Here is a 46,137-nt window from a genome sequence, read left to right as displayed (position 1 = left end):
TTAACGGTATTAAACAATCAGGAGATCAAAAACAGGCAGCCGCTTAACTCTCTATACACCAGATTTGACTATAGCTCGTGGCCCTAACCTTGAAGGTGGACTCGCAACATTATGTACTTGTAAACACAGCATGCGACAAAATCGCACACCTAGTGAATGAAAAGGATTATGGATACTAGGATTGACTTCAAGGGCAAAGAAAAATGGTTTTACTGGTGAGCACTATCTTTTTATATGATGAAAGTTGATCAGGTATTTGAAACTCATAGAGATTTGTATCAATATCTAGGAAAATATAATAGACTAGTACTGAGAATTAAGAGTGCAGTAAAAAACCGCCTTGGAGATATCTTTGAACCTAAAATTGATTGCTCTGATGCGCTAAATCCAATGATGTATAAATTACCTCATAAAAATCATTCTCATAGAAATAATATAGAGGAAGATTGGGACGATCATTGGAATGATGATATCGTTTATAAAGGGAAACCCGCATCTTTGTTAGTAGGCGATATTAAAAATACTTTTGTGTGGCCACAGCCAAAAATCAAATTTAGGCGACCGCGCGGTGTTGGTAATTTAAAAATCTCTATCGGAGAAGATTTATTTAAATTTATAGAATCATACGAGTAACTTAATGCTCGTATCATCAATCATCAACTTTACAATAGCAACAGCAAATAATGATTTAGCTACAAAATCCATCGTTACAATAATATGGCAGATTATAAAAATTTCGACACGATGCTCTCAGTCAACGCGATGATGGTGAATTACATAATCATCACTCCCCCGAACGCTTGCCCAATTTGTCAGGCAAATTCCAGAGAAACCGCCCGGTACTGATCAATTGACGACGTAGCAAGACCCAGTCTTCTGTACGTTTTTTCGCATCCAGGCAACGCAATAGCCGCACTCGGAGCGCAGCATCCTGATGGTGCAGTATGGCTGCCCAGAGTGCATCATTTACGTTGTAAATCCTTCCTTCCTTGAGACATACTGGAATAACTTGCTCTATTGGTACCGCAAGATCATTCGCAACTGCCTGCACCGCTGCACGAATGCTGATAGCCTTGACGTCCTGCTGATTACTTAAGTCATAAGGTGGTTGCCATGCACTTGTCGGTCGCAACAGATCGATATGACTTACGACGACCAGCATGGGAGGTAAACGGCGATTCAATTGCGTACTCTGGAATACGCGTAAGGCATCCAGACAATGACGCTCAGTTTGCCGATCAGGGCGATTTGCCGGACTGACCCACAAAATCAGATCCGCGTCCAGCGCAGCGGCGTGTATTTGCCTCTCATTAAAGCGCGTGCTGTCACAGCCCGGGCTATCAAAGATCAATGCTTGGGTTAATCCTTCGCGTTGCAGCACAAAGGGGGTAATTGTCTGAGTCGTATCCGGTAATACATCGGCAGCAGTAGTGAGTTTTCCGAATAATGCATTGATCATGCTTGATTTGCCAGCGTTGGTCCGTCCCAGCACTAGGATGCGTAGTGGTTCTGCAGGTACGACTGCAGTTTGTTCGATTTTACTTAAATCGGCATGAGAAATGGGTGTCCTCTCCGCAACCTGTTTGGAGGCTTCCTCCAATGCCACTGGCTGGCGACCACTGTAGAGATCGATCGCATAATAACCAACCTTGCGTATATAAGCACGCAAGAACCAGCGATGCAGCTCGCTGCGAGCGAGACCAAAACTGCGCTCTTGGAGGTGCCGCCAGATCTCACTAAACAGAGCATTCACCGGGTTGATCAGCACCCTACCCGCCCGGTAAACATTGTATGCTTGCTCTGCTTTAGCTTTCCAGCGATGTAACCGAAGCAAATCACCAATTGTCAGACGATCACTAAACGGTATATTTTCAGTCACATCTTTGCGTAAATCACGGCTCGCCTGCTCGATGATCAACAGTGTATGCGGCACAGTGAGCTCTAGAAAAGGCTTCTCGGCTTGGGGATAATAACAGTGTGATACTGTATCCAGCGCGCGCCTGCCCAGTCCTAATATCCAGGATGAATCTTCGATCGGCCAGTCTTCAGGCTCACACGTATCTGCCAGCTTTTCGACCTGCTGCCAGACTGCTTCCGCCTTTGGTGGCCAATCTGGATTAGGTTCAGTAACAATTTCATCAAGCATTTGACGATCACGTTTCGCTTGCCAATATTGCAAGCCATAGCTCAGTGCGCTGAATACCGCCATGGCGATCACCCAGTAAAGCAGATTGCCTGTCTGCCACAACCATAGCATCCCCAATCCAAATACAGTGAGTGTTGGCAGTCCTAATAAAATCAGTGCGAATACTCGCAGTGGATCAGTTCTCTGCAATAATGTTTTCATTTACCACGTAATCGCTCCTTAAGCAAGGAAGCGCCACTTTCCAGCGCCTCCATATAGATTCGCCGCAGGGTCTCAGGATCGACATTGAGACCATTCTTACGCCGAGTAAAAAAATAAACTGCAGCCTTGCCTAATGCATAAGTCGTTGCACCGCTGGAGCTCGCGCCCCACACTGCTCCTGCTGTTTGCCCTAAAACAGGAATAACTTTAGTGACCACACGCCCCACCAGACGCGCCAGGTAGCTGGATGCTATACCCGCTCCCAGCAGCGTAAGAAACTCAGTGATGGTACGCTTATCCCAGCGTTGCCCGTAAAGGACCGCAAGGCCATGCAAGAGCTTTGCCTGAACGGTAGATACTGCCACCAAATCTACCACCGGCAGAGCACCTAACCCGGCCGCAGCCAGTGAATAACCGACGATATGCTGATGGGCAGTGCGTTCATAAAGATCACGCACTTCCTTTTCACTAGTCAACTGATGCTGCAGGCCGAACGGCAAGAGGGACTCAATTGCCTGCCACAATGCTTCCAGACCATAATCAGCTGGATCATAACCATCTTCAGGTAAAGTAAGATCCACAGCTATCCAGCGCACTGGAATGTAACCAGGCAATTTTTCTGCGGCAGTACGCTGGGCAAGTAAGGCACGCCGCAGCTCGAGTGGAATCGTATTCGGTAAAGGCTCCTCACCATAGGGCCAAGGGCAGATATGCCTGCCGTCTGCAGGATAGAGTTCATGCAGGCCAGTTTGTACAATCAACAAGGGCCACTCGGGATGACGCTGACGAACTGTCCGTAACACCTGGTAGACAGATTCCTGATGTACATCTGCCACCTTCATCACGGCAAGCAGCAGATGCGCCTGAGATTCGCAATAATGAATGTCATCTGTCGGATCATAGGCAACCTCCCCCAGACCGCGCGTATCAAGAAACCTGACTACCGGCATTTCACCAGGGCAATCATAAAAACGAGAATGACGTGTACATGGCTGAAACCCATTACCTATCTCCGCTGCTTCGTTACCAGTCAGTGCTCGGATGATGGAAGTTTTACCTGCCTGTGCTTTACCTATTAGCCATAATACCGGCAGCGGCAATCTTTTCCGTGCTTCACGCAAGGAAGACTCCAGCGCAGCTTCGTCTACTTTGGGTTCAAGTAGAACTGACTGAAGTTGTTTCCAATACTCTGGCCAGTTTCTGAGATTATCAAATTTCATCAATATGGATAAATCAGTTGATTATCAGATAGATGAGTACGGTAATACCTTTTTCAAGACTATTTTACGCGCTTTGCTGCTATTACACTCAGAAACAAAAAATATTATTTGGCAGTCACCTCATCTCTACCCAGCCGCACCTGTTCATAAACGCCATGGCAATACGATAGTCAATTAATAAATGGAAAAAATACTTTAACGATCCGGCTGTGTGACGTACGCTTGTCAATTCTTTTATTGTTAAATCAGAACTTGCAAGCTGAGTAAATTCATTGATGTTGATAACTCTATAGAGGAACTTTATATGTCTACTTTGAAATTTTACATCATAGCAGGCGTTTTCTTTCTTTGTTTGACAAAAGTGGGTCTGATTTTCGCTGATACATCTAAAGTTGGCACATGGACAACCGCTTCTCCCGCTCCCACTAAACGAACGGAAGTGGTTGCGGCTATGGTCAAAGGTAAGATATATGTGGTGGGTGGGTTTAGTGAGCCAAAGCTTCAGAATGTCCTGAAATTTGCCATTAGCAGCGATGTGGAAGTATATGACCCTGTTTCTGATTCCTGGTCTATTACCACTCCTCTACCAGAAGGGCGGCACCACGCTGGTATCGCCTCACATAATGGCATGTTATATATAATTGGTGGATTCACCAAATCCTTCTTGTCCATCTGGCATGCGGTTCCCACAGTCTATCAATACAATCCCTCAACGGCAAAATGGCGTGAATTAGCTCCTATGCCGACTGCCCGTGGTGCGCTAGGTGTCACCGTTTATCAGAATCGCATCTATGCCATTGGTGGATATGATGGAAAAGACAATTCTGCTGCGGTGGAAATTTTTGACCCAGAAACCAATACTTGGTCATCTGCTGCTTCGATGCCTACTTCCAGAGACCATTTGGCTGTTGCAACGGCTGGATCTCGAATCTATGCCATTGGTGGTCGGCCTGATCTGGACTATCATCACAATATGAGAACAGTCGAAGAATATGATCCACAAACCAATCAATGGCGAGCTCGTGCTAACCTGCCTACTGCCCGCAGTGGCATTACCGCTGGCGTAATTAATGGCTGGATTTACGTGGTCGGTGGCGAATCTGGAGAGGGCACTTTTGCCACCAATGAAGCATATGATCCAATTAAGGATCAGTGGCACACTATGGCTCCAATGCCAACTGCACGTCATGGTCTCGGCTCTGCTGTGGTCGATGGACGTCTATATGTGATTAGCGGTGGTCCAAAGCCTGGTGGTTCATTCAGTCAAGTGAACGAAGTCTTTACACCACCACCGACTAACACCACCTTAAACCAGTGATATTTCTCTGCTAACCACTAGGAGCTTTATATGACTTTGCATACTTTATAAGCCATATTGTATATCGAATTAAGTCATCTCATTTCAAAGAAAACCACAACGAATTTTACCCTACGAGATCTCGCTTTTGACGTAATATATTACCTCACACTTGGAAAGCTTATTTGTTAGATCTTGGAGATATGAATGGATATTATAAGCATGGTATTTAGCTTTTTAATCGGTACGGCTATAGGTTTTGTTATCGCGCATTCATGGAATACACACGTAGCTCAACAGGCGATCATAAAAATAAATAATCTATTTGATCGATTGTGGCATCAGCATACCAAACTTTTGCAAGAGATGAAGCAGGATATGGATAATCCCGATTACAAGTTCCAGAGAGAATTTTATATTCTCAAGAAAAATCAGCGTTTTAGTTTGAGCCTTGCAAAACCTTGTCTGGCATATTTCTTAGATGAACACGATGGCTTACAAGATCAATTAAAAACTTTGGAAGCTTATGGCTTCGTTAGTAACGTCACTGAATCAAGTAAAAATAATTTCGCCAAATATCAATTTAGCGAAAAATTCGTTGAATTGCTTCGTAATAAAGAAATTTAGTGTGTAAAAAGGTCATCGTCTAGAAGATGATGACCTTCTGCTATCCAGGATTTTATGACCAAGCTAAAATACTATTCCAATTTTTGACATGAACTTAGTTCTGATTCTAAAAAATAACAAGAATCAAATAATATTATTTTGCTAACTGCTTTTCTTTTATTTCTTCTAAGGTTTTACAATCAATACAAAGTGAGGCAGTAGGACGTGCTTCAAGTCGTTTCAATCCTATCTCAACACCACAGTTATCACAATAGCCGTACTCCCCTGCATCAATTTTTGCAAGCGTTTCAGCAATTTTTTTGATGAGTTTTCGTTCCCGGTCTCGATTGCGCAACTCAAGTGTCATATCTGATTCTTGGCTGGCTCTATCATTAGGATCAGCAAAAACTGTCGCTTCTTCCTGCATTACGTGAACAGCCCGATCTATTTCCTGCCCTAATCCAATCCTGAGATCCTCTAAAATCTTGCGAAAATATGCGAGCTGCTCATCACTCATATAAGGCTCGCCTTTTTTTGGTTTGTAAGAAACAACTGGTTTCTGTAGTTCATGTGGCTCATGTGGCATTCTGAATGCTCCTGTCTTTATTTCCCGTCTTTATTAATTACTAGCAATAATTAAACATACAGGAATAGCAGAAAAAGATATATATAGCAAGTCCGCCCTGCTAGATTACTAAAATCCTTGTCTCCTTATTAGGAGTATAATTTCAGCGGCGCATATTATACAGAAATAGTTTTTGTTTTATACTATATTTACGAATATATTTACGAATAGTAATTCAGATGTAAAAAAGCGGGGCAAAGCTGTAACCCCAGTAAACATTTCGCTCACCCACCGTAACAGCCTGATACTAAGTTGCGGATTACTGCCGACTTTACAGAAGCAATAAAGTGACTATGTGGAAGCAGCTTATGAATCACTTTATTCCAGTTTTCATAGCTCCAGCTTATCTCGAAAGCTTATGAATTGGTCAGGGTGAGCAAAATTTGTTACCACTAACAGGCCCAATCCAATCGACAGCGTTCTGGTCCACCACAGCTTCCAGCAAGCGACCTGCAACCAATGAAAAGAGATATTACAGCCAAAACCCCGACGTATTTATCATATATGGTAACGTTCGAGTCTTTAAGATGCTCGGATCCCTTGGCTAGGGACTCGCGTTTCATATATGTAACGTTCGAGCTGTTCGATGACAAATTGATGTTCTGAAATGGTGTCTTTCACCAAATCACCAATAGAGATTATCCCTATTACTTTACCTTCATCTATGACTGGTAAATGGCGTACTCGCATCTCGGTGATCAGTGACATGCAATCTTCATTCGTATTATCCAGACCAACATAGACTACTTGATGCGTCATGATTTCCTTAACCTGCATATCTTTTACAGGTTTATCTAACAGATAGGATTTACGTGAAAAATCTCTTTCTGTCAGGATTCCAGCCAGCTTATCGTCTCTCATAACCACTAGTGAGCCAATGTTATTAGCTGCCATCAACTGCATGGCATCGTAAACCGATGCTTCGTGGTCAATAGTAGTAACTTCATGTCCTTTCTTGTGGAGTAGTTGCTTTACAGTTTTCATGATAATGCTCCTTTATGAGTAAAAAACCGCCGGTTCATTATTCTCATCATATTATCTAATCTATAGTATCTAAACTACCACTACCAAGCGACTTATAAACGCAAGAATATGGAAATATTTAAAAACAGACAATAAATCGAATATCCCTGCTTTGCACAAGATACTGCTTGCTCTTTCATATGCTTTATGATTTAGATGAGAGTGAAAGGTGGAAAATCCGTATTATCTCCATGGCGTAACCCATTACTGGGTGGACATTTGGAGGAGAACTGCCTTTCAATCCCTTCCAGCCACTCTTATGGAGTCCCATAAATCCTGCTAAATATCATAGATTCTATGATTTTTGAGTACTAAAAGAATTTAAAAGTACTCTTTGATATCTTTTGATGTGATTGCACGCAGTGTTTTTGATACTCGTGCAATCACTAAAAAGCCGACGTCAGTTAGGTGCGTCCAGCAGAATGCTTAGATTAAACCTAATAATTTTTGTAGCAACTTATCGATAAATGGCTGGAACACACCCATGAAATTGTCCAATTGGAGTATGCCTACAAGTAGAATTAAGAAACCACCGATCGTGATGCCGCGTTTTAGACCCCAAGCAAAATTGGCTGAAGCAGGCAATCGTAAGTAAGGCGGGTTTGAGATTGAAAAGATGATTTTTAAAATAGCTAGTAATACGCCAAATAACGCACACCAAAAAAACAATTTAAATGAATGATATAACCTCGTTCCTAAATCTTCTGATGCCCACTCGATAGCTGAAAAACGCAAACAAATAATAACAACGAGTAACAGCACTAATGAATTCCAGAATCCTCCAAATCTTGCTTTCATTTCACTTTCGAAATTCATGTTGTAATCTCCCCTTCAAAAAATTCTTTTAAATTTAGCTATCTTCCTACTTAATCTCAGATATGCTATCTGAGAAACTGATGATAACACAGCAACATACGCAGTTTGCCCTCAAGAAATATTCATGCAGCAGCCCCCCCCTCTTATTCTCCTTATTCTTAGTGCAAAATGCAGGAAAAAATGTCCCTAAATAACTACCGGTGCGGAGCCTTGATATGACTCCACACCGTATAACTTTTGCAACTTAATGAGCTGTTTTGGCAGCCACCTGACATTGTTACTGGAAAATAAAGTCGGTACTGTCGATCTTGGCTGCTTTGACCCCAAGCAGAGTAATACTATCCGCTCCGATCGTAATGAGCGTATCTGTCCCAACCTGGGTAATTGTCAAATCAGTAAAAGTTAAACCGAGACCGCGCAAATCAATCAGATCTTGCGTCGATGCCGTACCGCCGATAGCGTCGAACAATTTTGTCGCCCCGCCACCGATGGTATCATTACCGAAACCTGCAGTATTGAACACGAAGCTATCGAAGCCGGTACCACCGTTTAAGAAGTCATCACCTGCTCCACCGGTAATCGTGTCTCTACCCCATCCACCATTAATAGTGTCATTACCGGCTGATCCGGTCAAAATGTCATTGCCTCCGTTGCCGCTAATGCTCGTGATACCAGTTAGCGTAGTGGCACTGAAATCCAGTGTATCAGCAGCAGAAGTACCAGCGATACGCACACCAGTAAAGCCACCGGAGGAAATCTCCTCTACCGCTGCAAGAGAGCTCAGACCAATAACGACATCGTTAGCTGTAGCCTGGATCTGATCCGAGCCAACGCCACCATCGATGGTGTCGAAACCGCTGGTACCAGGGACCAGAATCACATCATCGCCCGCTCCGCCGTTAATCGTATCGTTACCCGCTCCGCCATTTATGGTGTCGTTACCGGTCGATCCAATCAAAATGTCATTGCCTCCATTGCCGCTAATGCTTGTGATGCCAGTTAGCGTAGTGGCACTGAAATCCAGCGTATTAGCAGCAGAAGTACCGGCGATACGCACACCAGTGAAGCTACCAGAAGAAATCTCCTCTATCCCCGCAAGAGAGCTCAGACCAATAACGACGTTGTTAGCCGTAACTTGGAGCCGATCTGAGCCATCACCGCCGTCGATGGCATCGAAACCGCTGGAGATACCTGCCAAAATCACATCGTCGCCCACTCCACTGTTAATCGTGTCGTTTCCTCCCTTACCATCAATTGTGTCATTACCGCTACCACCGTTAATTGTGTCGTTACCGAATCCACCTTTTAACTTATCGTCACCACCATTCCCGTTCAATGTATCGACACCTTTACCACCATTAGCATGGTCATCGCCTTCAGTGCCATTGAAAATGTCATTGCCTATAGTGTCGATGAAGAGATCACCAACTACTGCGGTTGGGGCAGAAGCAAGCTGCTCGGCATTACCGGCATTGTCGGTATAGGATACGAGCACTCGAAGCTGCTGACCGACCTGCGACTCCGTCGGCCTGAAGTTAGCACCTGTTGCACCTGCAATGTTAGTCCAGATCAATCCACCGCCTACCTGCCACTGGTAATTAAAGGTAACTCCCACGACCCCATTAGGATCAGTGATATTAGCAACCGAAGTGCTGAGTTTCATTCCTTCTCTCGGGGTCGTATCATTGATCACGGGTACGCCATTGGCGCTAACCACAGGTACCGTAGCCCCCGAAATAATCTGTTCACTGGCACCTTTGTTATCTTGGAAAGTAGCTACTACGCGCAGAGGAGCATTCAGCATTAAGTCGCTTGGCGTGAAAATCTGGCCAGTGCCGACGGGAATCCAAGCACCAGGCGTAAACTCGGCCTGCCATGTGAGCACAATGGTAGCGTTATTAACGCCATCAGGATCATTAAGATTTGGCGTTGCGAGCAACTCCTGATTTACGCCCGGAGTAGTGTCATTGATGGTAATCGTACCGGATGCTGGCGAATTATTAGGCAATGGAACGAGCGTAATGGTCTGATCGGCAAACTGCAAGCGCTCGATACCCATCAAGATATCGGAACCATCGGCTTGCGTGCCACCCGTATGCGTAACCTTCATAAACTTGGTGCTTAAAGAGCCAATGGTGTACTCAGCGCGGTTGCCTGAAAACATAACGGTGTCAATATCGTTGACTCCTGGTGTAGTGGGTAAAATCTCACGCACGATCCTGATCTGGCTCGGATTAATCTCGCCCGAAAGCATTTGTGCTTGCAACTCAGTCATGCTATTGGCACTTTGGATCTCGTTGTTATTGGCGTCAACCACTGACAAGCGTACGTTAAGCCACTTATCCCCGTGGATAATGTCATTGCCGCCACGGCCTTCAATGATGTCACTGCCTCCGCCGCCCAGGAGAATATTACCGCCGGTAAACGAAGTTTGTTTAACGCCACGATGCGCATCATCAAGCAGTTGTTGCAGACCACTGATAAGCCCGATATTGTTGAGCTCATGACCAATCATCAACGCCGCATCACGGTTGTCGCCACGCAAGACATCGTCGTTATTCCATCCTGAAAGAGCCTCGACCATATCAAATCGATCACGAATAGCGTCAAGATCGGGTGGCAACAAACCAAGACGAAGCAAATCAAAATCTTGACCGACAGTAACACCTTCCGAAGTATCGAGTCGTGCGGTAACCCAGTCGAAACCAAGCATTCCTTCGTTACGCTCGATGCCGACACCAGTCACCATGATGTCATCACCGGATTCAGCGTCATAGTCATCGTCACCGCCACCACCAATGATAACGTCGTTACCGATGATCGGGCTCACCTGGAATGGATCAGCATTGTCTCCTTGCAGTAGATCAGGTTGATCGCCACCTTCGATCCAGTCGTCATCCTCGCCGCCTAATACCGTGTCTGTCGAATTACCAGCAATAATGAAGTCATTGCCAGTACCACCAAAAATTTCTTTGGGATCAGCACCTCCCACCACGAAATCGTTGCCATCGCCACCCAGGATCAAATCATCCACGCCTGCGCCTGCGCTGATGACGTCATTGCCGCCCTCACCCTTGATATTGTCGGTGCCGAATTCATCAGTGATAATATCGTCGCCATCTCCACCATGAATAATGTCATTGCCAGCTCCACCTTCAAGCCGATCGATACCACCATCACCCCATAAGGTGTCGTCGCCGTTACCCGCTTGCATCCGGTCGGCACCTTCGGTACCGCCCATCATGATATGTTCCTCGCCTGTAAATCGTACAGTACCATTGTTCATGCGGATAAGTGAACCGGATGGCAATGCCGATTCGTCATAATCTACTGTATTGGGATCATCCACAATTGGGCCGCTAGTGCCAAGATTACCAATCTCAAAGCTGTAGTCCGGATGGGAAAAGACATCACCTGGCAAATGTTTAACGCCATCGACATTTTTTATTATCAATTCGGCGAAGGAGTTATTTTCCAGCTCGGTCAGGAAATGAAGTCCCGCAGTGCGACCTAAGTAATAGAAACGATCCCCATCCTGCAGTTTCTCCAACTGTGTTTCGAACACAAAGTTAAAGGTCGAACCTAACATGCCACCAAACGGCATGGTCTTCTCAGCTAATCCACCGATCCATAAATCGATATTATTGACACCGGTAGCCGCCGCGTTGCCATTCAGGAAAGCTACAGAATCAGAATGCGTGCCATCATACAAGGACAAAGCGACTGCACGCTTATCTGCAAGCGTTGAAGCAGCTTGCAAGTCCGGATGAATACCGTAAGCCGCGATGAAATTTACCAGCGACAAGGGATTAGTAATGCCGAGTTTGAACTCAGCCCAGCTACCGTATGGTTTGAGTGCAGCATCGTTAGTTGCAGTAAAAAATTGCTCACGTGCGTCGTTGAGCTTGGGTAAGCCAGTTTCTCGACCACGTGCAAGGTTGATCGTTGCCAGATCAAGCGGCAACCCGAGAAGATTGTTGCGCACCGCGCCAGTTACAAATTCGTCGATCTCGTTGCCTACCTGATTGGTCATGCCGCGCACGATTGCACCCGCTGCATCTCTGGCATCGGTACCACTACTTGCAAAAGCAAGTGGATTGAGAAATGCCTCGATCAAAGGAATATCATCGTGCGTGCCATCAGGATTGATACGCGCCATAGTATCGGTCAGCATGGTATGGCCAAAACGGTAAACAGCGTGCGCGAATTCTCCAACGATGGCAGGATCGATATCATCCGAATAACCGGCAAAGGCGTTTACTCCGGGCTGCACCTTGCGCGCGAATTCCTCGAACACCAAGTGCTGATACTGCATCTCGGTGCCGAAGCGTGCCGCCTGGAACAACCGCTCACCATTCCAATCGCCATTAGGTAGCTTCCATTCTGCTATGAAGACAGCGTCGCCACTACTCTCAATAACACTCTTGGCTTGATCAACCAGACGATTATGCTCAGAATGAAAGACATGATGAACTGAAGTTAAGCCAATATTTTCGTTACCGCGGCCATCACCGGTGATGTAATGAGCATTGAGCAGTTCGTTGTCGTAGGTACTGGGATTATTATCGTCGACACCAGCAGTCTTATTTGTGTCGGGAGTGAGCGCTCGCTGGGGCGTTGCTGGGTTGTTGTCATGGTCTCCAAATGGGACTGCACTGTGCGCGATATCATCCAGGAAAGCATGGCCGGTTCGGATCGCATTCGCAGGTACGGTGAGCCCGCCCGCGTTGCCTTCGACCAAACCATTTTCGGTCACGATTTGCGCAAAACCATTGGGGCCGCGTAGAAAGTGACCATAGGCACCAGTAGCGAGCAGCGGGATATTGAGTATGTCTTGATCTCTTAATGTAATACCGAGCATCGTTTGTGCTTGTGCCTTGACATCAGCCCAGGTGGGGAGCCCTCCACCTGCGTGATCGAGTAGTCTGCCAGTGGCTACTGGTTTGCCGTTGACGAGCACGTACTCACGCAAAAACACTTGGTGTGATGGATGCGAAGTGTAGGTTTGATTCTGATCAACGAAAGGAGTGGTCGTGTTGGTATGTGCGTGTATATCGTCAGCCGTCCCAATTACTCCATCCGAACCGGGCTGGTTGGTGGCACGCGACAGTACCATAAAGTTGGTTGGACTGCCGGGAACGAACAGCGGATCGTCCGGTTGGAGTGGCACGAACACGATACCACTATTGCCTTTGGTTACCAGATCGAGACCATGATCGAAAAACTGGCCGAATAGCGTGAACCACGAGTTGAATCGGGCGGACAAACCTACATCTGGCGCTACATTAGGAATAAAAAGGGTTCCATTATCAGAAACGACTGGAGTAGGACCAGCAGCTTCTACAGCGGCCGGGTTATTAGCGGACTGATCGGCGATTAAGTTACTGATAATACGCGGTTGAGAATCTACAACGATGCCACTTGTTTGCGTATAGCTGGTTGGATCTCCAATTTGTAGTGGTCCTGGTCCATCTGGATCGAACGGCAGCGTTTCAGCGGAACGGAAATCAGGTGGAGTTATGCGTGGAAACACGTTATCGGCAGCGCCGAATTCCGATTGGCCAGGAACCAGATTATTATAAGAACCGTCTACGGTACGCAAACCATAGGGTAGCATTGGGCTGGAAATTTGATCTGCGCCAAGTCCAATCGGAACATTTCCGTCTGGATGAGCTTCTGCAATTTTGATTTGTTTAAGAATGAACTCGAGATCAGCTTTATTGAAATTTGCCATTTGTTCTCCCCATAGCGTGATGTAACCCGTTTGTTGTAGAGGCTTTCATGACCAAATTGAATTTAAAGCAATAAAGTTGGTGCACAAAAACATCCCAGCGACCAGTGCTTAAAACTTCACTTAAACTTCACATGGTCGCACAAGGCTAATCTTCCATGGAGGAAATAAAAATAAGCAAAATCTTTATTTTGATCTCAGGAAAATGTTTAAAAAAACAAGAATAGGAAATTTTATAAATAATTGTAGTCGAGCTTTGAAATCTCCTCTGCAATAATTGATAGAACTTGTTTAGCTTGATGATGATATTAAAGTGGAACGAAACAGATGGGCAATACTGCAAATGCTCACAATTTATCCAGCACTAAATCCAGGTTCTGCGATCCAGATGAGGTATCAGCACTTATTATTTTCAGTTATGCTTTTTAAAAAGCTTTTAACTTTAAAACCCGGCGCTAAATCTAATATGCTATCAATATGATTAAATAGGAGGCAGTTATGGATGGCTTTTTTATAGCTCTTTTATTTGATCTATTTGTTACTTCTCCGGCTCATGCCATGAAGCCTGCAGATGAAAAGCGGCTCAATGAAATTGCAGAACGTGGTTTCCATGTCATACCATTTGATCTCGAAAAAATGATACATATTTTTACTAAAACAAACGAAGAAGGAATTCAGCAGGTTGTTGCCAAAGTAAACCCGATTTTGAACAAATTCGTTTAATACGTAAACATGTGTTGGAAATTTCGACAGAATTTAGCCGAGGTAATTTTTCTAAACTAGCTCAGTTAAGCGATCATGCCCGTCATGCTATACCTGGACATCCGCATAAGCATCAGCATTAATCAATTATTTTTTTCAAGTAACTTGGATTTGCTTACTATTCATGCCTATCGAACATGAAATAGCTATCAGATTAGGATTCTTTTTTGCTATTTTCATCCTTATGGCAGGGTGGGAGGTATATGCACCCAGGCGCCATTTGACTGTTTCAAAAATGCTGCGCTGGCGTAACAACCTAGCGCTCTCCCTGCTCAATAGCCTGATTCTTCGGTTGGTATTTCCCATGGGAGGGATCGGCGTGGCTATTTATGCTCAAATCAACGGATGGGGATTATTCAACTGGATACAACCTCCCGCCTGGTTTACAATTATAGTAAGCGTAATTTTGCTGGATCTGGCGATTTACTGGCAACACGTGATGATGCACGCCGTCCCTCTATTGTGGCGGATACACCGCGCTCATCATGCTGATCTGGATATCGATGTAACAACGGGTGCACGTTTCCATCCGCTTGAAATGCTGCTTTCCATGCTCATCAAATTTGCAGTTATCACAATCCTGGGTGCACCTGTACTCGCCGTGCTGATTTTTGAAATAGTGCTCAACGCCATGGCCATGTTCAATCATAGCAACATCCGCCTGCCGCACATGCCAGATCGAATATTGCGTCAGCTGCTCGTCACACCCGACATGCACCGCGTGCATCACTCTGTCATCGTAAAAGAATTGAACAGGAATTACGGATTTAATCTCGTCATCTGGGATAAATTATTTAGCACTTACCGTGATCAGCCGGAGGCTGACCATAGTAATATGACTATTGGTTTGAGCGAGTGGCGTGATACAGCGTTCTGCAGCCGATTGATAAACATCCTCGCCATCCCATTCCGAAAGTAAATCAGGAAGGAAATCAAAATGCCTGAAAAAATAGAGAATCTGGAAGAATTTCTTATGGCAATCATATGGCTTCTAAAGATAATCGAGAAATCAAGCCCTCTTCTTTTTCGCTCAAATTTCAGAACTAACTATAGCCATAGCCTGGAAGAAGCACTTCCTAGATTAGATAAATTAAAGAGGGACGATCACATACAGTTCCCAACTGATTTTGAAGCTATGAGCGAATCGGGTTTAACCGGCAACCAGCTCGACCTCAAACTTGAATCTTTCGAATACAGCTATATTGAATTTCATGAAGAAGGTGGTCTTGAAAATCTAATAGTCGTTCTTGAGAAAGGTCAGTTCCTGCTGAATAATATCACCAGTGCTGTGCCAGGCTTTGGTTCGTTTGCTCAAGAGCTCATTGATTTCATTATCAAAGAATTAAAACAACGACAAATTTAAAAAATACACTTAACAGTTCGGTAATAAAGCCGTTAATATCGATATACCACTTCGCTCCGGTTCATGACAGCAGATGTTCATTACTCCATAGCAAACAAAAATTGATAAACAGAAGGAACAATCGATTTGACAAAATATTTCGATATATTTAATGGCGATGCAGATGGTATCTGCGCGCTGATTCAACTTCGCCTAGTCGAACCACTCGATGCAGAATTAATTACTGGTGTCAAACGTGACATTACGTTGCTGCAACAAGTTACCGCCGCAGCGGGAGATCGTATCACCGTTCTGGATATTTCACTCGATCGCAATCGAGAAGATCTTCAACGATTACTTACGGCAGGCGCAAATGTTCTTTATTTTGATCACCATTTCGCCGGCAAAATCCCTGTACATGACAACCTGCAAGCCATGATCGATGAATCACCGAGTACTTGCACCAGTCTGTTGGTCGATCGCTATCTAAAGGAACGCTACTCCCTATGGGCCATTGCCGCCGCTTTCGGCGATAACCTGGTATCTGTAGCACAAAAACGCTGTTCCGAACTCAATCTAAATGCAGAAGATATTCAGGTATTACGTCAATTAGGTGAATTGATTAACTATAATGGTTATGGTTCACATATCGAGGATCTTCATTTTCACCCTGCATCGCTTTTTCGCGCACTGCATCACTTTGACGATCCGCGGGAAGCTTATGACAGCTCGCCTGAAGTAGCTATTTTGGCATCAGGTTACGCAGCAGACATGGAGCACATCAACGCGTTGCCCCCTATACTTGCGACCGATATAGCCGCGGTTTATCAGCTTCCAGATGCATCCTGGGCGCGTCGTACAGTGGGGATTTTTGCAAATAATTTATCGCAAACATATCCCGAGCGCGCTCATTTGATTCTTTGCCCGGATGGACAAGGCTCGTTAACTGTCAGTTTACGTGCCGCAAAAACGCACCCACATGGCGCATCGGCTTTTTGTCGTCGCTACCCGGAAGGTGGCGGGCGTGAAGCAGCGGCTGGAATCAATCGACTTCCAGAAGTGGCGGTAACCGAACTTATTGCTGATTTTGAGCGAACATTCGGAAGTTCCCCCAGGAAAATTGAATAATGAATCATAACTGAACAAGATTATTATTCTAATTTCTTTTTTTAAAAAATAGAGAAAGTAATAATCGTCTTAATAATAAGACGTGTTAATCTTTTGATAAATCCTGATCGCAAGCTATTCTCCAGAGAGTTTCCCCAATTCTTCCACCTGATACTGGCGCCCATTTATCAGGTTCATTATCCGAATGAACGATCTTCCCCTCCCCCATGTTCGAACTAAATAAAGTGAATGAAAGCATTCTCACCAGCCCTAGTTTGCAGTTATACTCTTTTTGATATTTCGAAGATAAGAACTTAACTCCACCGGTTTCCTTCTCAGCCTTAAAGTCCCCCAGTGACCACATCTTAATTTTGTCTCCAGTTTTCTGAATGGTGTCAAAGTCAGCATATATTGTTACTGAACCATCGGCACTTTCGTCTACTAAAGACCAGCCAGCCATCACGGTGTTGGCTGTTAAGGCAATTATTAAAGCTAACAATATTTTTTTCATGCGTATTTGTTTGATCCCTTTCTGCTTATTGTCGCATGAGCATATTAGCACCTCATAGAAGTGGTACAGCAAAAATGATTAAGCAATCAAACTCTGACAATGCTTATAAAAGAAAGCAATGATGATGGGGACGGAAAAGGGGACGCTACCCTTTATTCCTAAACTGTCGATATGCTCTTCAAATCCTACACATTCTGAATCATTCTTAACTGGTTAGACTATATCTTTTAGATCTTGATAGAATTCACTTTCAATTCGATCAACATAATCAATCAAATTGTTCTTTGACAAACCATATTCCTTAAGGGGCGATTCAATTGGACAGCCAATGATATTGATTAAGTGACCAAAGGCACAAGCATCCAATGTGGTAGGTTGATCTCCTAAAAAATACCGCTTACTCCCAAGGCTTGCTGATAACGCATCAATATCTTGTTTACCTAATGTAAAAATTTCTTCTGCTTGATGTCTGCCAGTGCCATGACCATAAATTTGCCGTTTGATTTTTGGACGCCATCTATTTGCAACAATATCTCGGACAATGGGAGGTAGCCCGCCAAAAATTGCTTTCTTGTTAACCTGCCAATTTTCATCTGTATATTGCCAACGCGAATAAAGCAAAACCCAAAACAAATGCTCATCGAGCAAACGCTGCATGGCTGTTGATACCGCCAATTCCACCTCGCTTAGTCCTTTGTCCAGGTCTTTATAGGTTGATTTGAGGTAGCTAATGATAAATCGAGAATCGCCTAATGCCTCACTGTTATCTTTAATGTAGGGCAATTTACCTTTGGGAGCACTAAAAGGTAATGCCGATTTGATTTCATATTCAATGCCAGTCATTCGCAAATACGTTTCGATTTTGCAGCAAAAAGGACTTAAGTTCGGAATCCCCCAGGTGCGTTCAAATTGGTAAAGTTCTAACATGCGATTGATCCTTATCATCATTGTTATTAATCATGAGCTATTACTTGTATAATGCAAGTTAATTTAACTCATAAGCTTGCTAACTGCAAGTGATCATGCTCTCCTTTTATTTATTAAGGAAAAATAATTTATGAATGATGAAATGGATAAACCAATTTTTGAGCGATCATGCTGCCCGATTACGTGCTCACTCGATCTCCTGGGTGATAAATGGACTTTGCTGGTTATTCGTGATCTGCTATTGGGTAAAAAACGCTTTCAAGAATTCCTTGAATCTCCAGAGGGAATTGCCACCAATATATTGTCAGACAGACTAAAGAAAATAGAAACTGCTGGGCTTGTCTTTCAACAAACATATCAGCAGAAACCAATTCGTTATGAATATGTTCTGACAAAAAAAGGAGAGGATCTTAAACCTGTACTTCAAGCTTTGGTTAAATGGGGTAAAACATATTACCCTGGTACTAAAGTTTTTGAAGCTGTTGAGCGGCATTCAAGTAATTGAGAGGCGTGAGTTTCTAAACAACTTCACCATGCAAAGAGTACCGAATACCAAATAGGAAGCAAAAATTTAAGTCCGGCGCTCACTCCGACGCATTCATAAGTGCACATCGACAATATCTCGGGAGAAAATGACGGAGAAAAGAGGAGAAAAGGGGGCGCTACCCTTTATTGCTCTCTCTTTTCATTCCTTGGGCGCCCTAATGTATAAAAAGGTAGCGCCCCCCCATTTTCACGTTTCTGATCTGGTTGAATCTTGCAGTGTCGCAAGATGCTTTTCTACATCTTCTTTACTGAAACCGATGGCACTCGCCACACGATCAGCATGACTCTCACGCGATATTCCTGAAATCAAGCGGTGGGTTGGGCCTTCTGGCAGAAACTCGACTTGCAGATAGCTGCCGATGCCCTCGCTTTGTAAACGTTCACATAGTTCGTGGTTATGAGTGACCAATATCGTTGTTGCACCGAGCTTATGGAAGCCTTTGAGCACATACTCGGAAAGCGTCATTTTCTCTTCAAAGGTAGTCCCTTCCGCCAGCTCGTCAAGCACAACCAGGCTGAGGGGAGTCGAATTAAAAAAAATCTCGCGGGTTTGTTTCAGTTCATAAGCAAAACGCCCCATCCCTTCCTCCAAACGTCCTGGCTCCGGTACCTGGTAAAAAATATGTTCTGCTGGCACTAGTCGCGCAGCTGTTGCTGGAATATAACCTCCCGTTTGTCCTAACAACTGAATCTGCACGACAGTTTTGCAATAAGCTGTTTTTCCACCGCTATTCGGGCCGGTAATAATCAGCAGACGGTTGGCTGCATCCAGCTTGATATCGTTGGGAACATAGTTTGGTTGCATTCTGGCAAGCAATGGATTTTTCGCATTCGTAACGGTAAGTGTATGCTGCCCTGCCTCGATGATTTCAGGTAATACCATTCCCTTATCAGCAGATTGAGCATAGCGATGCAAAGACAGTAATTCATCAATCATACCAAGTGCTTCCAGCGCTTTGGCCAGATCAGGGCTTTGTCGGAAAAGCTTTTGCAAGGGATAAATCACCGAATCCCGGTCAGAAGAACTGACAGCCTGCAAGATGATGGGAATAATCGGCACTGTCAGGATGAGGATGCCAGAGCCAATATAAGTGGCACCTAGCTCGACCAGCATGTTTTGAAAAAAATAAAACAGACCGGTTACGATGGACAGAAAAATCAATGATGGTAGCCATTTGAACATGGATGGCCGAAAGCGGGGAACAGGCAGGTAAGTCGGTTTCTCTTCTCTGGTTTTGAACTTGCCATCGATGACGTAGATTGGGCCATGCATCAAAGCGTAAGTGCGGGAATCACCAAAATTTCGAATGGCCTGAATCAGTTCCTGCAAATAAGTACTTCGCACTGGCGGTAGCGAATCCGCCTCTTCAACCAGATTAACCGCAAATTCAGTTCCATCAATAAACTGATGATAGCCATAGCCGCCGAATTCCAGCTTTCCCGTCTTATTTTTTGGATTATCTGTGGTCAATCCACCCGCAAATTCTCCATAGAGAAGATAGTAGAGCGATTCTTCTCCAGGTACCATTTTCTTGACGAAGCTATCAAGTTCTGCAAATAATTCGGGATTGGATGCCAACTCACGTATCGCTTCCTGTTTCTTCTGCAACAGTTGTGCATCATGGCCAGGTCTAACCAATGATCGATAAAGCACAGATTGTCCTATCTGGGTTTCCGCCTGATTGATTTCGTCAAATAAAGCATCCGCTTCTATCGCATTGAATGTCTTGGGATCCAGCACGCCGTAATCAGAGTCAGTTGGCCGTGTATCCCGTATGCCTGCAGGCTGCTTACCATTCGATAAAATAAATGGTGCACGCCAGATGGGAATGGAATTGGATTCTGTTGCATCACTCATGACTATTTCCCTATTTTGACAAAATGACTCTCGTGATAATTTGCATGTTCATAATTTTCCCTGATTTTATTTCAATGCCCGGATAAATTTGGATAACATGCCGGGTCAATAATTTAATCAATCTATTGTCAGCCTGCACTCAGCCATAACTCAAGCATAAAATGATATTACCGAAACAAAATTAATTTTGCCTTATCACAATATGCAGGACTTCTCTTGCTGGCTTCCATGCTGCTGTTTGTAGTCGGATTTTTCTTGGTGTTAAGAATCTAGCATATCTACGTCGTTGATGCGTGGCATAATCGGGCAAAACGATCCTGGTGTGATCGAGGATTACTTTTCCTAATAATAATTAATAACAATATATGAGTATATTTGCCTATTGAAGTAACTGAGGCATTTCTATCATGCAAAAAACAAAAATATTGTCCCGTTGGCTCATCTTGCTATTCATGACCACCTTGCTGAGTTATGCAGGCTGGTACTTAACACGCAAACCGCCTGTGGAAGTCGAAGTTGCCACCATTACGCGCGGCACAGTGGAGGCTACTGTCGTCAATACGCGTGCGGGTACGATCAAAGCTTGCCGGCGAGCCAAACTGGCTCCCGCAGTAGGAGGACAAATTGTCAAGCTACCCGTAAATGAAGGTGATCGCGTCAAGCAAGGAGATGTTCTGTTGAAGCTGTGGAATGCCGATCTGGTAGCACAACATGAACTTGCCAAACGACAACTGGCTACTGCCAAAAGCCGGCAACGTGAAGCCTGCATTATGGCAGAAAATGCACAACGCGAATTTATCCGAACCCAACAACTTGTTGCTCAAGGGTTTGTTAGTTCGCAACGGGCTGATGAAGCTGAGGCCAATGCGCAATCCCGTCAGGCAAACTGTGCTGCCTTGGCAGCAGATGTCAAACGCGCACAAGCTCAGATCGAAGTCATTCAAGCTAATCTGGATCGTACCACGCTATATGCGCCCTTTGCTGGAATTATTGCTCGCCTCACAGGCGAGCTGGGCGAATACACAATGCCCTCCCCTCCTGGTATTCCTACTCCTCCTGTGATTGATTTGATCGATGATAGCTGCTTGTATGTCAGTGCACCAATGGACGAAATAGATGCCCCCAAAATAAAAATCGGACAAGAAGCACGCATCACACTAGATGCATTACCTGGTCAAACTTTTGCCGGTACAGTGCATCGTATTGCGCCATATGTCACTGAAATAGAAAAGCAGGCTCGTACTGTTGATATTGAAGTCTATTTTACCGAAGGCTCGAACTATGCTCTGTTAGTGGGCTACAGCGCTGATGTCGAAGTGATTATTAATCGGCATGAACAGGCGCTGCGTATCCCGACACAAGCCATCCGACAACGGGACAAAGTGCTGGTGTTAGATCAACATGATCGCATCGAAGAGCGCACCATAAAGACGGGGCTGGCCAATTGGGCATTCACGGAAATCATAAGTGGCTTAAAAGAAGGTGAGCAGGTATTGACATCCTTTGATAACGAGGATATTGCTGCCGGCGTAGTCGTCAAACCTAAAACCAATCAATCATGATTCAACTTGCAGCCATTACCCGCATCTTTCATATGGGTGAGCAGGAAATTCGTGCGCTTGATCACATTGATCTGATTATTGCTTCGGGTGAATATGTATCCATCATGGGGCCCTCTGGCTCAGGCAAATCTACTCTGCTCAATGTAATCGGCTTACTGGACAAACCTGATAGCGGGCGCTACCAGCTCGATGGTAGAGATGTTACTGATTTAACCGAAACTGAGCAGGCACGTGTGCGCAGAGAAAAAATTGGCTTTGTCTTTCAAGCATTTCATCTGGTGCCCCGTCTTACTGCTGCCGAAAATATCGAGCTGCCACTGATTTTGGCAGGCATTCCACCAGCTGAGCGCAAAATACGGGTAGAAGAAACACTCCATGCCTTTGATCTGAGCAAACGTGCTCAACACCGACCAGCTGAATTATCCGGTGGTCAGCGCCAGCGGGTAGCTATTGCGCGCGCGACCATTCTGCGTCCCACTGCCTTGCTGGCAGATGAACCAACAGGTAACCTCGATCATCGAACTGGTTTGGAAGTGGTAGCGCTGCTGGAAAATTTGCATCATGCTGGCACTACCCTTATTGTGGTGACACATGATCGTGAACTGGGATTACGAGCACACCGTCGTATTGGCATGCGCGATGGGTTCATCGTGGCAGATGAACAATGAAGCTACAGGATATCTTCCTCTTCTCCTTTAAAACGGTCACAAGCTACCCTACCCGCTCATTCCTCATCATTCTGGCGATGGCGCTGGGCGTAGCTGCAGTCGTCGTCCTGACTGCACTAGGTGATGGTGCGCGTCGTTTTGTGATTCATCGCTTCTCATCCATCGGTACTAATCTGATTATCGTTTTACCTGGTCGCGCCGAAACCGGAGGTAGCTTCCCTGGTGCGACTATGGGGCAAACTCCACGCGATCTGACATTAGAAGATGCTCGCTGGCTCGGCCACCTTCCCCAAGTTCGACGCTATGCCCCGCTCAATGTAGGCACTGCCGAGCTCGCTGCCGCCGGACGTTTACGCGAAATCACTATCCTCGGTAGTACCGCAAATCTTTTGCCCATCCGCCACATGCAATTAGCGCAGGGCAGTTTTCTGGCACATGGCTCACAATACAGCGCACAAATCGTCTTGGGAGCAAAACTAGCTGAGGAATTTTTTCCTGATGGCAATGCGATTGGTCAGCATGTCAGGCTGGCCGATCGACGATTCATGGTATCGGGGATACTCTCCAGGCAAGGAGAAACAATGGGGTTCAATTCGGATGAAATCGTGATTATCCCGATCAATCACGCCCAAGCATTATTAGATACCACCTCGCTCTTCCGTATCATGGTCGAAGTCAGGAATCGCAGTGACATTCCCTCCGCTAAGCAAGCTATCCGCGAACTCATGATTCAGCGCCATGATGGCGAAGAGGATGTCACCATTATCACTCAGGATGCAGTACTCGCTACCTTCGATCGCATCTTTCGCGCACTGACCCTCGGTGTAGCTGGTATTGCTGCGATCAGTCTAGCGGTAGCTGGTATTCTGATCATGAATGTGATGCTGGTAGCGGTCAGTCAACGCACTGATGAAATCGGATTGCTCAAAGCAATCGGAGCCCCAGGGAGCGATATTCGCCGCTTATTTCTCACTGAAGCCGCCTGGTTATCACTCAGTGGTGCCATCTTCGGTTTTATGCTGGGGCATGTGGGTAGTCTATTGATCCGCCTGGCTTATCCAGAATTACCTGCCTGGCCACCTGCCTGGGCTAGCCTCGCCAGCATCGTCATTGCACTGGCAACGGGTATCATTGCTGGCCTGCTGCCTGCCGCCCGCGCTGCACGACTGGACCCTGTCAAGGCACTGAGCGGCAGATGAGTACACTTGACGCATTGCAATTCGCCCTGCGTGCCCTGACCGCTCACTGGCTTCGCACGCTATTGTCAGCTTCGGGAATTGCCATCGGCATTGCCGCCGTTATCCTGCTCACTTCAATAGGAGAAGGCATTCAGCGTTTCGTACTTGCTGAATTTACCCAGTTTGGCACCAATATTCTGACCGTTACTCCTGGTAAATCCATGGCACATGGTAGATCGGTCGGCGCCATCAGCAGTGCACGCATCCTGACCATTGAAGACTCACTGGCTTTAAAACACTCTCGCTACGCTCAATATGTCAATGCCAGTGTGATGGGTAATGCTGAAATCCGCTCGGAAGGTCGCGGTCGACGTGTTACGATTTACGGACAAAGCCCTGATTTTGACAAGGCATTCAATATGAGCGTGGCGATTGGTCAGTCCTTGCCTGCAGATGATCCCCGCAATCCACGCGCATTTGCTGTGCTCGGTGCAAAAACACACAACGAGTTATTTGGTAATGCCAATCCGCTCGGTGCAATTTTGCAGGTAGGCGGCTCACGCTTTCGCATCATTGGTGTGATGGCGCCCAAAGGGCAAATACTGGGATTTGATCTGGACGACACAGTGTTTATTCCCACTACTCGGGCACTAGAAATATTCAATCGGGAAGGTTTAATGGAAGTACATATTGTCTATCCGCCAGAAGCACCCTTGCAAGCTGTCACGGAGGATGTGCGACGCATTCTCATCGAACGGCATGGGCGCGAGGATTTTACCCTGACACCTCAGCAACAAATGCTCTCTACCCTCTCTACCGTACTGACAGTGCTCACCTTTGCTGTCGCTGCCTTAGGTGGCATTTCGCTACTGGTCGGTGCCGTGGGCATGGTGACACTGATGCATATCTCTGTTGCTGAGCGTGTAGCGGAAATTGGATTGCTCAATGCGCTGGGCGCCACCCGCGCCCGTATCCGCCTACTGTTCCTGATGGAATCCACGATACTCTCAGCACTCGGTGGATTAGCTGGACTGGCAATTGGTACTGCACTCGCTAAGCTGCTCCAAATCGTAGTAAGCGAATTACCTGTCAATATTCCCTGGGACTTTGTCCTGGGTGCACTAGCAGTATCCATTCTGATAGGTCTGGCTGCGGGTGTCGTTCCTGCCATGCACGCTGCAAAACTTAACCCTATTGATGCACTGAGGACGGAGTAACTGCCTGTGAGAATAGATTATGTTAACAGCAAACAAGGAAACATACACTTATCAAGCGGCATCAAGTGGCTTTGCAGCGATTTATGGAGCAGATTGAGTTGGCTGAAGCAGATCGATATTTGCCATCACCTGCCCATGATCAGGAATATAAATTGGCTTTTTATCCATTGACGTCTTGTCGTCAATGACATGGTCGTTATATAAGCGAACATCAATTATCCGCCCGATTCTCTTAGAATTTAGTTCAGCAAAATGATTGCTGACAAAAATATTGTCAAGACTTTCATAATGTCCGTTATGAATGTATGTGTAATAAAAATTCTCAATACTTTTACGTGCCTGAATATCTTTACAGTTTTGAAAAACATGCTTCCATTTTTTTATTTTTATTTCTAGCGGGAGGCTGCGAAAAGGTTCTTCTCCGAGAATAGCTTGGTTAGTCACAGCAGTGTCGTTATCATTTAAGTCGCCCAAAATAAAAATTGGCTTTGCCTCATCTTTATTTATTTCATCAGATAAAATTTGTCTGATACCACAAGATTCAATTCCCCTTCTGATTAATGAACGAACACTGCCTTTTGCCAGTTCGGGAGAGGTAGCTGTATTACGATCAATATTATCCGCTAATATAGGTCTTTTTGATTTTAAGTGCAAAACTATCACTAGAGCTGATACATTTTCATTGATCTTGATTTCAGCTTTTAAAACGCCCCTTGAAAATTTTTTTAAGGGGATATTCACCGGTGCACTTTCCAAAGGTGCAGTTATCTCCTTTTCGTCAAAAAAATCAAAAACGAAAGGCAAATCCTCGATCACCTCTGTTTCAATAATAGGGAACTTGCTTAAAATAGCATTCACAGGCGTTTTGCCAGTAGGATTAGCGACAAATAGATGCCAATTTGCCATTGGAGTTCCTGTTAAACACTCTCTGAGAGCTCGTTCTTCGAAGATTTCTTGAAAACCGATAATATCGGCATTCATCTTCAAAAGCTGATTCTTTATCCAGACCGTTTTTTTCCGATATTCATCTTGGTTGTAATGGGGCCTGTGTCCGTCATAAATTGGCTTACCTGCCGTGACAAGGTTTTCTACATTAAATGTAGCAAGTGAGATTTTCATTTTTTTGATTAAAAAATGTTATATGAGGATCTTAGGAAATTAAAGTGAAGTTAAGCGTAATAATTTAACCTAAAAGCCGCTTTTAGGTTTAAGCATTACACTATCGATGCTCTGGAAAATTAAGCAATAGTTGTCATAGTAGATGATTTTAGTACATGATAAGTGGTATTGTATAAAACACTCAATTAGCGGATAACAATGATGGTATGTGCGGACGTTTTTGCCTAGATTATCCTCGTGCCAGTCTGATCAACTGGTATCATGCGGTGACCATGCCAGAGATTGAGTCGCGCTATAACATTGCGCCCACAACCGATATTGTGGTCATTCGTGATAGCGTCGATGGTCGAATAGGATCAATGATGCGCTGGGGTTTGATACCCCATTGGGTTAAGGATCCAAAGAAATTACCCTTGCTCTTTAATGCGCGCGTTGAATCGCTTGCGATAAAGCCATTGTACAAAAACGCATTCCGTCGCCAACGCTGTATTATTCCGGCTTCTGGTTTCTATGAATGGAAACTATCATCAGATGGTAAAAGCAAAAAACCATTCTATGTTTCTGCCAAAGATGGCAGTCCGCTATCATTCGCTGGGATATGGGAGACAGCAACGATAGATGAAGTGGTAATTGATAGCTGTACAATCATCACCACAAACAGTAATGCATTGATGCGTTCCATTCATGACCGCATGCCTGTGATCCTCACTCCAGAAACCTGGGATACTTGGTTGACGCCTTCCGGCCTATCTGAAGACATTTTAATGTCTATTATTCTAAAACCATTTTCTTCAGAACTAATACAGTTATGGGCAGTATCACCTGCGGTAGGAAGAATAAGTAATCAAGGAAAGGATCTAATCCAGCCTGTTAATGAATGAGGTTTTTAATTTATAGTCTCAAAATAAGAGTGCCGTCTAATTCCCATCATTTTGCTAATTACCTACTGGAAAAACTGCGGTAATCTGGAGAAAGAATCACTCACGACGAGCGAATCATTACTAATTTGAATTAGATGGAATAAAAGCATAGTTTGGCAATGAAATATTTTGAATTATGTCAGATTCAAAATATATACCCATTTTCATTAAAAATATCTCTTTTATTTAAACTATATCTAAAATAGAATTTACCTTTTAATAACTTAATTAAATAACGCCATGGGATTTTTTGACAAAATATTTGCATCTGCTGCGGCTCCAAAACCAATCATCGACAGCGAACAAGAAGCTTTTATCACGATTATAACTGCCGCTGCCTCTTCTGATGGTGTAATGGAAGTTGAAGAGTGGGACACTATTGTTGATACTCTTTGCCAAAAAAAAATGTTTACTCATGTTGATTTAAAAGCATTAGTGCATGAGTGTATTAATAACCTGAAAAATTTTGAAAGTCTTGCCGCTGCAGTTAACGACTGTGTTCCTTTGATTAAATCTGAAAACAAAAACATGGTTTTTTCGGTTGCTGTAGACATTGTCTTAGTTGATGGTTCTATTAGTCCGCAAGAGCAACAAATTATTGAGCATCTGAAAGAAAAATTAGCTATTTCTGATGATTTTGCCATGAAAGTTGTAGAAGTTATGCTGGCAAGAAATTACGGCAACGCAGCCTAAATTAAATTACTTCCGGCTTTGCCGGAGGCTTGTTTCCGTTAGCCTTTAAAAAAAGCAATAGACTGGCGACACTAGAAGGAAATTGAAGCATTTATTAAACCTGAGCAGATTATATTGCTAGGTCATCTACCCTTTAGCTTAGCTATACCAGCTCAAACTTAATCTGACAGACACATCATTTATACCATTGAATTTGTCAGATGAGTCTGATTGTCTGATGACACAAACAAGTTATCCAATTGCTTGTCTTTTGCCAGTGCTTTAGCATCCAACCAGGTTTGCCAAGGGGTCTTGCCATAGCAATACTTTCCTGAATGAGCTCGCTCCTGGTTATAAAACGTCAGCCAGCGATCGACCTCTTGCTGGATTGCTGGATTTCGTCCAAGCTCCAAGCTATGAGATAGCTTGCGACGAAACATGACATCGTAACAATCGTTTTTCATGGTTTTATGGAAACGCCCACAAATCCCGTTGGTTTGTGGGCTGTAGGCTCTGGTTTCCGAATATTCAATATCTTCCAGCTTTAAATAAAGCTGGCAGGCATAAGTCTCCTTTTTACCGCAATATTCAGCGCCTCTATCTGTCAGCATTCGTAATAACGGAACTTCCTCATCAAACCAAGGAACGATAAGCAATCGGCAGTATCTCAATTTGAAATTTTCGATCCAAATTTGGTGAAATTTCATTTATAAATAGTAATCAGATAATAAATTACATAAAATATAAAAATTAAAAATAATATCTGATAAAACAATTTAAAGGCGGAACGCAAAATGACCATATCTGTTTTTGATGCCGCAAAAACACTTGGATATTATGCGGGATGGAGATTATCTAATCTCCAAATGCAAAAGATATTATATCTTGCTCATATGGTTTATATGGGCGAAAACAAGGGTGAACCTTTGGTTGATGAAGAGTTTCAGTCATGGGATTATGGTCCTGTCTTGCCCAGTCTTTACTATAAAGTCAAGTTCTTTGGTAACAAACCTGTTCAAGATGTATTCCATAGAAATAGAATACTGACCGATGGTCCTGAGTCTAAAATATTAAAAGATGCTGCAGAAAAATTCTCGAATGCTAATCCTGGATCTTTAATTGCTTGGACTCATAGGCCAAATGGTGCCTGGGATAAAACTTATATCCCAGGCGCCAGAAATATCACAATCCCCAATAAAGAGATCCTTGCTGAATATCAGAGCTTCTAATGACTGATGGTTTTGATAAGCTCAAGGCTAATGAATTACCTAGTCACAAAGACGATAAGATTCAAGCATTAGAGAAAAAGGTTGTTGAATTAGAAGACAGGCTTCTAGAAGAGCGTTTTTATTGGGCATTAGGCGTTGTAATCTTAATTGATATTTTCTCATTCCCACCTATGAAGTCATGGGGAGGACCAGTGGCGATTGTATTTTTAGAATTATTCGGGCTTGTAGTCCTTGCACAGAAATGTGGCGTAGATATTATTGTGCAAATAATAGATAAAATTATTGACGGCTGGTCACAAAATAATAGCAAATAACTATAAGCCAGGACGCATTCAATCTCCACTTGCGAGAGGTGGAACAAGAAACCGAGTAAGCGCGATAGCCCGTCGAGGTGTTTATTCAAGTCTATGACGCAAGCAAACCTGAAAACAATTGATTATAAAAAGCAAGGTACTTCAGAGGGGGTATCACTGTTGAGGGTAATTGTATCCCCATTCAAAAGCTAGAAATGCAAAATTGAGATAGACCTATTTTTAGAGTTCATGAATTTTTTGTGGCCAAAAAGCCTTGAATATATCCCACCAGGCGGTCTATAAATTGCTTGCCCAGGGTTATAGCTCTGTGATTCTGTAGAAACTGCCAGCTTGGCGGCACACGCCGCCTCAAGGTGATTTATGACACCAGTCTTCGCACCGCCCACAGTGAAGGTCAATGGCAACGCATTCAAAAAAATAAAGACACCTTTCCCTATCTCAAGTATGACGCCAACAACTCAGAACACCCTCCGCCTGGAGCACTCCGGCTGGGATGGACTAGGTGTTTAGTCCCACGATGTGCTGGAAAGGATCAACGTTAAATCGTTCTGGCTCTTTTGTCCATATTTTGCAAATGTATTCGTAAGGCGTGAGGCCCTTGAGGGTTTTCAGCCGTCTGGCGAAGTTATATGCCATCACAAAAGTATGTAGGTGGGCCTTCAACTGGTCATGTGAATCATAGTAATAGCGTTTCACAGTCGCTTCTTTGATTGTTCTATTCATGCGCTCGACCTGTCCGTTCGTCCAGGGATGTTTTGGTTTCGTGAGTCTGTGTTCGATGCCATACTCATTGCAGCACAGGTCGAACATATGCGTGATCCATTGCGCTGTTGGCCCGTTGCGATAGCGTGGCGGGTGGCAAAACTGACTGCCGTTATCGGTCAGGATGGTGTGTATCTTGTAAGGCACTACCTTAACCAGGTTGTGCACGAATGCCGTCGATATCTCCCTATCTGATTTATCGTGTAATTCCACATAAGCGAACTTCGATGTCCGGTCGACGGCAACGAACAGATAAAGCTTCCCTTCTTCTGTGCGCACTTCAGCCAAGTCAATATGAAAATAGCCAATCGGATAGTTTTTAAATTTCTTCTTTGCAGGCTTGTCACTCTTGACATCCAGCAACCGGCTGATGCCGTGACGCTGATAACAGCGATGCAAGGTCGAGCGTGACAAATGCGAGATCGTGGGCTGCAGCGCATAAAGGCAATCGTCCAGAGGCAAGAGCGTATGCCGCCGAAAAGCCACACACATAGCTTCTTCCTCTGGCTTTAAAACCGTGGAGGCAGGTTCCTTCGGTCCCATCGGCGCATCATGGACAAAGTCACGCTTGCGCCACTTGGCTACGGTTTTCGGATTGATGCCGTACTGCTTCGCCAGAACGTTCAGGCTCTCTTGACTATGTTGTATCGTTCGACGCACCGCCTCCGTCGTGCGGGCGCTTCCATGCAGAATTTGTCCCATAATTCCTCCTTCCGTAGCTGTTCGTATATTACACCAGCACACCATGGGACTAAACATCTAGTGTTACCTGTGGGTGATCCATTCTGGCAAGCACACTACCCAGTCAATGCATGGAATTGTAAATGCGGCGTGACGCAATTGGATGAAGACACACTGGATGAGCTGGGGTTGAAGCCATCCGAACCACCGCAGGAGGAAATCTACACCTATATCAACAAGCGCACCGGGGAGGTGCAGCGCATACCAAAGAGTGTTGATCCTAGTTTTAATTATCCGCCAGGGGGGACGCTTGACGAATCTGCAAAAGATGCTGGTTAGCAAAATCGATCGCCTGCCAGATGATTTAAAAGCTGTCGCAAATGAGCAAATCAAAAAATCAGGGATTTAAGCGATTTTCCCTGCTACAGGCTACTATATGATATGCCCTTATTTAAAAATTTGACTCGCGTTAACTACCCGTTAAATCGCGTCGAATCGCGTCGAATCGCTATTCACGTGTAGAAGATTGAACTTGATGTGACAATAGGTATTGCAACAGTATGTGATTCATCGACTGAAATCGACCCATTGCGGTCACTTGAATCTTTCGAATCATTAAATTGAATCGACTAGCGCTTGGACTCTTTAGCTTGATACATCGCCTTATCAGCCAACTTGAGGATGTCGTCTTGATTGGCTAAATGATTAATAAATAGCGCCACGCCGACACTGGCAGTGCAGTGATGTTCGATGGTGGCGTCAGCCTTCCCCTCATGCTTGATGAGTAACAAGTAGGGGGATGACAAGGAAGTGCGGATTTTTTCTGCAACGAGCTCGGCTTGTGAAGCTGATTCAGTTTTATCCATACTCAAATCGTTCAGTATTACAACAAACTCATCCCCGCCGAAGCGCGCTACCGTGTCTATCTCGCGAACACAATTTTTCAGTCGATTCGCAACCTCAATCAATAGCAAATCTCCCACCGCGTGCCCATACGTATCATTAAGCGGTTTGAAGTTATCCAAATCAAGGAACATCAGTGCACAATAGCGCCCACTGCGCTTGCTGTCAGACATGGCTTGGCTCAGGCGCTCGTTGAGAAGACGACGGTTAGGCAGCTTAGTAAGCGAGTCATAGAACGCCAGTTGATTAATCTGCGCTTCCATTTGTTTACGCTCGGTAATGTCTTCCATGGCAAGGAGAATAATGTGTGAGCCGATATTTTCTCGGAAAATCTCCCGAGCGTTGAGCAGAAAAATCTTTCGTCCGATATTGAGAAAGTCGTGCTCGACTTCATAACCCTTGAATACAGTAGCATGGGGAAGAATATCCTCAAGGAGAAACCTTAACTTTGGAATGTCCCATTGACGATTACCGAGATCGTAGATGTAATTTCCGGTTGTATCTTCAGGTGCTACTTTGAAGGTGTCGTAGAAGCAGTGGTTAGCAAAGAGAATCTTTAGGTCTGAACTCAACACCACAAGTGGTTCGCGCACAGTTTTCACAATGCTCTCAGCATAATTCCGGGCATCCATGATTTCCGTCTCCAACTGGCTTCGTTCACCTGCTGCTATTTCAAGTGTGGCGCAACGCTTGCGAAGTTCAGTGATCTCATGAATTAATTGTGCTTTCGTTTTTTTGAAATCTTTCATGTCAAATCTGTTCGGCAAATTTTGTTTACATTTTCCTACCAACACGCTGCAATATTGCGTAGGGAGATTTAACGGCACTACCAACAGTATACTCTGGATTTAGCAACGTCATTAATCCGGAGCGTGCCGGAAGTCCATGAGAAATCAAAAGTACTGACTGGTGAAGGCAAGCTTGTGGCCGAACTGAGACATCACATCTGAAAGGCTCTGCCAAATTAAGTCGCAACCTCTGCAGGAAAAGGTGTCAGTCATAAAAGGTGTCAGTCATTGTATCTTGCAAAATGAACGAATTAACCCACTAACAGTACTATAATGAACATTAAACTAGGCTGCAATTTCAAACATTGTGTAATGTCCCGTTTTGTGTATCGCATTCATTGCCAGTCACTTCATGCACTACGCAATGACTGACACCTTTTCTGATTGCTGAAGAAGTAAGCAAGCCAATCCTACCCAAGCTATCAATTATTAATCACCATTAAATGCAAATTGGGATTGGTTTCTATATCGATTCTCATCGATGATGGTGACCGCCTCGATGGCTTCCTTTCCAGTGCCTATCACCATGTCCTCTATGGCCTCCACCTCGGTGTGCGCTGTCGAAGTGTCTATGTCCACCACCGATATGTTTATGTCCATCAAAGTATCTTTGATTAACGTAACTTGATGGTTGATATCTGTACCCGGATGAAACTCCTCCATAATATCCCGATCCCCCGTAATAGCCTGAACCTGCATAATAGCCTGGTACTCTAGAATATCCTGCTCCTCCATAGTAAGAAGGAGCTACACACCCGCTAAGGAAAAGAATTGAAACTACAGCTAAAAAAGGAATGATTCTTTTTGCATTCATGACGCACCTCTAATAAATATTTCAAATGAAATTCATCAATTAATGCGATGTAATTAAAATTTCATTTGTTATAGATATAGTACGGTCTTAAAGCTTAATAGAATCTGAACACAAAATGATCATCTACCTGAAGTGAAGTAGCTTCTGTTGTTATTGCCAGAGTAGTGCCAAATAGCGCGCCAAAAATAATGGAATGGACAACAACCATTATCCTAAGAAGTGTTTTAAGTTCACGTTATAGATTTGTATAGAATTGTTGAAGAAGAGCAGGCGTTTCGAGGCAATGGCAAATAAGTTGGAAAAACACTGATAGAAAATCAATACTCTGAATAATCCAGATACGACTCAATTTCAGTAAAAGCTAAAAAAGACCGTGAATAGATTCACGAATTAGAGAATCCAAATCTGCCCGATAAGCATGTTCATTAGGATAAAGGGGACAGACCACGATTGTTTCCAATTAATAGCGCTTAGTTAGAAATCGTGGTCTGTCCCCTATTCTACGATTCTTGCATGCCCTTCTATCCGCTCCTCATAGCTGATATTGATTCTGATAGACGTAGATATGTCCAGATAAATATATCTACTCATTTAATTCTATCCACAATGAAAAAATAATAAATTATCTATACATATTGCATTAATTTTTTAATGATGTGAATACTAAAGAATAGAGAGCAAAGATTTTCGGCTATTTTAAGTTTCTTAAGTTAAATTACCTCCGGCAGAGCCGGAGGCTTATTTCTGTTAGCCCCTCAAAGGGGCAAGAATTGGCGCCACCTAAAGGTGGCATCACATACCAAGCTTGAGCTGATCATAATGTTCATCCTCCTTCTCTTGATGTCGGATATATTCTCTAACCATCTCTTCATCTAACCCTACGGTCGATACAAAATAACCACGCGCCCAAAAACTTTCACCTGTGAAATTCCTCGATTTCCCCATAAACTTGTATGGGCCAAACTCTGATAATCTCTCATTTGATTCTCCTAGCTCTTGATCAAGCTAAAAGAATCAAGGTGGCCGTATCACACGGTCAAACCTTTAATAGTCCCCCGGCAAAGCCGGGGGATTACCTCGTTTATTTACTGTCTCAAATTGACGACAATAGTATAAAAAGAGAAAATCTCATCTTTAAAATTGATTCTGTAATTATTTCTGTTTTTCTGCATTTGATTTAATGGGCTCGGTGAGCATGGAATGGCAGAAGGCTATAAATTTACATTAAATGCAGATGATCTCAGAAAGAATCCACGAGCTTTGCGAAGAAAAATCCTTCCCTTGGAGAGGCAGGTCTCATACCTTAAAAAGAGAACTGAAGCTAGATATCAGTTACCAGGCAATCCAGAAATGGCTGGATGGAGAGTCCGCACCTAGTCGCGAGTATGAAGAGGCTATATGTGGTTATTTCGGCGTAAATTACGAATGGTTAGCTGCTGGCAATGGACCCAAATATAAAAAGGAGACGTGCGGCTGTTACATTACCGACGAACTAGAAATAAAGTTGATAGAACTGATCAGGGACATGCCTGACTATGCAAAAGAGCAACTAATTCAAGACGCAAACCAATTGAAACAAATTATTGAGAGACTTAAAAAAGGAGGCGGTGGGGGAGATATCGAGTGACTTAAAAATGGAAGCTGTGGGAAGGTAAAACTTAAATAACTCAACAACAATCAACGGGCTGTAAAAACAAAAATAAAAAGGAAGCGATTCTAGATATATAAATACAAATACAAATTTGTACAATCCACGTTTCTTCACGTGCCCATCCTGGTAATTTTGAATTAACTCCTTAAAAGGAAAAAATATGCCATTCAGCTATAGTAATCAGCTTAGTACAATCATTGGTTTTGCTGAACAGCAAAGACCAGAATCAATTCTTGATATAGGCGTTGGAATAGGACAGTATGGATTTTTGCTCCGTACAAACTTAGAAAATATTAACCTTTTTGAGATTGAAGGTTCAAATGCACGTCAACGTAGCAAAGATCAATGGAAAATTAGAATTGATGGAATAGAAGGTTATGCTGGCTATCTTACTGCTGTTCATGACTACTCGTATAGTCAATTAATGATCGGTGATGCGAGAAAATGACATTGTTGACGGATCGCTACAGATTACGCAGGACAAAACAGGCAAGAAGCTACGAATAAGTATTGAGGGTGAATTAAAAGCTCTCATAGATCGAATCAAGGAACGCAAGGCTGGTTATACGGTACGTTCTCTGCATTTGATCGTCGATGAGTCCGGACAAAGATTCACCAGTTTTATGTTGCGATCTCATTTTGATAGAGCAAGGGAGCAAGCTGGAATCAATAAAGCTGATTTTCAGTTCCGAGATTTAAGAGCAAAGGCGGGTACTGACAAAGCCGATGCGTCGGGAGATATTAGGCAGGCTCAGAGACAGTTAGGTCACGCTAGTGTTGTTACGACTGAGCGGTATGTGCGAGGAAGGAAAGGTGACAAGGTTAAACCTACGAAATGATTACTGAATACGGAAGGTTAACAAGAGAATCTAGGCTGGAAATTGGAGAAACATTGTTAAGCATGGCAAGGTATCTAGACGAGAACGTAGCTTATTTGTCAGGAACTGAGACAGGAAGAATAGCAATAAACGAATCTCTTGCAAGAAGGACTTATGAATTTTTCCGTTCCAAGGGACTGTTATTAGACAAAAATCTCATGCAGGAATTGGCAAACAAGAATAATTCCAAATTTAAGCCAAATGCCTTATTCAAAAGATAAAAATATTTTTTGCGGAAATGTTCCGTGTTTGCGGAAAAAGGGCTGCAAGCAAAACTACCCACAACCCTTTATTTTACTGGTAGGTCGTGCGAGATTCGAACTCGCGACCAACGGATTAAAAGTCCGCTGCTCTACCGGCTGAGCTAACGACCCAAAGCTCGCTATTATATCAATTCATTCGGCATTATAAAATACTTTATTACCTGCAAAAACAAAATAAAATGAAACAAAAAAAAGATTCTTAAGCAGGTGTCGACTTTAACTCTATATAATCATGGAAATATCTTTCTTCTCCATGCTAGTTAAGGATTTATCCTCTAGTATAAGAGTAACTAATTACATGCAGTATCTCATAAACTCGATACTAAACTAAACCCCACTTTTTCGCTATGTAGCGTTGCTCCCTTTGCCATATATCCAATATGCAGACATTGCCTTGCCTGACAAAAAATGCATCTGTTTCATTCTGTCACGCCATTCACTAGATTTTATACTAAAAATTACTCGTATGGCATTATTGTCGGCCCGATCCCAACATACGGATAGCTTGTGCGTTACTCCAGGAAAACACTTTCTTAGCTGCTTCCTGCCAAGGTAACCAGATTGCCCTTAAGTGTTCGCGTGTAGCAATATTAATCGGTACGATTTTGGGTAGTTTTAGCCCAAAAACATGCTCGGTATTGTGAGTTATACCTGGCTCATATCGCCAACGCCATTCCTGGAAAATTTCATACTGATTTTGTATATGCCAGTCTGTTAGCTCATAGCATGCTGCATCGAGACCAGTTTCTTCCTTGACTTCCCTGATAGCAGTTTGAAGCAATGTTTCATCCTGATCCTGACTACCTGTAACAGATTGCCAATACCCAGGATGATCTGCACGCTCCAGCAACAATACCTGCAAATCGGCCGTGTGAATGATAACTAAAACAGAGACAGGTTTTTTGTAAACAGGCACTGTTGAGATTAGTAGCTCCAGGAAACGACCTCGACAGGATTACGAAGACGAATATGCAGTTCCCGTAATTGCTTTTCTTCAACCACGTTGGGTGCACGGGTTAGTAGGCATTGCGCACGCTGTGTTTTCGGGAAAGCAATCACATCACGGATCGACTCGGCACCCGTCATCATGGCAACAACACGATCAAGGCCAAACGCAATTCCACCATGCGGTGGTGCGCCATATTGAAGAGCATTGAGCAGAAAACCAAATTTTTCACGTGCCTCACCCTCAGAGATATTCAGTGCATTAAACACTTTTGATTGCACATCCTGGCGATGAATCCGTACGGAGCCTCCTCCAATTTCAACCCCATTTAAGACCATATCATAAGCTTTGGATAATGCTTTGCCAGGCTCTGTCACGAGCAGATCTTCGTGACCATCTGCAGGGGAGGTAAACGGATGATGGAGTGCTTTCCAGCGATTTTCTTCCTCATCCCACTCGAACATCGGGAAATCGACCACCCATAATGGTTTCCACTCAGAATCAATCAATCCGCGTTCATGACCAATCTTGACTCGCAACGCACCTAATGCATCGTTAACGACCTTGGCCTTGTCTGCACCAAAAAACACAAGATCACCATCTTGCGCTCCGCTGCGTTCCAACACAGCATTTACAACTGTTTCAGGCAAGAATTTCAGGATGGGGGATTGCAATCCTTCTATTCCTTTTTCCAGACTGTTAATTTTGATATAAGCCAAACCCTTTGCCCCATAAATAGCGACAAACTGGGTGTAATCGTCGATTTCCTTGCGAGACAATTCACTACCTTTCGGAATGCGCAAGGCTGCTACGCGCCCATCCGGTTTCTGGGCAGCATCACGAAATACCTGGAAAGGGACATCTTGCATCAGGTCGGTCAGCTCAGTGAATACCAAGGGTATGCGCAAATCCGGTTTGTCGGAGCCATACTTAAACATGGCTTCCTCATGACTCAATCGAGGAAAAGGATCTGGCAAGTCGATACCGATTGCTTCACGGAATAGATTGCGAATCATCCCTTCCATCAATGCCATGATTTCACTTTCATTGAGAAAAGAGGTCTCAATATCAATCTGAGTAAATTCCGGTTGACGATCCGCACGCAAATCCTCATCACGAAAACAGCGAGTAATCTGGTAATAGCGATCAAACCCAGACACCATCAGAAGCTGTTTGAATAACTGGGGAGATTGGGGAAGTGCAAAGAAATGACCGTCATTGACACGCGAAGGAACTAAATAATCTCGTGCACCCTCTGGTGTTGATTTGGTCAGCATCGGTGTTTCTACATCGATGAATCCTTCTTGATCAAGAAATGAACGTACCGCCATGGTGACTTTATGGCGCAAGCGCAAGTTTTTCTGCATGACTGGGCGGCGCAGATCAAGATATCGATGCTCCAGACGGATCGCTTCACTTAAATTTTCCTCATCCATTTGGAAGGGTGGTGTCAGCGAAGGATTAAGAATTTCAATCGTGTCCACCAACACTTCCACTTCGCCAGTTTGGAGGGCCAGATTAACCGTTCCTTCTGGACGGGGGCGTACTATCCCAATTATTTTAAGCACAAATTCATTACGAATTTTTTCCGCAATCTGAAAAGTATTCACATTTACGGGATCACAGACAACCTGAACGATGCCTTCACGATCACGTAAATCAATAAAAATTACCCCACCATGATCGCGTCGGCGATGGACCCACCCATAAAGCGTAACAGTTTGATTCAGATAGCGAGTATTAATGGTGCCGCAATAGTTAGTACGCATATTGTATTGGTTTTATATAAGGAAAATTAGGAGCATCCACAAATTCAACACAGTTGTTAGTGAAAAGGTTTCAATTTAATTGCAAGTATGATCAAACTACTAGCCATATCAATCAAGGTAATGATGCCAAAATACTGTCGAATCACTTCGCCGTGGCAGTAGATGAGGTTATGCTTTCACTCTTGGTTTCTGACTTTGATTTGGTTTCTGACTTTGATTTGGTTTCAGACGTTGGTTTATTCTTAAAATCTGTAACATACCAACCACTCCCCTTCAATTGAAAGCCGGCAGCAGAAATCTGCTTAATATAATGACTACTTCCGCATTCAGGACAATTCTCAATGGGTAGATCACTCATTTTTTGCAAATGTTCTTTCTCTAAACCACAAGAGTGGCAAATATATTCATAAATAGGCATCATCATCTCCATTAATCTTACCGATGGAAAAAGCAATATTATACTTTAACCATTGTATTCAATTGTTTTTGAAATAAGGAAAACAGCTTTGCTCAGGATACTCTCAAAACTCTGCGGGAAGGAATATATATGTTGTAACGTTTTTTTTAAAGTCCTGAAAATCTTGAATGGAGTTCAATCTCAGCTCTCGTTTCACCCATAATTGTTCTCAAAACGGACAATGTCACCTTCTCCCAATAAGAGCCAGATTTAACTTCGATCATTTCCAGCGGTAGGCGGCCAGGATTCCCCAAACACTGGCGGACGCCAAAGGGTATATAAGTCGACTCATTCTCACTGACAAGATAACTACCATTCTTACGTATCCCCTTTACCATTCCATGCACAACGACCCAATGCTTTGCACGATGGGAATGCATTTGCAATGATAAGGCGCAACAAAACAAATTTCCACGATTTATTCTGATCTAAATGTTCATAATAGCGACTGATTATAAGTCAGCTAATAATCGGAAAAGATAAGAGCTCAGGTGATTTTATCGTTTTATTTTCAGAACTATCAGCAAAAAAAACACTCCTTGTTCATCATTACTTGCATTCTCCATCAATATGAATATAATTAAGAATTATTCTCATTAACGATATTATTTATTACACATCTGTTAGCGTAGGCAACTTTCAAACCAATCGACAAAAGGCTTGTTTCATGTATATTTGTGTCTGCAAAGGGGTTACTGATCATGCAATTCGTGAAGCTGTTCTTCAAGGCGCTGAACGGATGCGTGATCTTAAAGCTAGTCTGAGTATTGCTGAGCAGTGTGGAATCTGTGCCTGCCACGCAAAAAAGGTGCTCGATCAAGCGTTAGGACGAGAAACTCCGAGCCAATCCCCTGGCACCTAACCCTACTCGTCTTTACGAGTCAACTCGTCTAAGGAAGCAATTATGAAAGGGAATGCAGATATTATTAATTGGTTAAATCGTCAGCTATTACATGAATTAACCGCGATTAATCAGTATTTTCTCCATGCCCGGATGTATAAAGAGTGGGGATTTAACAAACTCAGCGAGCATGAATATAATGAATCTATCGAGGAAATGAAACACGCTGACAAACTTATTGAGCGTATCTTATTCCTGGTGCGATTGCTGCCTGTGAAACAACTCATGATTATGTTTCGCGAGAAATTTTTGAACATATTCTTGAAGATCCAGAAGAACATATCGATTGGTTGGAAACACAATTAGATGTTATGCAAAAGGTTGGTATTCAGAACTGGTTACAAAGCCAAATGTAAATTTTTGTCTGTCGCTGGTATTAAACTACCAGTGGCATGACATGATCAAGCCCTTATCGAATATTCCCTCCCTTCTTCTTCTGCAACTCGATCTTTGATTTTATTTTGATTAATCGTATTAGAAACAATGATATATACCCCAAGTTTTAAAACTTTTATTGTTCAACTGGAATGGATAGATATTTTATTCCTAGCACGAACCAGATATAAGAGCATACGATTTAATCGCTTTTTTATATATGCGATCTTATTCTTTTCAATATTTACCATTACTTTCTTACCAGACATTGTTTTTGCCGAATCGCCAGAAATTACAAAATCTACCACACGATCTTACAATATTCCCGCCGGTTCTCTGGAAAACGCACTCACCCAATTTTCAAATCAATCGGGAGTAAAAATTTTTTTTGATGATGCTGTTATACAGGGTAAAACAACACAGGGATTAGTGGGTAGTTATGAGATCCACACCGCATTAGATCGATTACTCAGTGGTACTGAATTGCAGCCAGTATCGCATGCCGATGGGTTTACACTCATTAAATTATCTACCGAGTCTGCTCTCAGTCCAGTTGTCACTACCCTGCCTTCGATACAGATAACAGCTGACCCCGAGACAAGTCGCTATCTGGCTACCAGCAGCATCACAGCAACCAAGACTAACACCCTGTTACGTGATGTGCCTCAATCAATTTCCGTCGTTACAGAAGGTGTGATTAAAGATCAATCAATACGAAGTATAAGCGATGCTGTGCGTTATGTACCGGGTGTCGGTATATCGGAAGGTGAGGGAAATCGCGATGCCTTGGTATTTCGGGGCAATCGTTCAACGGGCGATTTTTTTGTCGATGGTATGCGTGATGATGCTCAATATCTTCGTGATCTCTATAACATCGAACGAATTGAAGTACTGAAAGGAGCGAATGGAATGATTTTTGGGCGCGGTGGCTCTGGCGGAGTCCTTAACCGCGTAACAAAGCAGGCAGGCTGGAATCCCATTCGTGAATTCTCTTTCCAGGGAGGCTCTTTTGATCTAAAAAGATTAACCGCCGACATCAACCAGCCAATTCATGATCAAGTTGCTTTACGAGTGAATGGTGTATTTGAAAATGCAGGAAGTTTTCGAGACGGAGTAGAATCGAATCGGCTCGGCATTTCCCCCACAGTAACCATCAAACCTACTAATCGCACTAAAGTCGTTTTAAACATGGAACGATACCATGACGATCGTACCGCTGATCGTGGGATTCCTTCTTTTAGGGATCGTCCGGTAGATGTTAAAAGATCACAATTTTTTGGAGATCCAAACCGAAGCCATTCCAATATCGAAGTGTTAGCATTTAACTCCTTGATTGAACATAAATTCGACTTCGGATTAATCCTGCGCAATCAAACCAATTATGCTCAATTCGATAAGTTTTACGAAAATGTATTTGCTGCCGGCCCCGCTTTTGCAGGACGGGTACCGCTTGGCGCCTATAATAATGCAACTGACCGTCAGAATATTTTTAATCAAACAAATTTGCTGTATTCACTTGAAACAGGACCTATCGCACACACACTCCTAGCCGGCATAGAAATTGGCCAACAGATAACTGATAACAGGCGGGAAACCGGATTTTTTAATAATGATCTTTCTTCTAGAGGAGCCAGCTTCCGCGTTCCTCTCAGTAATCCTATTACGAATGTACCCATTACATTTATTAACACAGAGGGTGATGCGAATAATCACAGCAAAGTTAATATCACATCGTTTTATTTTCAAGATCAAATTGAATTCTTACCTCAGCTACAAGCTGTTGCCGGCGTGCGGTATGATCTCTTTGAAGTAGATTTCCAGCAAAGAAATGCTGAACAAGCTCATCTGACAACCAAGGATGGCTTGTTATCACCACGTATTGGTTTAATTTTCAAGCCGATCGAACCGCTTTCAATTTATACGAGCTTTAGTCAAGCGTTCGTGCCACGAGCAGGAGAGCAATTAACCTCATTGACCGTTACCACTGATGTACTCAAGCCCGAAAAATTTACGAATTTGGAAGTGGGTTTCAAATGGGATATTCGCCCTGACCTATCATTGACTGCCGCAGCGTTTCGAGTAGATCGAACCAATGTCATCACGGTAGATCCCAATGACTCATCTCGATCTTTTTTAACCAAAGGACAACGCACTGAAGGGGTCGAAGTAGGTATAAATGGTCAACTAACTCAAAACTGGAGTGTGATGGGCGGTTATGCTTATCAAGTTGGAGAAATTACCAGTTCGCAGGTCGGAGCACCAAAAGGAAACGTGGTTGCCGAGCTCCCACGCAATACTTTTTCAATTTGGAGCCGATACGATTTCATTCCTAAATTCGGTGCAGCAGTAGGCGTAATTTATCGTAGCAGCCTGTTTGCTTCAACTGATAACACAGTCGTCATCCCGGATTTTACACGCGTCGATGCGGCATTATTTGGTCAACTAAGTAAAAAAGTACGTGCGCAACTCAATATAGAAAATTTATTCGATGTAAATTATTTTGCATCAGTTCAAAATAACAATAATATTCTGCCGGGTTCCCCTATTGCAGTTCGTGCATCTCTTATAGCTAATTTTTAATTCGATAACTGCAACAATTCTGTAGCAATTGTTATTATTTCTAAGGAGAATACAAACTTAAAGAGATATTTAATAGATCAAATAATAATAATTATCATTTGTACCATTATTAATGTTTTTATTTTTTTTCAAAAAAGGGAGGTTTTTTATATGAAGCTTTTTTCAAGATTTATAATCATCTTAAGCAGTTTCTTGATTCTATATGGAAGTGCTATTGTGCTAGATATTGAGAGCGCAACAGCGCATGCCGCAACAACCTCTAACAAAGAGGCTATTGCAACGGCTGTTTCTGCTTTCAAGACTATTGGTACATTACGAAAAGAAACACCCATTAATGCAGATGCCATTGCAAGTGCTTATGCCGGTGCGTTACAGACTCTTGTGCAGGAAGTTGATACTGCCAACAAATTAAGTCTGAATAGCGATATTTTGGCTGCAATTGATGATATCAAAAAGAACAATCAACAAAATGAACAAAAACTAGCAGGTCAGGTGATCGATAAGACTTTGCAGCGTGTTTTTTATCAAGTAATTTTTAATCGTATTGCTGCAATACGAGATCAATTTGAAACTGCAACGACTGAAGCATTAAATCAAATATTGGATGAAGCAGTGGCATCGTTTCAAGCTATTATTGGAGCTGCTCAAAGAGCCAATCAAATTCTTACTGCTGATAGACAGTCTTTAGTGGAAGGCACCAATTCAGGATTAGACATTGTAATAAATGAATCCTTTGACCGGATTAGGAATACATTAAATAAAAATAATCCAGCCGAAGATTTTGCTAACTTTGGCATTGAGCGCTACGCGACCAGAATGTCATTAACCCGTGCATATTACAATGGGGTTTTACGTGAAGTGGCGGGTGTTCTTAAGAACAGGGATAGTGATCCGGAAACTACAGCCATAGAACAGAAAGAAGGCGAAATTTTCTATCGTATTTTTGAATCACTTGTCGCGAGAGATAATCCAGTAGGTAACTTGCTCATAAAAAGCCAGCTGACAGGTAATCCTTCAGAAATTACAGCAGATGAAATAGTGAGTGAATTAAACAAAGGATTTATTGGACGAGTAAAAGCTGAAATGAAAGGCCAAGAAGACAATATTGGCAAAGATCGCGCTCATGCGATGGCAGAAGCTGCAGGAGCGCTTTATTTTGCTAATATCCTTCTGCCGGATCTAGAGCTACGCCTAGGCGCAGATGTACGTAGCAATTTCGAGAATGCTTTAAATAATCTGCTAAGTGCCAGCAGTGAAAACAGTGAGCCTAAATCAGCAGAAGCGCGTCAAGCCATTTCAACGATTCTTGCCAGCTATGAAAACCAACTTAAGCTTACTAAATATAATAAAACAAACGATACAAGCTTAATCGTTGATGGTGCAGTTTCATCCTTTAAAGCTATCAGTGAATTGCGTAACCAGACTCCCATGAGCGCCGATGCAATTGCTGCAGAATATGAAGGAGATTTACAGCAGCTAACGCAATTGGTTGACGATATCTATGGATTATCGATGAATAACGATATATTAACCGCTATAGAATTTATCAGAAGTGGTAATCATACTGCATTAGCTGCCCAAGCCATTGATAAAACTTTACAACGCGTTTTCGCACTGGCTGTCTATAACCGGATAACGTTAGCAGTGGACGCTTTTGATAATCTGTCAACTGACGAGCTGGAACTTGAGTGGGATCGGGCTTATGCTGCCTATCTCGCAATTATTAGTACGGCAGGCAAAGAAAACAAGGTACTTACAGCAGATAAACAGTCCATCGAATCTGGCAGCAACCCTGATCTAGATGATCAAATAACATGGGCATTTACTCGTGGTAAAGAAGCACTGAGTAAAAAAAGCGCAGATGATAAAACAAATCTTGCACTCGCACGTGAAAATATCATCATGCCACTTGCCAGAAGTTTCTTGATTGGTGTTTTGCGCGAAGTAGAAGGAATTATTTCAAACAGAGACAGAGAGATCGATGAAGCAAGGGAAAAACAGATTGAGGGCGAATTCTTTTATCGTATTGTTGAAGGATTCATCTCACCAACCAATCCAGCTGGTAGTAATCGCATCAAAACCCAATTGACCGGAGATTTAGCAAATGTGGTCGCAAATGAAATCGTAAGCGAAATAAGCAAAGGAACAATTGGTCAAGTTAAAAATAGCTTAAAAGAGATTGAATCGGCATTTGAGACTGACAGAAATCAAGCTATGCTGGCAGTCGAAAGATTATCTCTGTATGCCAATATATTTCTTCCAGATCTGCAATTGCGTTTAGGCTCGTTAGACCGTGTAAAAATGGAAAACGCGCTGCAGGATTTAAAAGAAGCTAGTAAGCAGAAGGGTATTGATAAAGCAATTGGTGCGAGAGAAACGATACTTTCTGTTATCGCAAATTATGAGAGTCAATTAAATTAAATAATTGGCACCCCACTTAATGTCATATAAAGCGGGGCTTATTTTCTGAAGATATGCAGACCGCGATCTTGATATTTCTAGATCGCGGTCTGTTTTTTTTGTTACTTCATTTCTAAATCAAACCTGACTTGGTCAGTTTCTTCTTGCCGTATTGTTTATACTGTCTGCGGCTCGCTCTTGCGTCATGTTTGATTTGGAAATGGAATAAGTCGGTTAGTGCTGGCTTTTGATCGTAGAGCGAACCTTTGCTTGACTGGAAAATTTCAGGTGGTTGCCTAGGGTCTGTTGACATTTCACATAGGTAGCCACAGATATCCACATGCCATGGCAATCATACTTTCGTAATTTCTT

The 46,137-nt window shown here is 43.4% G+C and carries 41 protein-coding genes, 1 tRNA gene and 3 pseudogenes; 25 read left to right on the top strand and 20 right to left on the bottom strand.

Annotated elements, in window-relative coordinates; genetic code table 11:
• Positions 1 to 234: 234 nt before the first annotated feature.
• Entirely contained in the window at positions 235 to 633 is a 399-nt protein-coding gene (locus R2Q26_RS12070; RefSeq protein ID WP_317536504.1) for a hypothetical protein, read from the top strand.
• 151 nt (positions 634 to 784) lie between these two features.
• Here R2Q26_RS12070 and R2Q26_RS12065 read toward each other — a convergent pair whose 3' ends face one another.
• Positions 785 to 2,347, bottom strand: a complete 1,563-nt coding sequence (locus R2Q26_RS12065) for a GTPase family protein (RefSeq protein WP_317536503.1) — start codon at positions 2,345 to 2,347, stop codon at positions 785 to 787.
• Entirely contained in the window at positions 2,344 to 3,567 is a 1,224-nt protein-coding gene (locus tag R2Q26_RS12060) for a YcjF family protein (RefSeq protein WP_317536502.1), read from the bottom strand. The genes R2Q26_RS12065 and R2Q26_RS12060 overlap by 4 nt, the downstream gene beginning before the upstream one ends.
• A 304-nt stretch (positions 3,568 to 3,871) precedes the next feature.
• Here R2Q26_RS12060 and R2Q26_RS12055 point away from each other — a divergent pair, with 304 nt between their 5' ends.
• Entirely contained in the window at positions 3,872 to 4,885 is a 1,014-nt protein-coding gene (locus R2Q26_RS12055; protein ID WP_317536501.1) for a Kelch repeat-containing protein, read from the top strand.
• Between the two features lie 186 nt (positions 4,886 to 5,071).
• Positions 5,072 to 5,491: a hypothetical protein gene (locus R2Q26_RS12050; RefSeq protein WP_317536500.1), complete on the top strand. Its 420-nt coding sequence runs from the start codon at positions 5,072 to 5,074 to the stop codon at positions 5,489 to 5,491.
• A 133-nt stretch (positions 5,492 to 5,624) separates the two neighbouring features.
• Here the strand turns inward: R2Q26_RS12050 and dksA are convergent, their stop codons facing one another.
• The 4 genes from dksA to R2Q26_RS12030 all read right to left on the bottom strand — a co-directional run bounded on the left by dksA (position 5,625) and on the right by R2Q26_RS12030 (position 13,668).
• Positions 5,625 to 6,056, bottom strand: a complete 432-nt coding sequence (dksA, locus tag R2Q26_RS12045) for an RNA polymerase-binding protein DksA (RefSeq protein ID WP_317536499.1) — start codon at positions 6,054 to 6,056, stop codon at positions 5,625 to 5,627.
• A 561-nt stretch (positions 6,057 to 6,617) separates the two neighbouring features.
• Positions 6,618 to 7,079 (bottom strand): CBS domain-containing protein, encoded by a 462-nt coding sequence (locus R2Q26_RS12040; RefSeq protein WP_317536498.1) that lies wholly within the window; start codon positions 7,077 to 7,079, stop codon positions 6,618 to 6,620.
• A gap of 465 nt (positions 7,080 to 7,544) precedes the next feature.
• Complete coding sequence (locus tag R2Q26_RS12035) at positions 7,545 to 7,934, bottom strand: hypothetical protein (protein WP_317536497.1); 390 nt, start codon at positions 7,932 to 7,934, stop codon at positions 7,545 to 7,547.
• A 277-nt stretch (positions 7,935 to 8,211) separates the two neighbouring features.
• Positions 8,212 to 13,668 (bottom strand): peroxidase family protein, encoded by a 5,457-nt coding sequence (locus tag R2Q26_RS12030; protein ID WP_317536496.1) that lies wholly within the window; start codon positions 13,666 to 13,668, stop codon positions 8,212 to 8,214.
• 495 nt (positions 13,669 to 14,163) lie between these two features.
• Here R2Q26_RS12030 and R2Q26_RS12025 point away from each other — a divergent pair, with 495 nt between their 5' ends.
• The 4 genes from R2Q26_RS12025 (at position 14,164) to R2Q26_RS12010 (ending at position 16,897) form a co-directional block, all read left to right on the top strand.
• Positions 14,164 to 14,388 (top strand): hypothetical protein, encoded by a 225-nt coding sequence (locus R2Q26_RS12025; protein WP_317536495.1) that lies wholly within the window; start codon positions 14,164 to 14,166, stop codon positions 14,386 to 14,388.
• Positions 14,389 to 14,551: 163 nt separating this feature from the next.
• On the top strand, positions 14,552 to 15,346 hold the full coding sequence (locus tag R2Q26_RS12020; RefSeq protein ID WP_317536494.1) for a sterol desaturase family protein: 795 nt from the start codon (positions 14,552 to 14,554) through the stop codon (positions 15,344 to 15,346).
• A gap of 18 nt (positions 15,347 to 15,364) precedes the next feature.
• Positions 15,365 to 15,790, top strand: coding sequence for a hypothetical protein (locus R2Q26_RS12015; protein WP_317536493.1), 426 nt, complete (start codon positions 15,365 to 15,367; stop codon positions 15,788 to 15,790).
• A 126-nt stretch (positions 15,791 to 15,916) separates the two neighbouring features.
• Positions 15,917 to 16,897 carry an acetyltransferase gene (locus R2Q26_RS12010; protein ID WP_317536492.1) on the top strand — a complete coding sequence of 327 codons (981 nt, stop codon included), beginning with the start codon at positions 15,917 to 15,919 and terminating at the stop codon, positions 16,895 to 16,897.
• An 85-nt stretch (positions 16,898 to 16,982) separates the two neighbouring features.
• Here R2Q26_RS12010 and R2Q26_RS12005 read toward each other — a convergent pair whose 3' ends face one another.
• Both R2Q26_RS12005 and R2Q26_RS12000 read right to left on the bottom strand, forming a co-directional pair.
• Complete coding sequence (locus R2Q26_RS12005) at positions 16,983 to 17,387, bottom strand: surface-adhesin E family protein (protein WP_317536491.1); 405 nt, start codon at positions 17,385 to 17,387, stop codon at positions 16,983 to 16,985.
• 213 nt (positions 17,388 to 17,600) lie between these two features.
• On the bottom strand, positions 17,601 to 18,314 hold the full coding sequence (locus R2Q26_RS12000; RefSeq protein WP_317536490.1) for a glutathione S-transferase family protein: 714 nt from the start codon (positions 18,312 to 18,314) through the stop codon (positions 17,601 to 17,603).
• A gap of 130 nt (positions 18,315 to 18,444) precedes the next feature.
• On the opposite strand from R2Q26_RS12000, the gene R2Q26_RS11995 reads away from it, so the two are divergent.
• Positions 18,445 to 18,819 carry a winged helix-turn-helix transcriptional regulator gene (locus tag R2Q26_RS11995; RefSeq protein ID WP_090569609.1) on the top strand — a complete coding sequence of 125 codons (375 nt, stop codon included), beginning with the start codon at positions 18,445 to 18,447 and terminating at the stop codon, positions 18,817 to 18,819.
• Positions 18,820 to 19,047: 228 nt separating this feature from the next.
• Here R2Q26_RS11995 and R2Q26_RS11990 read toward each other — a convergent pair whose 3' ends face one another.
• Complete coding sequence (locus R2Q26_RS11990; protein WP_317536489.1) at positions 19,048 to 20,718, bottom strand: MutS-related protein; 1,671 nt, start codon at positions 20,716 to 20,718, stop codon at positions 19,048 to 19,050.
• 407 nt (positions 20,719 to 21,125) lie between these two features.
• Here R2Q26_RS11990 and R2Q26_RS11985 point away from each other — a divergent pair, with 407 nt between their 5' ends.
• The 4 genes from R2Q26_RS11985 to R2Q26_RS11970 are packed head-to-tail and all read left to right on the top strand — an operon-like array spanning position 21,126 to position 25,343.
• Positions 21,126 to 22,280, top strand: a complete 1,155-nt coding sequence (locus R2Q26_RS11985; protein ID WP_317536488.1) for an efflux RND transporter periplasmic adaptor subunit — start codon at positions 21,126 to 21,128, stop codon at positions 22,278 to 22,280.
• On the top strand, positions 22,277 to 22,948 hold the full coding sequence (locus R2Q26_RS11980; RefSeq protein WP_317536487.1) for an ABC transporter ATP-binding protein: 672 nt from the start codon (positions 22,277 to 22,279) through the stop codon (positions 22,946 to 22,948). Before R2Q26_RS11985 ends, R2Q26_RS11980 begins: the two co-directional genes overlap by 4 nt.
• Positions 22,945 to 24,147 (top strand): ABC transporter permease, encoded by a 1,203-nt coding sequence (locus tag R2Q26_RS11975; RefSeq protein WP_317536486.1) that lies wholly within the window; start codon positions 22,945 to 22,947, stop codon positions 24,145 to 24,147. The genes R2Q26_RS11980 and R2Q26_RS11975 overlap by 4 nt, the downstream gene beginning before the upstream one ends.
• Positions 24,144 to 25,343, top strand: coding sequence for an ABC transporter permease (locus R2Q26_RS11970; protein ID WP_317536485.1), 1,200 nt, complete (start codon positions 24,144 to 24,146; stop codon positions 25,341 to 25,343). The genes R2Q26_RS11975 and R2Q26_RS11970 overlap by 4 nt, the downstream gene beginning before the upstream one ends.
• Before the next feature lie 81 nt (positions 25,344 to 25,424).
• On the opposite strand, the gene R2Q26_RS11965 is transcribed toward R2Q26_RS11970, so the two are convergent.
• Positions 25,425 to 26,462, bottom strand: a complete 1,038-nt coding sequence (locus R2Q26_RS11965; RefSeq protein WP_317536484.1) for an endonuclease/exonuclease/phosphatase family protein — start codon at positions 26,460 to 26,462, stop codon at positions 25,425 to 25,427.
• Between the two features lie 206 nt (positions 26,463 to 26,668).
• Here R2Q26_RS11965 and R2Q26_RS11960 point away from each other — a divergent pair, with 206 nt between their 5' ends.
• Positions 26,669 to 27,343 carry an SOS response-associated peptidase gene (locus R2Q26_RS11960; RefSeq protein WP_317536483.1) on the top strand — a complete coding sequence of 225 codons (675 nt, stop codon included), beginning with the start codon at positions 26,669 to 26,671 and terminating at the stop codon, positions 27,341 to 27,343.
• A gap of 279 nt (positions 27,344 to 27,622) precedes the next feature.
• The gene (locus R2Q26_RS11955; RefSeq protein ID WP_090569583.1) at positions 27,623 to 28,075 is read left to right on the top strand and encodes a tellurite resistance TerB family protein; all 453 of its coding nucleotides are present in this window, start codon (positions 27,623 to 27,625) and stop codon (positions 28,073 to 28,075) included.
• 179 nt (positions 28,076 to 28,254) lie between these two features.
• Here the strand turns inward: R2Q26_RS11955 and R2Q26_RS11950 are convergent, their stop codons facing one another.
• Positions 28,255 to 28,665: an integrase core domain-containing protein gene (locus R2Q26_RS11950; RefSeq protein ID WP_317536482.1), complete on the bottom strand. Its 411-nt coding sequence runs from the start codon at positions 28,663 to 28,665 to the stop codon at positions 28,255 to 28,257.
• Positions 28,666 to 28,848: 183 nt separating this feature from the next.
• Between R2Q26_RS11950 and R2Q26_RS11945 the strand changes: the two genes are divergently transcribed.
• Both R2Q26_RS11945 and R2Q26_RS11940 read left to right on the top strand, forming a co-directional pair.
• On the top strand, positions 28,849 to 29,283 hold the full coding sequence (locus R2Q26_RS11945; RefSeq protein WP_317536481.1) for a Panacea domain-containing protein: 435 nt from the start codon (positions 28,849 to 28,851) through the stop codon (positions 29,281 to 29,283).
• On the top strand, positions 29,283 to 29,597 hold the full coding sequence (locus R2Q26_RS11940) for a hypothetical protein (protein ID WP_317536480.1): 315 nt from the start codon (positions 29,283 to 29,285) through the stop codon (positions 29,595 to 29,597). The genes R2Q26_RS11945 and R2Q26_RS11940 overlap by 1 nt, the downstream gene beginning before the upstream one ends.
• 498 nt (positions 29,598 to 30,095) lie before the next feature.
• On the opposite strand, the gene R2Q26_RS11935 is transcribed toward R2Q26_RS11940, so the two are convergent.
• The gene (locus R2Q26_RS11935; protein ID WP_317536506.1) at positions 30,096 to 31,061 is read right to left on the bottom strand and encodes an IS481 family transposase; all 966 of its coding nucleotides are present in this window, start codon (positions 31,059 to 31,061) and stop codon (positions 30,096 to 30,098) included.
• Between the two features lie 60 nt (positions 31,062 to 31,121).
• Here R2Q26_RS11935 and R2Q26_RS11930 point away from each other — a divergent pair, with 60 nt between their 5' ends.
• Positions 31,122 to 31,379, top strand: coding sequence for a hypothetical protein (locus R2Q26_RS11930; RefSeq protein WP_317536479.1), 258 nt, complete (start codon positions 31,122 to 31,124; stop codon positions 31,377 to 31,379).
• A 290-nt stretch (positions 31,380 to 31,669) separates the two neighbouring features.
• On the opposite strand, the gene R2Q26_RS11925 is transcribed toward R2Q26_RS11930, so the two are convergent.
• The 3 genes and pseudogenes from R2Q26_RS11925 to R2Q26_RS11915 all read right to left on the bottom strand — a co-directional run.
• The gene (locus tag R2Q26_RS11925; protein WP_317536478.1) at positions 31,670 to 32,710 is read right to left on the bottom strand and encodes a sensor domain-containing diguanylate cyclase; all 1,041 of its coding nucleotides are present in this window, start codon (positions 32,708 to 32,710) and stop codon (positions 31,670 to 31,672) included.
• A 450-nt stretch (positions 32,711 to 33,160) separates the two neighbouring features.
• A complete protein-coding gene (locus R2Q26_RS11920) occupies positions 33,161 to 33,466 on the bottom strand; it encodes a hypothetical protein (RefSeq protein ID WP_317536477.1) in 306 nt (101 codons plus the stop codon).
• 871 nt (positions 33,467 to 34,337) lie between these two features.
• Positions 34,338 to 34,484 (bottom strand): annotated as a pseudogene (locus tag R2Q26_RS11915) (transposase); the annotation flags it as partial.
• A 289-nt stretch (positions 34,485 to 34,773) separates the two neighbouring features.
• On the opposite strand from R2Q26_RS11915, the gene R2Q26_RS11910 reads away from it, so the two are divergent.
• The 4 genes from R2Q26_RS11910 to R2Q26_RS11895 all read left to right on the top strand — a co-directional run bounded on the left by R2Q26_RS11910 (position 34,774) and on the right by R2Q26_RS11895 (position 36,295).
• Positions 34,774 to 35,172: a helix-turn-helix transcriptional regulator gene (locus tag R2Q26_RS11910; protein WP_317536476.1), complete on the top strand. Its 399-nt coding sequence runs from the start codon at positions 34,774 to 34,776 to the stop codon at positions 35,170 to 35,172.
• A gap of 184 nt (positions 35,173 to 35,356) precedes the next feature.
• Positions 35,357 to 35,644, top strand: coding sequence for a hypothetical protein (locus tag R2Q26_RS11905; protein WP_317536475.1), 288 nt, complete (start codon positions 35,357 to 35,359; stop codon positions 35,642 to 35,644).
• The gene (locus R2Q26_RS11900; RefSeq protein WP_317536474.1) at positions 35,631 to 36,035 is read left to right on the top strand and encodes a tyrosine-type recombinase/integrase; all 405 of its coding nucleotides are present in this window, start codon (positions 35,631 to 35,633) and stop codon (positions 36,033 to 36,035) included. Before R2Q26_RS11905 ends, R2Q26_RS11900 begins: the two co-directional genes overlap by 14 nt.
• Complete coding sequence (locus R2Q26_RS11895; protein WP_317536473.1) at positions 36,032 to 36,295, top strand: hypothetical protein; 264 nt, start codon at positions 36,032 to 36,034, stop codon at positions 36,293 to 36,295. The genes R2Q26_RS11900 and R2Q26_RS11895 overlap by 4 nt, the downstream gene beginning before the upstream one ends.
• A 77-nt stretch (positions 36,296 to 36,372) precedes the next feature.
• Here R2Q26_RS11895 and R2Q26_RS11890 read toward each other — a convergent pair.
• The 5 genes and pseudogenes from R2Q26_RS11890 to cpsB form a co-directional block, all read right to left on the bottom strand.
• Positions 36,373 to 36,448: transfer RNA gene (locus R2Q26_RS11890), tRNA-Lys, on the bottom strand.
• A gap of 361 nt (positions 36,449 to 36,809) precedes the next feature.
• Positions 36,810 to 37,253, bottom strand: coding sequence for a dihydroneopterin triphosphate diphosphatase (gene nudB / locus R2Q26_RS11885; RefSeq protein ID WP_317536472.1), 444 nt, complete (start codon positions 37,251 to 37,253; stop codon positions 36,810 to 36,812).
• Positions 37,254 to 37,261: 8 nt separating this feature from the next.
• Positions 37,262 to 39,052 carry an aspartate--tRNA ligase gene (gene aspS, locus R2Q26_RS11880; protein WP_317536471.1) on the bottom strand — a complete coding sequence of 597 codons (1,791 nt, stop codon included), beginning with the start codon at positions 39,050 to 39,052 and terminating at the stop codon, positions 37,262 to 37,264.
• Positions 39,053 to 39,194: 142 nt separating this feature from the next.
• Positions 39,195 to 39,470 (bottom strand): zinc ribbon domain-containing protein, encoded by a 276-nt coding sequence (locus R2Q26_RS11875; protein ID WP_317536505.1) that lies wholly within the window; start codon positions 39,468 to 39,470, stop codon positions 39,195 to 39,197.
• Positions 39,471 to 39,662: 192 nt separating this feature from the next.
• Positions 39,663 to 39,904: pseudogene (gene cpsB, locus R2Q26_RS11870) on the bottom strand (mannose-1-phosphate guanylyltransferase/mannose-6-phosphate isomerase); the annotation flags it as partial.
• Positions 39,905 to 40,176: 272 nt separating this feature from the next.
• On the opposite strand from cpsB, the gene R2Q26_RS11865 reads away from it, so the two are divergent.
• The 4 genes and pseudogenes from R2Q26_RS11865 to R2Q26_RS11850 all read left to right on the top strand — a co-directional run bounded on the left by R2Q26_RS11865 (position 40,177) and on the right by R2Q26_RS11850 (position 45,786).
• Entirely contained in the window at positions 40,177 to 40,371 is a 195-nt protein-coding gene (locus R2Q26_RS11865) for a (2Fe-2S)-binding protein (protein WP_317536470.1), read from the top strand.
• Positions 40,372 to 40,413: 42 nt separating this feature from the next.
• Positions 40,414 to 40,766 (top strand): annotated as a pseudogene (locus tag R2Q26_RS11860) (bacterioferritin).
• A 127-nt stretch (positions 40,767 to 40,893) separates the two neighbouring features.
• Positions 40,894 to 43,365 (top strand): TonB-dependent siderophore receptor, encoded by a 2,472-nt coding sequence (locus tag R2Q26_RS11855; RefSeq protein WP_317536469.1) that lies wholly within the window; start codon positions 40,894 to 40,896, stop codon positions 43,363 to 43,365.
• 150 nt (positions 43,366 to 43,515) lie between these two features.
• A complete protein-coding gene (locus R2Q26_RS11850; protein WP_317536468.1) occupies positions 43,516 to 45,786 on the top strand; it encodes a hypothetical protein in 2,271 nt (756 codons plus the stop codon).
• Positions 45,787 to 46,137: the final 351 nt, after the last annotated feature.

The sequence above is a fragment of the Nitrosomonas sp. Is37 genome (genome assembly GCF_033063275.1).
Taxonomy (GTDB): domain Bacteria; phylum Pseudomonadota; class Gammaproteobacteria; order Burkholderiales; family Nitrosomonadaceae; genus Nitrosomonas.
This window is presented reverse-complemented; position numbering and strand designations above follow the sequence as displayed.

Coding starts and splice junctions, on each gene's coding strand:
- R2Q26_RS12070 (WP_317536504.1), top strand. CDS start 235: ATGATGAAAGTTGATCAGGTATTTGAAACTCATAGAGATTTGTATCAA.
- R2Q26_RS12065 (WP_317536503.1), bottom strand. CDS start 2,347: ATGAAAACATTATTGCAGAGAACTGATCCACTGCGAGTATTCGCACTG.
- R2Q26_RS12060 (WP_317536502.1), bottom strand. CDS start 3,567: ATGAAATTTGATAATCTCAGAAACTGGCCAGAGTATTGGAAACAACTT.
- R2Q26_RS12055 (WP_317536501.1), top strand. CDS start 3,872: ATGTCTACTTTGAAATTTTACATCATAGCAGGCGTTTTCTTTCTTTGT.
- R2Q26_RS12050 (WP_317536500.1), top strand. CDS start 5,072: ATGGATATTATAAGCATGGTATTTAGCTTTTTAATCGGTACGGCTATA.
- dksA (WP_317536499.1), bottom strand. CDS start 6,056: ATGCCACATGAGCCACATGAACTACAGAAACCAGTTGTTTCTTACAAA.
- R2Q26_RS12040 (WP_317536498.1), bottom strand. CDS start 7,079: ATGAAAACTGTAAAGCAACTACTCCACAAGAAAGGACATGAAGTTACT.
- R2Q26_RS12035 (WP_317536497.1), bottom strand. CDS start 7,934: ATGAATTTCGAAAGTGAAATGAAAGCAAGATTTGGAGGATTCTGGAAT.
- R2Q26_RS12030 (WP_317536496.1), bottom strand. CDS start 13,668: ATGGCAAATTTCAATAAAGCTGATCTCGAGTTCATTCTTAAACAAATC.
- R2Q26_RS12025 (WP_317536495.1), top strand. CDS start 14,164: ATGGATGGCTTTTTTATAGCTCTTTTATTTGATCTATTTGTTACTTCT.
- R2Q26_RS12020 (WP_317536494.1), top strand. CDS start 14,552: ATGCCTATCGAACATGAAATAGCTATCAGATTAGGATTCTTTTTTGCT.
- R2Q26_RS12015 (WP_317536493.1), top strand. CDS start 15,365: ATGCCTGAAAAAATAGAGAATCTGGAAGAATTTCTTATGGCAATCATA.
- R2Q26_RS12005 (WP_317536491.1), bottom strand. CDS start 17,387: ATGAAAAAAATATTGTTAGCTTTAATAATTGCCTTAACAGCCAACACC.
- R2Q26_RS12000 (WP_317536490.1), bottom strand. CDS start 18,314: ATGTTAGAACTTTACCAATTTGAACGCACCTGGGGGATTCCGAACTTA.
- R2Q26_RS11995 (WP_090569609.1), top strand. CDS start 18,445: ATGAATGATGAAATGGATAAACCAATTTTTGAGCGATCATGCTGCCCG.
- R2Q26_RS11990 (WP_317536489.1), bottom strand. CDS start 20,718: ATGAGTGATGCAACAGAATCCAATTCCATTCCCATCTGGCGTGCACCA.
- R2Q26_RS11985 (WP_317536488.1), top strand. CDS start 21,126: ATGCAAAAAACAAAAATATTGTCCCGTTGGCTCATCTTGCTATTCATG.
- R2Q26_RS11980 (WP_317536487.1), top strand. CDS start 22,277: ATGATTCAACTTGCAGCCATTACCCGCATCTTTCATATGGGTGAGCAG.
- R2Q26_RS11975 (WP_317536486.1), top strand. CDS start 22,945: ATGAAGCTACAGGATATCTTCCTCTTCTCCTTTAAAACGGTCACAAGC.
- R2Q26_RS11970 (WP_317536485.1), top strand. CDS start 24,144: ATGAGTACACTTGACGCATTGCAATTCGCCCTGCGTGCCCTGACCGCT.
- R2Q26_RS11965 (WP_317536484.1), bottom strand. CDS start 26,462: ATGAAAATCTCACTTGCTACATTTAATGTAGAAAACCTTGTCACGGCA.
- R2Q26_RS11960 (WP_317536483.1), top strand. CDS start 26,669: ATGTGCGGACGTTTTTGCCTAGATTATCCTCGTGCCAGTCTGATCAAC.
- R2Q26_RS11955 (WP_090569583.1), top strand. CDS start 27,623: ATGGGATTTTTTGACAAAATATTTGCATCTGCTGCGGCTCCAAAACCA.
- R2Q26_RS11950 (WP_317536482.1), bottom strand. CDS start 28,665: ATGCTGACAGATAGAGGCGCTGAATATTGCGGTAAAAAGGAGACTTAT.
- R2Q26_RS11945 (WP_317536481.1), top strand. CDS start 28,849: ATGACCATATCTGTTTTTGATGCCGCAAAAACACTTGGATATTATGCG.
- R2Q26_RS11940 (WP_317536480.1), top strand. CDS start 29,283: ATGACTGATGGTTTTGATAAGCTCAAGGCTAATGAATTACCTAGTCAC.
- R2Q26_RS11935 (WP_317536506.1), bottom strand. CDS start 31,061: ATGGGACAAATTCTGCATGGAAGCGCCCGCACGACGGAGGCGGTGCGT.
- R2Q26_RS11920 (WP_317536477.1), bottom strand. CDS start 33,466: ATGGAGGAGCAGGATATTCTAGAGTACCAGGCTATTATGCAGGTTCAG.
- R2Q26_RS11910 (WP_317536476.1), top strand. CDS start 34,774: ATGCAGATGATCTCAGAAAGAATCCACGAGCTTTGCGAAGAAAAATCC.
- R2Q26_RS11905 (WP_317536475.1), top strand. CDS start 35,357: ATGCCATTCAGCTATAGTAATCAGCTTAGTACAATCATTGGTTTTGCT.
- R2Q26_RS11900 (WP_317536474.1), top strand. CDS start 35,631: ATGCGAGAAAATGACATTGTTGACGGATCGCTACAGATTACGCAGGAC.
- R2Q26_RS11895 (WP_317536473.1), top strand. CDS start 36,032: ATGATTACTGAATACGGAAGGTTAACAAGAGAATCTAGGCTGGAAATT.
- aspS (WP_317536471.1), bottom strand. CDS start 39,052: ATGCGTACTAACTATTGCGGCACCATTAATACTCGCTATCTGAATCAA.
- R2Q26_RS11875 (WP_317536505.1), bottom strand. CDS start 39,470: ATGCCTATTTATGAATATATTTGCCACTCTTGTGGTTTAGAGAAAGAA.
- R2Q26_RS11865 (WP_317536470.1), top strand. CDS start 40,177: ATGTATATTTGTGTCTGCAAAGGGGTTACTGATCATGCAATTCGTGAA.
- R2Q26_RS11855 (WP_317536469.1), top strand. CDS start 40,894: ATGATATATACCCCAAGTTTTAAAACTTTTATTGTTCAACTGGAATGG.
- R2Q26_RS11850 (WP_317536468.1), top strand. CDS start 43,516: ATGAAGCTTTTTTCAAGATTTATAATCATCTTAAGCAGTTTCTTGATT.